Source organism: [Acidovorax] ebreus TPSY, from assembly GCF_000022305.1.
In the GTDB taxonomy this organism is placed as follows: Bacteria; Pseudomonadota; Gammaproteobacteria; order Burkholderiales; family Burkholderiaceae_C; genus Diaphorobacter; species Diaphorobacter nitroreducens.
The window spans coordinates 3536261-3592065 of the sequence record NC_011992.1 but is presented as its reverse complement, the minus strand read 5'-3'; the positions used below and the strand labels follow the sequence as shown (position 1 = coordinate 3592065).

Annotated in this window: 51 protein-coding genes and 3 pseudogenes (2 of these 54 running past the window's edge); 34 read left to right on the top strand and 20 right to left on the bottom strand. The window is 67.4% G+C overall.

Annotated elements, in window-relative coordinates; all coding sequences use genetic code 11:
* From DTPSY_RS18720 to DTPSY_RS16840, 3 genes are all read right to left on the bottom strand, one after another.
* On the bottom strand, positions 1-415 hold the 5' end (the start) of the coding sequence (locus tag DTPSY_RS18720; RefSeq protein ID WP_238526551.1) for a DUF5666 domain-containing protein. It extends 962 nt beyond the left edge of the window; 415 of the gene's 1377 nt are visible here — the first part of the coding sequence; its start codon is at positions 413-415; its stop codon lies beyond the left edge, outside the window.
* Between the two features lie 20 nt (positions 416-435).
* Positions 436-1293: a DUF6502 family protein gene (locus tag DTPSY_RS16845; RefSeq protein WP_015914580.1), complete on the bottom strand. Its 858-nt coding sequence runs from the start codon at positions 1291-1293 to the stop codon at positions 436-438.
* 301 nt (positions 1294-1594) lie between these two features.
* Positions 1595-2101, bottom strand: a complete 507-nt coding sequence (locus DTPSY_RS16840; RefSeq protein ID WP_011807092.1) for an Lrp/AsnC family transcriptional regulator — start codon at positions 2099-2101, stop codon at positions 1595-1597.
* A 176-nt stretch (positions 2102-2277) separates the two neighbouring features.
* Between DTPSY_RS16840 and DTPSY_RS16835 the strand changes: the two genes are divergently transcribed.
* Positions 2278-5961 (top strand): indolepyruvate ferredoxin oxidoreductase family protein, encoded by a 3684-nt coding sequence (locus DTPSY_RS16835; protein ID WP_015914579.1) that lies wholly within the window; start codon positions 2278-2280, stop codon positions 5959-5961.
* Between the two features lie 83 nt (positions 5962-6044).
* Here the strand turns inward: DTPSY_RS16835 and DTPSY_RS16830 are convergent, their stop codons facing one another.
* Entirely contained in the window at positions 6045-7175 is a 1131-nt protein-coding gene (locus tag DTPSY_RS16830) for a mechanosensitive ion channel family protein (protein ID WP_015914578.1), read from the bottom strand.
* Positions 7176-7566: 391 nt separating this feature from the next.
* On the opposite strand from DTPSY_RS16830, the gene yajC reads away from it, so the two are divergent.
* From yajC to DTPSY_RS16810, 4 genes are all read left to right on the top strand, one after another.
* Positions 7567-7899, top strand: coding sequence for a preprotein translocase subunit YajC (gene yajC, locus DTPSY_RS16825; protein WP_015914577.1), 333 nt, complete (start codon positions 7567-7569; stop codon positions 7897-7899).
* Positions 7900-7993: 94 nt separating this feature from the next.
* The gene (secD, locus tag DTPSY_RS16820) at positions 7994-9892 is read left to right on the top strand and encodes a protein translocase subunit SecD (RefSeq protein WP_015914576.1); all 1899 of its coding nucleotides are present in this window, start codon (positions 7994-7996) and stop codon (positions 9890-9892) included.
* A gap of 14 nt (positions 9893-9906) precedes the next feature.
* Entirely contained in the window at positions 9907-10860 is a 954-nt protein-coding gene (gene secF, locus DTPSY_RS16815) for a protein translocase subunit SecF (protein ID WP_015914575.1), read from the top strand.
* A gap of 83 nt (positions 10861-10943) precedes the next feature.
* The gene (locus DTPSY_RS16810) at positions 10944-13298 is read left to right on the top strand and encodes a DUF1631 family protein (RefSeq protein WP_015914574.1); all 2355 of its coding nucleotides are present in this window, start codon (positions 10944-10946) and stop codon (positions 13296-13298) included.
* A gap of 248 nt (positions 13299-13546) precedes the next feature.
* On the opposite strand, the gene recX is transcribed toward DTPSY_RS16810, so the two are convergent.
* A complete protein-coding gene (recX, locus tag DTPSY_RS16805; RefSeq protein ID WP_011807085.1) occupies positions 13547-14002 on the bottom strand; it encodes a recombination regulator RecX in 456 nt (151 codons plus the stop codon).
* A gap of 81 nt (positions 14003-14083) precedes the next feature.
* Entirely contained in the window at positions 14084-15205 is a 1122-nt protein-coding gene (recA, locus tag DTPSY_RS16800) for a recombinase RecA (RefSeq protein WP_011807084.1), read from the bottom strand.
* Positions 15206-15354: 149 nt separating this feature from the next.
* On the opposite strand from recA, the gene DTPSY_RS16795 reads away from it, so the two are divergent.
* The 3 genes from DTPSY_RS16795 (at position 15355) to DTPSY_RS16785 (ending at position 18098) form a co-directional block, all read left to right on the top strand.
* Positions 15355-15849 carry a MarR family winged helix-turn-helix transcriptional regulator gene (locus DTPSY_RS16795; RefSeq protein ID WP_015914573.1) on the top strand — a complete coding sequence of 165 codons (495 nt, stop codon included), beginning with the start codon at positions 15355-15357 and terminating at the stop codon, positions 15847-15849.
* A 49-nt stretch (positions 15850-15898) separates the two neighbouring features.
* The gene (locus DTPSY_RS16790) at positions 15899-16573 is read left to right on the top strand and encodes a response regulator (RefSeq protein WP_015914572.1); all 675 of its coding nucleotides are present in this window, start codon (positions 15899-15901) and stop codon (positions 16571-16573) included.
* Positions 16574-16652: 79 nt separating this feature from the next.
* A complete protein-coding gene (locus DTPSY_RS16785) occupies positions 16653-18098 on the top strand; it encodes a sensor histidine kinase (RefSeq protein ID WP_015914571.1) in 1446 nt (481 codons plus the stop codon).
* Positions 18099-18178: 80 nt separating this feature from the next.
* Here the strand turns inward: DTPSY_RS16785 and DTPSY_RS16780 are convergent, their stop codons facing one another.
* Positions 18179-19105: a LysR substrate-binding domain-containing protein gene (locus tag DTPSY_RS16780; RefSeq protein ID WP_015914570.1), complete on the bottom strand. Its 927-nt coding sequence runs from the start codon at positions 19103-19105 to the stop codon at positions 18179-18181.
* 110 nt (positions 19106-19215) lie between these two features.
* Between DTPSY_RS16780 and DTPSY_RS16775 the strand changes: the two genes are divergently transcribed.
* The 5 genes and pseudogenes from DTPSY_RS16775 (at position 19216) to DTPSY_RS16755 (ending at position 23662) form a co-directional block, all read left to right on the top strand.
* Positions 19216-20181 carry a Bug family tripartite tricarboxylate transporter substrate binding protein gene (locus DTPSY_RS16775; protein ID WP_011807079.1) on the top strand — a complete coding sequence of 322 codons (966 nt, stop codon included), beginning with the start codon at positions 19216-19218 and terminating at the stop codon, positions 20179-20181.
* Between the two features lie 18 nt (positions 20182-20199).
* Positions 20200-21138 carry an N-formylglutamate amidohydrolase gene (locus DTPSY_RS16770; protein ID WP_015914569.1) on the top strand — a complete coding sequence of 313 codons (939 nt, stop codon included), beginning with the start codon at positions 20200-20202 and terminating at the stop codon, positions 21136-21138.
* A 332-nt stretch (positions 21139-21470) separates the two neighbouring features.
* Positions 21471-22185: pseudogene (locus DTPSY_RS16765) on the top strand (tripartite tricarboxylate transporter substrate-binding protein); the annotation flags it as partial.
* Positions 22186-22269: 84 nt separating this feature from the next.
* Positions 22270-23280: an IS5 family transposase gene (locus DTPSY_RS16760; RefSeq protein WP_015914568.1), complete on the top strand. Its 1011-nt coding sequence runs from the start codon at positions 22270-22272 to the stop codon at positions 23278-23280.
* Positions 23281-23404: 124 nt separating this feature from the next.
* Positions 23405-23662 carry a tripartite tricarboxylate transporter substrate-binding protein gene (locus DTPSY_RS16755; protein WP_238526550.1) on the top strand — a complete coding sequence of 86 codons (258 nt, stop codon included), beginning with the start codon at positions 23405-23407 and terminating at the stop codon, positions 23660-23662.
* 128 nt (positions 23663-23790) lie between these two features.
* Here the strand turns inward: DTPSY_RS16755 and DTPSY_RS16750 are convergent, their stop codons facing one another.
* Genes DTPSY_RS16750 through DTPSY_RS16740 form a run of 3 tightly spaced genes read right to left on the bottom strand, consistent with a single transcriptional unit; the run spans position 23791 to position 26077 of the window.
* Entirely contained in the window at positions 23791-24522 is a 732-nt protein-coding gene (locus DTPSY_RS16750; protein WP_015914567.1) for an SPOR domain-containing protein, read from the bottom strand.
* Positions 24523-24581: 59 nt separating this feature from the next.
* Positions 24582-25439, bottom strand: coding sequence for a biotin--[acetyl-CoA-carboxylase] ligase (locus tag DTPSY_RS16745; protein WP_015914566.1), 858 nt, complete (start codon positions 25437-25439; stop codon positions 24582-24584).
* Positions 25436-26077: an SET domain-containing protein gene (locus DTPSY_RS16740; RefSeq protein WP_015914565.1), complete on the bottom strand. Its 642-nt coding sequence runs from the start codon at positions 26075-26077 to the stop codon at positions 25436-25438. The genes DTPSY_RS16745 and DTPSY_RS16740 overlap by 4 nt, the downstream gene beginning before the upstream one ends.
* A gap of 110 nt (positions 26078-26187) precedes the next feature.
* On the opposite strand from DTPSY_RS16740, the gene DTPSY_RS16735 reads away from it, so the two are divergent.
* The 3 genes and pseudogenes from DTPSY_RS16735 to DTPSY_RS18715 all read left to right on the top strand — a co-directional run.
* Positions 26188-29133 (top strand): DNA topoisomerase III, encoded by a 2946-nt coding sequence (locus DTPSY_RS16735; RefSeq protein WP_015914564.1) that lies wholly within the window; start codon positions 26188-26190, stop codon positions 29131-29133.
* A 4-nt stretch (positions 29134-29137) separates the two neighbouring features.
* Positions 29138-29488, top strand: a complete 351-nt coding sequence (locus DTPSY_RS16730; RefSeq protein WP_015914563.1) for a DUF4124 domain-containing protein — start codon at positions 29138-29140, stop codon at positions 29486-29488.
* Positions 29489-29760: 272 nt separating this feature from the next.
* Positions 29761-29921 (top strand): annotated as a pseudogene (locus DTPSY_RS18715) (nuclease-related domain-containing protein); the annotation flags it as partial.
* A gap of 138 nt (positions 29922-30059) precedes the next feature.
* On the opposite strand, the gene DTPSY_RS16725 reads toward DTPSY_RS18715, so the two are convergent.
* Positions 30060-31286 (bottom strand): IS256 family transposase, encoded by a 1227-nt coding sequence (locus tag DTPSY_RS16725; protein ID WP_011805843.1) that lies wholly within the window; start codon positions 31284-31286, stop codon positions 30060-30062.
* A 168-nt stretch (positions 31287-31454) separates the two neighbouring features.
* Here DTPSY_RS16725 and DTPSY_RS18460 point away from each other — a divergent pair, with 168 nt between their 5' ends.
* From DTPSY_RS18460 to DTPSY_RS16700, 9 genes and pseudogenes are all read left to right on the top strand, one after another.
* Complete coding sequence (locus tag DTPSY_RS18460; protein WP_148215389.1) at positions 31455-31784, top strand: hypothetical protein; 330 nt, start codon at positions 31455-31457, stop codon at positions 31782-31784.
* Positions 31785-32485: 701 nt separating this feature from the next.
* A complete protein-coding gene (locus DTPSY_RS18265; protein WP_350303890.1) occupies positions 32486-32761 on the top strand; it encodes a DUF1010 domain-containing protein in 276 nt (91 codons plus the stop codon).
* A gap of 29 nt (positions 32762-32790) precedes the next feature.
* Entirely contained in the window at positions 32791-33414 is a 624-nt protein-coding gene (locus DTPSY_RS18455) for a hypothetical protein (RefSeq protein ID WP_148215388.1), read from the top strand.
* Between the two features lie 36 nt (positions 33415-33450).
* The gene (locus DTPSY_RS18450; protein WP_148215387.1) at positions 33451-34647 is read left to right on the top strand and encodes a hypothetical protein; all 1197 of its coding nucleotides are present in this window, start codon (positions 33451-33453) and stop codon (positions 34645-34647) included.
* A 227-nt stretch (positions 34648-34874) separates the two neighbouring features.
* Positions 34875-35267: a VOC family protein gene (locus DTPSY_RS16720; RefSeq protein ID WP_015914558.1), complete on the top strand. Its 393-nt coding sequence runs from the start codon at positions 34875-34877 to the stop codon at positions 35265-35267.
* Positions 35268-35285: 18 nt separating this feature from the next.
* Positions 35286-36047 carry a 3-oxoacyl-ACP reductase gene (locus DTPSY_RS16715; RefSeq protein ID WP_015914557.1) on the top strand — a complete coding sequence of 254 codons (762 nt, stop codon included), beginning with the start codon at positions 35286-35288 and terminating at the stop codon, positions 36045-36047.
* A 15-nt stretch (positions 36048-36062) separates the two neighbouring features.
* Positions 36063-36188: pseudogene (locus tag DTPSY_RS18260) on the top strand (glutathione S-transferase); the annotation flags it as partial.
* Positions 36189-36248: 60 nt separating this feature from the next.
* Positions 36249-37396, top strand: a protein-coding gene (locus DTPSY_RS16705; protein ID WP_094766848.1) for an IS3 family transposase whose coding sequence is annotated in 2 segments (ribosomal slippage) — positions 36249-36510 and positions 36510-37396 — 1149 coding nt in all. Because the reading frame shifts where the segments join, the coding sequence is not laid out codon by codon here.
* A 4-nt stretch (positions 37397-37400) separates the two neighbouring features.
* A complete protein-coding gene (locus tag DTPSY_RS16700; protein ID WP_015914555.1) occupies positions 37401-38018 on the top strand; it encodes a glutathione binding-like protein in 618 nt (205 codons plus the stop codon).
* Positions 38019-38222: 204 nt separating this feature from the next.
* Here DTPSY_RS16700 and DTPSY_RS16695 read toward each other — a convergent pair whose 3' ends face one another.
* The 5 genes from DTPSY_RS16695 to DTPSY_RS16675 form a co-directional block, all read right to left on the bottom strand.
* Positions 38223-40310 (bottom strand): acetate--CoA ligase family protein, encoded by a 2088-nt coding sequence (locus tag DTPSY_RS16695; RefSeq protein ID WP_015914554.1) that lies wholly within the window; start codon positions 40308-40310, stop codon positions 38223-38225.
* A gap of 203 nt (positions 40311-40513) precedes the next feature.
* Complete coding sequence (locus tag DTPSY_RS16690) at positions 40514-41500, bottom strand: tripartite tricarboxylate transporter substrate binding protein (protein ID WP_015914553.1); 987 nt, start codon at positions 41498-41500, stop codon at positions 40514-40516.
* Positions 41501-41681: 181 nt separating this feature from the next.
* Complete coding sequence (locus DTPSY_RS16685) at positions 41682-42059, bottom strand: Zn-ribbon domain-containing OB-fold protein (RefSeq protein WP_015914552.1); 378 nt, start codon at positions 42057-42059, stop codon at positions 41682-41684.
* Between the two features lie 5 nt (positions 42060-42064).
* Complete coding sequence (locus tag DTPSY_RS16680; protein ID WP_015914551.1) at positions 42065-43216, bottom strand: thiolase family protein; 1152 nt, start codon at positions 43214-43216, stop codon at positions 42065-42067.
* The gene (locus DTPSY_RS16675; protein ID WP_015914550.1) at positions 43213-44082 is read right to left on the bottom strand and encodes an IclR family transcriptional regulator; all 870 of its coding nucleotides are present in this window, start codon (positions 44080-44082) and stop codon (positions 43213-43215) included. Before DTPSY_RS16675 ends, DTPSY_RS16680 begins: the two co-directional genes overlap by 4 nt.
* A gap of 219 nt (positions 44083-44301) precedes the next feature.
* Between DTPSY_RS16675 and DTPSY_RS16670 the strand changes: the two genes are divergently transcribed.
* The 7 genes from DTPSY_RS16670 to DTPSY_RS16640 all read left to right on the top strand — a co-directional run bounded on the left by DTPSY_RS16670 (position 44302) and on the right by DTPSY_RS16640 (position 49812).
* Positions 44302-45063: a tRNA-uridine aminocarboxypropyltransferase gene (locus DTPSY_RS16670; protein ID WP_041838910.1), complete on the top strand. Its 762-nt coding sequence runs from the start codon at positions 44302-44304 to the stop codon at positions 45061-45063.
* A gap of 64 nt (positions 45064-45127) precedes the next feature.
* Positions 45128-45688 (top strand): hypothetical protein, encoded by a 561-nt coding sequence (locus DTPSY_RS16665; protein ID WP_011807054.1) that lies wholly within the window; start codon positions 45128-45130, stop codon positions 45686-45688.
* Positions 45689-45859: 171 nt separating this feature from the next.
* The gene (locus DTPSY_RS16660) at positions 45860-46864 is read left to right on the top strand and encodes an SDR family oxidoreductase (protein ID WP_015914548.1); all 1005 of its coding nucleotides are present in this window, start codon (positions 45860-45862) and stop codon (positions 46862-46864) included.
* A 179-nt stretch (positions 46865-47043) separates the two neighbouring features.
* Positions 47044-47445 carry a hypothetical protein gene (locus DTPSY_RS16655; protein ID WP_015914547.1) on the top strand — a complete coding sequence of 134 codons (402 nt, stop codon included), beginning with the start codon at positions 47044-47046 and terminating at the stop codon, positions 47443-47445.
* 42 nt (positions 47446-47487) lie between these two features.
* Positions 47488-47916 (top strand): VOC family protein, encoded by a 429-nt coding sequence (locus tag DTPSY_RS16650; protein ID WP_011807051.1) that lies wholly within the window; start codon positions 47488-47490, stop codon positions 47914-47916.
* A gap of 267 nt (positions 47917-48183) precedes the next feature.
* Complete coding sequence (locus DTPSY_RS16645) at positions 48184-49227, top strand: pirin family protein (RefSeq protein ID WP_015914546.1); 1044 nt, start codon at positions 48184-48186, stop codon at positions 49225-49227.
* Between the two features lie 111 nt (positions 49228-49338).
* Positions 49339-49812 (top strand): FKBP-type peptidyl-prolyl cis-trans isomerase, encoded by a 474-nt coding sequence (locus tag DTPSY_RS16640; RefSeq protein WP_011807049.1) that lies wholly within the window; start codon positions 49339-49341, stop codon positions 49810-49812.
* Between the two features lie 57 nt (positions 49813-49869).
* On the opposite strand, the gene DTPSY_RS16635 is transcribed toward DTPSY_RS16640, so the two are convergent.
* A complete protein-coding gene (locus DTPSY_RS16635) occupies positions 49870-50787 on the bottom strand; it encodes a gamma-glutamyl-gamma-aminobutyrate hydrolase family protein (RefSeq protein WP_011807048.1) in 918 nt (305 codons plus the stop codon).
* Positions 50788-50959: 172 nt separating this feature from the next.
* Here DTPSY_RS16635 and DTPSY_RS16630 point away from each other — a divergent pair, with 172 nt between their 5' ends.
* Positions 50960-51304 (top strand): HPF/RaiA family ribosome-associated protein, encoded by a 345-nt coding sequence (locus tag DTPSY_RS16630; protein ID WP_015914545.1) that lies wholly within the window; start codon positions 50960-50962, stop codon positions 51302-51304.
* Between the two features lie 97 nt (positions 51305-51401).
* Here DTPSY_RS16630 and DTPSY_RS16625 read toward each other — a convergent pair whose 3' ends face one another.
* From DTPSY_RS16625 to tkt, 3 genes are all read right to left on the bottom strand, one after another.
* On the bottom strand, positions 51402-51962 hold the full coding sequence (locus DTPSY_RS16625) for a DUF924 family protein (protein ID WP_015914544.1): 561 nt from the start codon (positions 51960-51962) through the stop codon (positions 51402-51404).
* 144 nt (positions 51963-52106) lie between these two features.
* Positions 52107-53108, bottom strand: a complete 1002-nt coding sequence (gene gap / locus DTPSY_RS16620; RefSeq protein ID WP_015914543.1) for a type I glyceraldehyde-3-phosphate dehydrogenase — start codon at positions 53106-53108, stop codon at positions 52107-52109.
* A gap of 53 nt (positions 53109-53161) precedes the next feature.
* Positions 53162-55198, bottom strand: coding sequence for a transketolase (tkt, locus tag DTPSY_RS16615; protein WP_015914542.1), 2037 nt, complete (start codon positions 55196-55198; stop codon positions 53162-53164).
* Between the two features lie 163 nt (positions 55199-55361).
* On the opposite strand from tkt, the gene DTPSY_RS16610 reads away from it, so the two are divergent.
* Positions 55362-55805, top strand: partial view of a nucleotidyltransferase family protein gene (locus tag DTPSY_RS16610; protein WP_015914541.1) — the 5' portion only. The gene runs 372 nt beyond the window's last position; the window shows 444 of its 816 coding nt (coding positions 1-444); the start codon lies at positions 55362-55364; the stop codon falls past the right edge of the window.

Sequence of the window (55805 nt, the reverse complement as noted above, 5' to 3'; positions counted from 1 at the left end):
CGTCATCGACATATACCCGCGCACCCATTACCTCGATGCGCCCCAGCGCCGCGTCCACGGCATCCACCGCCCCCCGTAGCTCCGGTATCGACAGTACATGCGCGGCCGTACCCGTGCTGAATCCGGTATCGAGGGTGCCGTTCACTTGCACGGTCATGCCAGGTTTCAGGCTGTTCTGGCCGCTCTTCAGGCTTTGCTGACCATTGGCGTCTTCCTGCGAGACGCCTTCCACTTCCACCTGGGCGTGGCTGATATCGAAGCGCACGCCGTTCACAACCATGTACGACCCGCTGGGTGATTCGCCGAGGCTGTCGATGCTGCCAATGGCCACGGAAGACATGGCGATGCCGGTGCCGCCCGAGCCCACGCCATCGCCGCCTCCACAGGCTGCGAGCACCAGCCCCAGCGTGGTCATCAGCGCGTATATCCCAGTCCTCATGTTTTTTTCCTGCGCTTTGCAGAGCCTGCACGGGTGGTCGGCTTCACGTCCGGCGGCTCGTCCTCATGGTAGACATACACCCCTACGCGCATGCGTGCCGTTCCCATGCCTGCCGCAGAGGCATGGGCCTGGGTCATTTCCCGTACCAGGCGGTAATGCACGGAATCCCAATGTTCCCGTGCCAACTGGTGGATGCGTTCGCACTCCGACACGGTCAAGCCCGAGGCATAGACGGAGCGTTCCAGCATCCGGGGCTGCTGCCCCAAGGTATTGCTGACGGCGGCCAGCAGATGGTCCCGCACATTGTCCCCGGTGAAGGCCAGCATGTCCCGCAGGCTGGTGGCCGGGATGAAGCCGTCGCCCACCAGCTCCACCTCGCCTTCGCCGTCGCCCGTCAGCCCCCTGACCAGATTCAGGCGCTGAAGCTCCTCCAGCAGGGTTCTGTGGTGCACATCGCCGCGGGTGGCGAGACGCGCCACCAGTTCAAAAGAGGGGCCATGGCCGGTGTCCACAATAGGAAGGCGGCGCCGGCTGGGCTCCTCGGCGGCAAGCTGCAACCAGGCCGTGAAAGCCTTGGCGGCCGACGACCCTTCGGTGGCAGGCAAAGGGTCGCGTACTTGGCGCACTCTGGCGGTCACGTCCTTGCGATTGAGACCGGTGGTGACCGAGATCTGGCTCAGGTTGGGGTCGGGAATGCCTTGGCTGCGCCAGAGATGGCGCGCTTCCTCCAGCAGCAGGTCCCTCAGGATTTCTTCGAGTTGGGCGTGCTTCAGTCCCATCGCCAACGCCAGCCTGACCGCGGGGCGAAGGATTCGTACCAGCGCGGACTGCGTCCATTTCAGGCGGTCTTGCATGGGAAGGTGAAAGGGCGAGAGGCTCGTCGCTCAAGTGTGACTGCTTATGCAGCCAGCGGTGCCTAAAAAATGCGAGTGTGCCATCTGCCTGACACCAGGAGAAGGACCGCCAGGCGCGATGGCCGTTGGCGTCATGTTCCCTGAACGCGCTGGAGTCTGACCTCGCTGGAACGAAGCCGCCCCGATGCGCGGGCGGCTTCAGCGGGTTGCTGGGATCGTGGCGCCCGGGCACCATTTGCAATGAAAATGCGATCAAACCCTTATGGGGAAAGCGGCGACAGCTACTGAATTAGGAGTGGCGCTACGCTGCGGCGCCACGCACCACGGGCCGCACCGGGCCCAGGTGCGCCAACGGCAGCGCGCCGCCTGCCTTGACCTCGCCCAGCGAGAAGCTGGTGTGCATGTCCTTCACGTTGGGCAGGTTCAGCAGCACGGTGCGCGCGAACTGCGAGAAGCTGTCCAGGTCGCGCGCCACCACCTGCAGCTCGAAGGTACCGGTGCCGCTGATGTAGTGGCATGAGACCACTTCGGGGATTTGCGCAATGGCCTGCTCCATGGCCAGCGTCAGGTCGCCGGTGTTGCGCTCGGCGTCCAGGCGCACGAACGCCAGCACGCCCAGGCCGATCTTGTGGCGGTCGATTTCCGCGTGATAGCCGCGGATGTAGCCCGCTTCCTCCAGGGCGCGTACGCGCCGCCAGCACGGTGCAGCGGACAGGCCTACGCGTTGCGCCAGCTCGGCGTTGGTCAGGCGCGCCTCGGCCTGCAGCTCGCGCAGGATGGCGATGTCGTATTTGTCCAAGGTTTCCATTTTTGGATTGTTTTAAGAAAGAAGCTTTCGTGCATCAGGGTAAACGCGGCAAATAAAGCAAACACATATCGGTGTCTCGCGCATACACTGCGCAGATCGGGTGGCGCCCACACGGCACCGTCCCGCACGCCGCGCCCAACAGAGGCGGCGGATCACAGAACCCACGGAGACAAGACATGAATGCCCCGCTGCCCGAACACGTCCGCCGCGCGCTGGAGACGGTCACCCTTGAGGACAAATACACGCTGGGCCACGGCCGCGCCTTCATGAGTGGGGTGCAGGCCCTCGTGCGCCTGCCCATGCTGCAGCGCCAGCGCGATGCCGCCGTGGGCCTGAATACCGCGGGCTTCGTGAGCGGCTACCGTGGCTCGCCCCTGGGCGGCTACGACCAGGCCCTGTGGGGCGCCCGCAAGCACCTGGCCGAGCACCACGTGGTCTTTCAGCCCGGCGTGAACGAGGAGCTGGCCGCCACCGCCGTCTGGGGCACGCAGCAACTGGACATCTACCCCCAGTCCAAGAAGTACGACGGCGTGTTTGGCATCTGGTACGGCAAGGGCCCGGGCGTGGACCGCTGCTCCGACGTGTTCAAGCATGCCAACATGGCCGGCACGGCGCGGCATGGCGGCGTGATCGCCGTGGCGGGCGACGACCACATCAGCAAGAGCAGCACGGCGGCGCACCAGAGCGACCACATCTTCAAGGCCTGCGGCCTGCCGGTGTTCTTCCCCAGCAGTGTGCAGGACATTCTGGACATGGGGCTGCACGCCTTTGCCCTGAGCCGCTTTTCGGGCCTGTGGTCCGGACTCAAGACCATCCAGGAGGTGGTGGAGTCGTCCAGCAGCATCTCCGTGGACCCCGACCGCGTGAAGATCGTCATGCCCGAGGACTTCACCATGCCGCCCGGCGGCCTGCACATCCGCTGGCCCGATGCGCCGCTGGAGCAGGAGGCGCGCCTCATGGACTACAAGTGGTACGCGGCACTGGCGTACATCCGCGCCAACAAGCTCAACTACAACGTGATCCAGGGCTCGCAGGACCGCTTCGGCATCATCGCCAGCGGCAAGGCGTACAACGACACGCGCCAGGCACTGGTGGACCTGGGCCTGGACGACGACACCTGCCGTCAGCTGGGCATCCGCGTGCACAAGGTCAACGTGGTGTGGCCGCTCGAAGCCACCATCACGCGCGACTTCGCGCAGGGGCTGCAGGAGATCCTGGTGGTGGAGGAAAAACGCCAGGTCATCGAATACCAGATCAAGGAAGAGCTCTACAACTGGCGCGCCGACGTGCGTCCCAACGTGCTGGGCAAGTTCGACGAGATCGAGGGTGACAACTCCGGCGGCGAATGGAGCATGCCCAATCCCAGCCAGAACTGGCTGCTGCGGCCCAAGGCCGACCTGACGCCGGCCATCATCGCCAAGGCGATCGCCAAACGCCTGAAGAAGCTGGGCGTGCCCGAGGACATCGTGGCGCGCATGGACGCGCGCATCTCCGTGGTGGAGGCACGCGAGCGCGGCCTGCTGGAGGTGAAGACCGACACCGGCGAGCGCATGCCGTGGTTCTGCAGCGGCTGCCCGCACAACACCAGCACCCGCGTGCCCGAAGGCTCGCGCGCCGTGGCCGGCATTGGTTGCCACTACATGGCCAACTGGATGCCCGACCGCGCCACGAGCACCTTCACGCAGATGGGCGGCGAGGGCGTGACCTGGGTGGGCCAGGCGCCGTTCACCAAGGACAAGCACGTGTTCGCCAACCTGGGCGACGGCACCTACTTCCACAGCGGCCTGCTGGCGATTCGCCAGAGCATCGCCTCGGGCGCGAACATCACCTACAAGATCCTCTACAACGACGCCGTGGCCATGACCGGCGGCCAGCAGGTGGGCGAGCGCCCCGAAGGGCATTCGGTGGCGCAGATCGCCCACAGCCTGCGCGCCGAGGGCGTGGTCCGGCTGGTGGTGGTGACGGACGAGCCCGAGAAGTACCACGGCCGTACGCACCCGGCCAACGCCGGGCGCGCCGGCCACCCCGAGCTGCTCAACGACCTGCCGCCGGGCATTGAGGTCTTCCACCGCGACGAGCTGGACCGCATCCAGCGTGAGTTCCGCGAGATCGCAGGCTGCACGGCCATCATCTATGACCAGACCTGCGCGACCGAGAAGCGCCGCCGCAGGAAGCGCGGCCTGCTGGCCACACCCGCCAAGACCGTGGTCATCAACGAGCTGGTGTGCGAGGGCTGCGGCGATTGCTCGGTGCAGTCCAACTGCCTGTCGGTGGAGCCGGTGGAGACCGAGTTCGGTCGCAAGCGCCGCATCAACCAGAGCACCTGCAACAAGGACTATTCCTGCGTGAAGGGCTTCTGCCCGAGCTTCGTCACCGTCGAGGGCGGCCAGCTCAAGAAGCCCAAGAAGGAGAAGAAGGGCGACCTGTCCACGATGGCACCCATCCCCGAGCCGGTGCTGCCGGCGGCTGAAGCCGCGTGGGGCATCGTCGTGGCTGGCGTGGGCGGCACGGGCGTGATCACCATCGGGTCCCTGCTGGGCATGGCCGCGCACCTGGAGGGCAAGGGCGTCATCACGCAGGACGCGGCGGGCCTGGCGCAAAAGGGCGGCTCCACCTGGAGCCATGTGCAGATCGCCAACCGCCCCGAGGCCATCCACACCACCAAGGTGGACACGGCCAAGGCGGACCTGGTGATCGGCTGCGACCCCATCGTTGCCGCGAACAAGGCCACGCTGGCCGCCATGCAGCCGGGGCGCACCTTTGTCGCCCTCAACAGCCACGGCACACCGGCCGCGGCCTTTGTGCACAACCCCAATTGGCAGTTCCCGGCCGACGGCTGCGAGGCCGCCATCGCCCAGGCCGTGGGCGCCGAGTTGCTGGGTGTGTTCGACGCCGAGCAGGTGGCCAGCCAGTTGCTGGGTGACAGCATCTACACCAACCCGCTGATGCTGGGCTATGCGTGGCAAAAGGGCCGCGTGCCGCTGTCCCACGCCGCGCTCATGCGCGCCATGGAGCTCAATGGCGTGCAGGTGGAGAACAACAAGGCTGCCTTCGAATGGGGCCGCCGCTGCGCGCACAACCTGGCCGAGGTGCAGGCGCTGTTCCAGGCCGCGCAGGTGATCCAGTTCGTGAAGAAGCCCGGCTTGGCCGAGGTGCAGGCGCTGTTCCAGGCCGCGCAGGTGATCCAGTTCGTGAAGAAGCCCGGCTTGGCCGAGATGGTCGCCAAGCGTGTGGACTTCCTTACGGGCTACCAGAACGCCGCCTATGCGGCCGAGTACCAGGCCTTCGTGGACAAGGTGCGCACGGCGGAGGATTCACTGGGCCAGGGCACGCGCCTCACCGAAGCGGTGGCGCGCTACCTGTTCAAGCTGATGGCCTACAAGGACGAGTACGAAGTGGCGCGGCTGCACACCGACAAGGCGTTCACCGACAAGATCGCCGCGATGTACGAAGGCGACTACAAGCTGGTGCACCACCTGGCGCCCCCGCTGCTGGCCAAGCAAAACGACAAGGGTGAGTTGGTCAAGCAAAGCTACGGGCCCTGGATGCGCAAGGCCTTCGGCGTGCTGGCTCGCATGAAGGGGCTGCGCGGCACGGCGCTCGATGTCTTCGGCCGGACCGAGGAGCGCAAGACCGAGCGCGCGCTGATCCGCGAATACCGCGCCTGCATCGAGGAACTGCTGAAGGGCCTGACGGCCGAGCGCCTGGCGCTGGCGGTGGAGATCGCGCGTATCCCTGAGGACATCCGCGGCTACGGCCATGTGAAGGAGCGCCACCTGCAGGCCGCGCGCAAGAAGTGGTTCGCACTCATGGACCGCTGGCGCGCCCCACACGCGGGTGCGCCCCGCCAAGTGGCCTGAGACTGGGCGGGCCTGTCATGCCCGCCCATTCCTTCTGACCCCGCCCGTCGCCGCCTGCCCCTGCCCGAGGGCAACGCGGTCGTTCACGCGTTCTGCGGAGTGGGCATGCCGGCCACACTGGACGGGCCTTCTTGCCCGGCCGGCGGGTCGGCCAACTGCACGCGGCTGACCGGCACCGCCAGCCGCATGCCCAGCGCCTGCAGCCGGCCCAGCAACGCCAGGTTGATGCGCTGCTGCAGGTCCATGTAGAGGTTGTAGCCCGGGTCTTTGACGATGTAGACCACTTCGTAATCGAGCGAGCTGGCGCCAAATCCCTTGAAATGCGCGCGGTCGAAGCGCAGTTGCGGTTCGGCCTCGATGATGTCGCGCACCGCTTGTGCCAGGGCCTGCGCCTGCGCGGGCGAGGTGTCCTGCGCCACGCCAAAGCCAAACACGATGCGGCGCTCGCGCATGTGGCGATAGTTGTTGATGGTCTGCTTGAGTAGCTCGGTGTTGCTCATCACCACCTGTTCCCCGCTCAGGGCGCGGATGCGCGTGGTCTTTACGCCCACCTGCTGCACGGTGCCTGCGATGGGACCCACGACGATGAAGTCGCCCACCTCGAAGGGCTTGTCCACCGCGATCGCCATGGAGGCGAACAGATCGCCCAGCACACTTTGCACCGCCAGCGCCACCGCAATGCCGCCCACGCCCAGGCTGGCCACGAAGGCGGTGATGTTCACCCCCAGGTTCGAGAGGATGGCCAGCAGCACCGTGGCCCACACCAGCGTGCGCAGCCCCCAGGACATGAGCGTGGCCGAGGCGCTGATCTGCCCCGTGCCCGCGGCGCCATGGTGGCGCCGGTAGCGCTCGACCCCCAGACTGATGGCGCGCGTGCCCCACAGCCCCAGCTGCACCGCCACGGCCAGGAACCAGAGCTGGCTCACACGGTCATGCCAACGGCCGGGCAGGTCCAGCATGCCGGTGCCCACCAGCAGTGCCGCCAGCAGGATGAGCAGACGGCTGGTTCCGGCGAGCACCTGCGCCAGCAGGCTTGCCGCGCCGGCATCGCCGCCGCCGGATTTGCGGTCGGCATGCGCGACGGCCCAGCGCAGCAGCAGCGTGAGCGCCAGGTAGATGCCCATCGCCGTGGCCGCCGCCGCCAATACCTCGGCAGCGGACATGCCCCAGAACCACTCTGTCTCCAGCCAGGCGGATACCGATGCGAAATCCATGGAAAGCGTTTCCTTTCTTGACACGGGGGGTGGGAGGGAAGGGGCCGCGGCGCGGCGCCGGCCGCCGCGGGCGGCACACAGGCATGCTACGAAGCCCTGACAGGCGCCGGCGTAGGCCCAGGCCGACGATGGGCGCGTCGCATCCGATGCATTAACCGCCCCTGGTCCGGGGCTTTATGCTATATGTATGATAGCTTTTGGCGCTTACTGGACGGGCTTTGCATGGTGTTTTGATGCGGAATTCCTGAGGGTGCCCGCAGCCCGCCGGCCGCCGGTGCGCGCAGCCCTGGCCGGCAGCCCCCCGCATACAATGGCCGGCTCACCGCCCGCAGGCCCTGGCGCCTCCCGGCGGAGCCCCTTTGCACCTATTACTACCAGTGGAGTCCTTCCCGTGTTGATTTCTTCTGCTTTTGCACAGACCGCCCCCGCCGCAGCCGCCGAGGCCGGCCTGATGGGATCGCTCACCAGCATGCTGCCGCTGGTGCTGATGTTCGTGGTGCTGTACTTCATCATGATCCGTCCCCAGATGAAGCGCCAGAAGGAGCACCGCGCCATGATCGACGCGCTGGCCAAGGGCGACGAAGTGGCCACGGCCGGCGGCTTGCTGGGCAAGGTGGCGGGCCTGAGCGAAGGCTACCTGCAACTGGAGATTGCGCCTGGCGTGCAGGTGCAGGTGCAGCGCAGCGCCGTGGCCCAGGTGCTGCCCAAGGGCACGGTCAAGTAAACCGTCCCAGCTGTAGGCCCACGGGCCTTGTTATGAGGGCAGTGCTGCGCCGCATCCCGCGGCCGCTGCCCCGCATGGATTGAAGAGCGCGATCATGAACCGTTATCCGGTCTGGAAGTACGCGATCCTGGTGATCGTGTTGCTCATTGGGGCCCTGTATACCCTGCCCAACTTCTTTGGCGAGGCGCCCGCGGTGCAGGTGTCGTCGGCCAAGGCCACGCTGAAGGTCGACGCCGCGGTCCAGCAGCGCGTCGAGGACGCGCTGAAAGCCGCCAACGTGGCCTCGGACTCCATCGTGTTCGACGGCAACTCGGTGCGCGCGCGCTTTGACACGCCGGACAACCAGCTCAAGGCCAAGGACGCGATCGAGAAGGCCCTGATCCCCGACCCGAGCGATCCTTCCTACATCGTGGCGCTGAACCTCGTGTCGCGCTCGCCCGACTGGCTCACCGCGCTGCATGCACGGCCCATGTACCTCGGCCTGGACCTGCGCGGCGGCGTGCACTTCATGCTGCAGGTGGACATGCAGGCGGCGATCACGAAGAAGATCGAGTCGTACGCAGGCGACCTGCGCAGCGCGCTGCGCGAGAAGAACATCCGGCACGGCGGCATCGGCCGCGAAGGGCAGGCCGTGGACATCCGCGTGCGCGACGAGGCCACGCTCACGGCGGCACGCAACCTGATCGCCGACCAGTTCCCGGACCTGGCGGTCGTGAGCAGCGCCGACGGCGACGGTATGCGCCTGCGCGCCACCATCAAGCCCGAGGCCCTGCGCAAGGTGCAAGAGCAGGCCTTGAAGCAGAACATGGTCACGCTGCACAACCGTATCAACGAACTGGGCGTGGCCGAGCCCGTGATCCAGCAGCAGGGCCTGGACCGCATCGTGGTGCAACTGCCCGGCGTGCAGGACACGGCCAAGGCCAAGGACATCCTGGGCCGCACCGCCACGCTGGAAGTGCGCATGGTGGACGAGGGCACCGAGGCGCGCGCCGCCGAAATGGGCACGGGCCCCGTGCCGTTCGGTGCCGAGAAATACCTGGACCGCAACGGCCAGGCCGTGATCGTGAAGAAGCAGGTCGTGCTGACCGGCGAGAACCTCACCGACGCGCAGCCAGGATTCGACGGCCAGACCCAGGAGCCCACCGTGAACCTCACGCTGGACGCCAAGGGCTCGCGCATCTTCAAGGACATCACGCGCGAGAACGTGGGCAAGCGCATGGCCATCGTGCTGTTCGAAAAGGGCAAGGGCGAGGTGGTGACCGCGCCCGTGATCCGCAGCGAGATTGGCGGTGGTCGCGTGCAGATCTCCGGCCGCATGACCACGGCCGAGGCCAACGACACCGCACTGCTGCTGCGCGCCGGCTCGCTGGCCGCGCCCATGGAGATCATCGAGGAATACACCATCGGCCCGAGCCTGGGTGCCGACAACATCGACCGGGGTATCCAGTCGGTGGTCTGGGGCATGGTGGCCATCGCGGCCTTCATGTGCGTGTACTACATGCTGTTCGGTGTGTTCTCCACGATCGCGCTGGGCGTGAACGTGCTGCTGCTGATCGCCATCCTGTCGATGCTGCAGGCCACGCTGACCCTGCCCGGCATCGCCGCCATGGCCCTGGCGCTGGGCGTGGCCATCGACTCCAACGTGCTGATCAACGAGCGCATCCGCGAGGAGCTGCGCGCTGGCGTGGCCCCGCAGGCGGCGATCGCCACGGGCTACGAGCGCGCCTGGGCCACCATCCTGGACTCCAACGTCACCACGCTGATCGCGGGCCTGGCGCTGCTGGCCTTCGGCACGGGGCCGGTGCGCGGCTTTGCCGTGGTGCACTGCATCGGCATCCTGACCAGCATGTTCTCGGCGGTGTTCTTCTCGCGTGGCCTGGTCAACCTCTGGTATGGCCGCAAGAAGAAGCTCAAGAGCGTGTCCATCGGCCAGGTGTGGAAGCCCGAGGGCGATGAGCACCGCTCGGTGGCTGCCCGCGGCAACAGCAACTAAGAAAGGGGAAAACCATGGAGTTTTTCCGCATCAAAAAAGACATCCCGTTCATGAAGTACGCGTTGGTGCTCAACGCGGTGTCTTTCATCACTTTCGCGCTCGCGGTGTTCTTCCTGGTCACGCGGGGCCTGCACCTGTCGGTGGAGTTCACGGGTGGCACCGTCATGGAGGTGGCCTACACGCAGACAGCCGACATCGGCAAGGTGCGCGACACCGTCGCGGGCCTGGGCTATGCCGACGTGGTGGTGCAGAACTTCGGCACCTCGCGCGACGTGATGGTCCGCCTGCCCGTGCAAAAGGGCGTCACCTCGGCCCAGCAAAGCGAGCAGGTGCTGAGCGCGTTGAAGGCGCAGGACCCCGAGGTCACGCTGCGGCGCACCGAGTTCGTGGGCCCGCAGGTGGGCGAAGAACTGGTGCATGGCGGCCTGATGGCGCTGGGCATGGTGGTGCTGGGCATCGTCATCTACCTGGCCTTCCGCTTCGAGTGGAAGTTCGGCGTGGCAGCGGTGATCGCCAACCTGCACGACGTGGTCATCATTCTGGGCTTCTTTGCGTTCTTCCAGTGGGAGTTCTCGCTGTCGGTGCTGGCCGGCGTGCTGGCCGTGCTGGGCTATTCGGTGAACGAGTCGGTGGTGATCTTCGACCGTATCCGCGAGGCCTTCCGCAAGTTCCGCAAGCTCAATACGCATGAGGTGATCGACCACGCCATCACCTCCACCATGAGCCGCACCATCATCACCCACGCCTCCACCGAGGCCATGGTGCTGTCCATGTTCTTCTTCGGGGGCCCCAGCCTGCACTACTTCGCACTGGCGCTGACCATCGGCATCCTGTTCGGCATCTACTCGTCGGTGTTCGTTGCCGCGGCCATCGCTATGTGGCTGGGCGTCAAGCGCGAAGACCTGGTCAAGGCGCCGACCCGCAAGGAAGGCGACCCGGCCGACCCGAACTCCGGCGCCGTGGTCTGACGATGCGCGTGCGCAGCCGCCTTGTCCGCGTGCCGATGCAAAGGCCGGGGCGCGACAGCGGCTGGGGCTAATATCGGAGCCCTATGGATTTTTCGCCCACTTCCACTGCCCACCGACGGCTGGCCCACCTGGCCCGCCAGCGTTTCGTGGAGGGGCTGTGCGCCGGCTTGCCGGCGCTGGACAAAACAGTCCATGACTTCCTGACCGAGTTGATGGGGCAGACCGCCACGCAGCGTGACATGCAGTTGCGGCGCGATGCCTGGATGGGCCATCAGGCCCACCGCAAGACCTGGGTGGAACACCTGGGCCGGGCTTGGCGTGAAAGCCTGGCGCCCCCGCCCGTCACGGGGCGCGGCACCCTCAACGCGTCCAAGGCGTTCGATGGGCTTGAACTGCTGGGCGACGACGTGCTGGAGAACAAGATCATCGCCTCGCGCATGGCGCTGACCCTCACCGAGCATGTGGCCGCTCCCTTCGATGCTGCGCGGCAGCGCACACAGCATCTGGAAGGCCGTGAGCTGGCCGGCACCGATATCCTGCGCCCCGAAACCCTGTGCCTGCATCTGGTCGAGCAGTGGTTGGAGGTGGGCCTGCAGCGCGACCATTTGCAGATGGTGATCGACCCGCTGCAGCGCGAACTGGCGGCGCTGGCGCTGGCGCAGTACCAGGCCCTTGTGAAGCTGTACGACGAACAGGGCGTCGTGGCGCAGGACGATCTGCGCGCCCGCGTGCGCCGCGCGGCCGCCGGCCCCAACACCGGCAGCCCCGGCGAGCCGCCGCCCGCGTCCGGTCCCGTGGGGCTGGCCTCGCAGGCATTGCAGCAGTCGCGCGCCGCGCTGGGGCGGCCCACGGAATTTGCCCCCACGCGCCAGGCGGCGTCGGCCTTCATGCCCCCGCCCCCCGGCATGCGCGGGCAGCCGGTGATGGCCGGCATGGGCAGCCCGCTGGTGCGCGCGCGCCAGCGCGCCCAGGGCGTGATGATGCAGCTGCGGCGCTTGCTCACGCAGCCCACCACGGGCTACGACATGGTCAAGGCACCCCCCGCGTCCGCGGCGCTGGCCCATGCGCTGGCGGCGCACCGCGTCTCGGCCGACAGCTACTACAGCGACGTGGCCACGCTGGTCGAGGACTACAGCCCACAGGCCGTGGTCCGCGTGGCGAGCGCCGTGCGTGAGCGGTCCGTGGAGTTCAAGAAGAAGGCCAGTACCGCCAGCGAGAAGGCCATCATCGAGGTGGTGGCGCTGATGTTCCAGAGCATCCTGAGCGAAGACCGCATCCCGCCCTCGGTGCGCGTGTGGTTTGCACGCCTGCAGGTGCCGGTGCTGCGCGTGGCGCTGGCCGAGCCCGAGTTCTTCAGCAACCTCACGCACCCCGCGCGCCAGCTCATCGACCGCATGGGCGCCTGCGTGCTGGGCTTTGACGCCAGCTCCATCAATGGCAGCGCGCTGGAGGCCGAGATCCGCCGCATCGTGCAGGTGATCGAGCAGTACCCCGAGACCGGCCAGCGCGTGTTCCAGCTGGTGCACGACGAGTTCGAGAAATTCCTCGCCAAATTCCTCACCGAGAAGCAGGGCACCTCGCGCATCGTCAGCGTGGCCCAGCAGGTGGAGCAGCGCGAGACGCTGGCGATCCAGTACACCATCGAGCTGCGCGCGCTGCTCAAGGACATGCCGGTGCGCGACGAGATTCGCGAGTTCTTGTTCAAGACATGGGCCGAGGTGCTGGCGATGTCGGCCGTGCGCGACGGGGCCCAGCATGCCAGTACCGCCGCCTTCAAGCGCGCCGCGGCCGACCTGGTGTGGGCGGCGGGCGCCAAGCCCAACCGCGCCGACCGTGCGCTGGTCATCCAGAACCTGCCGGCGCTGCTGCAGAGCCTGCGCCAGGGGCTGGCGCTGATCGGCGTGGCGGGGCCCGAGCAGGACGCACAGATCAAGGGAATCACCGACACGCTGGCCGACGCTTTCCTCTCCAAGACGGCCTCGATCCCGCAGGCGCACATCGATGCCATGGCCAAACGCCTGGCGAACCTGGAGGACTACATCGGCGACGAGGCGCTGGGCGACATGCCGCTGAGTGCGGACAACATCGAGATGCTGCTGGGCATCGACGCCTCGTCCATCCACGTCATCGCCGACAATGGCGCGCCTGTGCAGGACGACATGGTGGCCTGGGCGCAGCAGCTGCCGCTGGGCACCTGGTTCACGCTGGACCACAACGGCGCGTCCACCCAGGTGCAATACGCCTGGCACAGCCAGCGCAAGCAACTGCACCTGTTTGCCACGCGCGATGGCGGCAGCTACCTCATCCAGCTGCGCCGGCTGGGGGCCTACCTGCAGGCGGGCCTGCTGGTGGCGCAGGAGGAGGAGAGCCTCACGCTGCGCGCCACGCGCGATGCGCTCACCAAGCTGGACGCCAACCCGGAGCGCCTGCTGGGTTGAGCGGTCGCGCAGCGGCCCAACGCGCACAACGGGGGCCGGCTGCGCACAGCCGCGCCGCGGGCCTCAAGCCTCAAGCCTCAAGCCTCTGGCATGTCCGTGGCGGCGCTGAAGCCATTGCGTGTATTGCGCGGCCTGGCATTGCACGACGGCGCGGCGTTGCGGGGTGCGACCGGTGGCGGACTGCGCGTCGACAGCTGCTATGGATGAAATAGCTTTTGACGCTGGACAGCAGCGCGCCAAGCCCCGTTCTATTCCCATTCATCACCACCCCGCACCACGCGGCGCACCACGTCGGCGGCGAAGCCACGCGTGGCCAGAAAGCGCATCTGGCGCGCACGCTCCTGCGGCGTGTCGGCGGGCTGGTCGCCAAAGCGCTGGCGCCACACGGCCCGGGCGCGCTGCAGTTCGGTGCCCGCCAGCTGGGCGGCGGTGCTGCGCACCAAATCCTCGTCCAGCCCCTTGCGCCGCAGCTCCTGCAGCACGCGCTGGGTGCCGAAGCGCTCCGCGCGGCGGTGCACCACGGACTCGGCCACGCGCTCTGCATTGATGAAGTCGCGCGCCTGCAGCTCGTCCAGCAGCGCCGGCAGATCGTCGCCCTCCTGCACGTGGCGCGCCAGCTTGGCCTGCAGTTCGCTGCGCGAATGCTCGCGCTGGGCAAGCAGGCGCAGCGCACGGCCCTTGAGGGAGAGGGCGGTGAATCCCATGAATGCTATTGAAAAAAGAGCTTCCAGCGCTTGATGGTCAAGCGCTGGAGGCAGATTTCGTTAAAAAACTCCGGTGCGTGGTTACGCTTCGATCTCGCCCGTCTTGTCGGCCTTCTTGCCGCGCGCAGGCTTGTCTTCGGGCAGATCGGCCGCCGGGCTGGCGTGGCCCGTGGGCAGCAGCGCGATGCCCAGACTTTCGCGCACCTTGTTCTCGATCTCCACGGCCAGGCCGGGGTTCTCGCGCAGGAACTCGCGGGCGTTGTCGCGGCCCTGGCCGATCTTTTCGCCGTTGTAGGCATACCAGGCGCCACTCTTTTCCAGGATGCGCGCGTTCACGCCCATGTCGATGATCTCGCCCTCGCGCGAGATGCCCTCGCCGAACAGGATGTCGAACTCGGCCGTCTTGAACGGGGGCGAGACCTTGTTCTTCACCACCTTCACCTTGGTCTCGTTGCCGATCGCCTCGTCGCCCTTCTTGATGGTGCCGGTACGGCGGATGTCCAGGCGTACCGAGGCGTAGAACTTCAGCGCGTTGCCGCCGGTGGTGGTCTCGGGGCTGCCGAACATCACGCCGATCTTCATGCGGATCTGGTTGATGAAGATGACCATGCAGTTGGTCTTCTTGATGGTGGCGGTGAGCTTGCGCAGTGCCTGGCTCATCAGGCGTGCCTGCAGGCCGGGCAGGGCGTCGCCCATCTCGCCCTCGATTTCGGCCTTGGGCGTGAGCGCGGCGACCGAGTCCACCACGATCAGGTCCACGGCGCCCGAGCGCACCAGGCTGTCCACGATCTCCAGCGCCTGCTCGCCCGTGTCCGGCTGGCTGATGAGCAGGTCGGTGAGCTGAACGCCGAGCTTGCTGGCGTACTGCACATCCAGCGCATGCTCGGCATCCACGAAAGCGCACTGGCCGCCTTGCTTCTGCATCTCGGCGATGACCTGCAGCGTGAGCGTGGTCTTGCCCGAGCTTTCCGGTCCGTAGATCTCGATCACGCGGCCGCGCGGCAGGCCGCCCACGCCCAGGGCGATGTCCAGGCCCAGCGAGCCGGTGGAGACCACCTGGATGTCCTCAATGGCCTCGCCCTCGCCCAGGCGCATGATGGTGCCCTTGCCGAACTGCTTTTCGATCTGCGCGAGGGCGGCTTGCAGGGCCTTGGCCTTTTCGCTGTTGACGGCGGTTGCGTTGCCTTTGACGGTGGCGTCCATGAAATGCTCCTTCGGGTCGGGGTCACGGTGAAATCGTGCGCCTGCCTGGAAACTGTTTCCAATGACAGGCTGGATGCTTGAACAGTAGTTTATGGGCGGTTGATGCGTTATCCAATCAATTTTTGGTCAGTTTGGCTGACAATATGCGGATGACCGCTCCCCCCAGCCTCGACGACCGCTGGCGCCAGACCCACCTGGGCCGCCTGCTGGGCCATGCCATGCGGCGCTTCGATGCGCGCGTGCTGCAGCTCATGGCGCGCGACGTGCAGGTGCCGCTGGCGCTGTCCAACCTTGCGGCGCGCGACCAGGTGAGCGCCGCGCACATCCACATCACGCGGCATCTGTCGCTGCAGGGGGACCGCCTCACCGACCTGGCCGAGCGCGCGGGCATGACCAAGCAGTCCATGGCCGCGCTGGTGGAGCAGTGCGCGGCCTGGGGCCTGGTCACGCGCGAGCCAGATCCGCGCGATGCGCGTGCGCGCCTGGTGCGCTTCACGCCCACGGGACTGGCGTGGCTGCAGGCGTTTCGTGCGGCGGTGGCGCAGGCCGAGGGCGAGTTCCGCGCCGAGGTGGGGCAGGACGTGGCCACGGTGGTCGCGCTGGGCCTGGAGGCCTATGCCGGCGGCGAGGGCACGGCGGCCTAAAATTCAGGCAGAGCGCAGGCCGGCGCACGACAACCAGGAGAGACACCCCATGCGCATCCTCATCGCCGAAGACGACCAGGTGCTTGCCGACGGGCTGCTGCGCACGCTGCGCGGCTCGGGCGCCGTGGTGGACCATGTGGCCAGCGGCACCGAGGTCGATACCGCGCTCCTGACCAACAACGAGTTCGACCTGCTGATCCTCGACCTGGGCCTGCCCAAGATGCACGGCCTGGAGGTGCTCAAGCGCCTGCGTGGGCGCGGCTCGGCGCTGCCGGTGCTGATCCTCACGGCGGCCGACAGCGTGGACGAGCGCGTGAAGGGCCTGGACCTGGGCGCCGACGACTACATGGCCAAACCGTTCGCGCTGTCGGAGCTGGAGGCGCGCGTGCGTGCGCTCACGCGCCGCGGCATGGGCGGCACCAGCAGCGCCATCCGCCACGGGCCCCTGGTGTACGACCAGGCGGGCCGCGTGGCCACCATCGACGGCAAGATGGTGGAGCTGTCCGCGCGCGAGCTGGGCCTGCTGGAGGTGCTGCTGCAGCGCGCCGGCCGCCTGGTGAGCAAGGAGCAGCTGGTGGAGCGCCTGTGCGAGTGGGGCGAGGAGGTGAGCAACAACGCCATCGAGGTCTACATCCACCGCCTGCGCAAGAAGATCGAGCGCGGGCCGATCCGCATCGCCACCGTGCGCGGCCTGGGCTACTGCCTGGAAAAGATCCCCAGCTGACGGGACCCGTGGATGCTCTGTTATTGATAGCTGCTTGCGCTTGATGCATAAGCGCTAGCGGCCAAAAACGCCCACCACCTTGAAAATCTTCCAGCGCGAGCAGCGCTCCCTCTTCGGCGAAATCCTGGACTGGATGCTCACGCCGCTGCTGCTGCTGTGGCCGGTGAGCCTGGCGCTGACCTGGCTGGTGGCCCAGGGCCTGGCCAACAAGCCCTTCGACCGCGCGCTGGAGTACAACGCCCATGCGTTGGCGCAGCTCGTCACGGTGCATGACGGCAAGGTGCTGTTCAACCTGCCCCAGCCCGCCAGCGAGATCCTGCGTGCCGACGAGTCCGACATCGTCTATTACCAGGTGCTCTCGCCCACGGGCGACTACCTCTCGGGCGAGCGCGACCTGCCGCGCCCGCCGCCCGAGGAGCAGGCGTTCTCCGGCGAGGTGCGGCTGCGCGACGCCGAGTTGCGCGGCATCGACATCCGCGTGGCCTACATCTGGGTGCGCGTGCCGCTGCCCGATGCGCCCGCCGCGCTGGTGCAGGTGGCCGAGACACGCGCCAAGCGCAGCGTGCTGGCCACCGAGATCATCAAGGGCGTGATGCTGCCGCAGTTCGTCATCCTGCCGCTGGCGGTGCTGTTGGTGTGGCTGGCGCTGGCGCGCGGCATCAAGCCGCTGCACCAGCTGGAGGAGCGCATCCGCGCGCGCAAGCCCGACGACCTCTCGCCGCTGGACCACAAGGCCGTGCCGATGGAAGTGGCGCCGCTGGTGGATTCGGTGAACGACCTGCTGCGGCGCCTGTCGGAATCCATGGCCACGCAAAAGCGCTTCCTGGCCGACGCCGCGCACCAGCTCAAGACTCCCCTGGCCGGGCTGCGCATGCAGGCCGACCTGGCGCAGCGCGAGGGCACCAGCACCGAGGAGCTCAAGCAGTCGCTCAAGCAGATCGGGCGCTCGTCCATCCGCGCCACGCACACCGTCAACCAGTTGCTGGCGCTGGCGCGGGCCGAGGGCGGCAGCGCCGTGGTGCAGCGCCAGCCGCTGGACCTGGCGCGGCTGGTGATCGAGGTGGTGCGCGACAGCGTGCCGCGCGCCATGGACAAACACATCGACCTGGGCTACGACGGCGTCGAGCCCGGCACCAATGGCGTGTGGATGGACGGCAACCCCACGCTGCTGAAGGAGCTGGTGCGCAACCTGGTGGACAACGCCATCAACTACACCCCGTCCAGCGCGCAGCAGCCCGGCGTGATCACCGCGCGCGTGCTGCCCGACCCGTTCAGCCATGTGCTGCTGCTGCAGGTGGAGGACTCGGGCCCCGGCGTGCCCGAGGCTGAGCGCGAACTGGTCTTCCAGCCCTTCTACCGCGCGCTGGGGACGGACGCCGACGGCTCCGGCCTGGGCCTGCCCATCGTGCGCGAGATCGCGCGCCAGCACGGCGCCGAGGTGGAACTGGAAGACGTGCGCCCCGGCGCGGCCATGCCCGGCGCGCGCTTCAGCGTGCGGTTCACGGCACGCGAATCGGGGCCATAGCGCCGCCGCTGTCCGATGCTATCGATAAAATAGCTGCTCGCGCTTGATGGAAAAGCGCTGGAGGGCATTTTGAGGTCGATTCAAGCAGCCGGTGCGGCCGTGCCCGCTGCGGGGTCCGCCAGCGCCAGCAGCCAGTCGCGAAAGCGCACCAGCGTGGCCAGCTGCGCACGCGACTCGGGGTAGCACAGCCAGTAGCCCAGGTCGCTCGTGTAGCCGCCGCCGGGCAGCGGCTCGGTGACGGTGCCGGCGGCAATCTCGTCCTGCACCAGGCAGCGCGGCACCAGGGCCAGGCCCATGCCCACCGACACCGCGCGGATGATGGTCTGGAACTGGTCGAACTGTGGGCCGGCCAGCGGGTCCAGGCCGTTCACGCCGTGCGCCTCGGCCCAGTGCTGCCAGGCACCGGGCACGCTCACGTGGCGCAGCAGCGTGTGGCGTGCCACGTCCTGCGGGCTGTGCAGGGGCGGCGCGCCGGCCAGCCCGGCGCGCGGGCCGATCAGGGCCACGTCGTTGCCCGTCAGGTAGTGCGCGCGTGCGCCCGGCCAGTGCCCGTCGCCGAACAGGATGGAGCAGTCCAGCTCGGGGTCGGCAAAGTCGTAGCCGTGCACGTAGGGCACGAAATGCAGCGTGATCTGCGGGTGCTGCGCACGCAGCTGCGGCAGGCGCGGAATCAGCCACTTGGCGGCCAGCGTGGGCAGCACCGACAGGTGCAGCGCGCCGCCCTCGTCGCCGCTGGTGATCAGCTCCAGCGTGGCCGCCTCCAAGCGGGCGAGCAGGGCGCTCACGGCCTTTTCGTAGCGCTCCCCGGCGGGTGTGAGCGACAGGCGCTTGCGGCTGCGCTCGAACAGCGGAACGCCCACCCAGCGCTCCAGCTCCTGCACCTGCTTGCTCACCGCGCTCTGGGTGAGGTGCAGTGCCTCGGCCGCGCGCGAGATGCCCCCGAAGCGGGCCACGGTACAGAACGCCCGCAGCAGGTGCAGCGGCGGGTGAAGGCGGCGCAGGATCATGGGGTTTGCCGATCAAAACATTCCACAATGGAATGATAACAGGCACAGCTATTGCTTTTCCGTCCGCACCCCTTCGTTTATCTTTCTTGCACTATCAAAGGAGTGAGTCCATGCAACGTCGCAAACTGATTGCCGCGCTGGCGGTTACCTCTGTAGTTTCTGGAATGACCTTCGCCCAGGACAACAGCCGTCCGCTGCGCATCGTCGTGCCCTTCCCGCCGGGCGGCGCCACCGACATTGCCGGCCGCTCGCTGCAGGAACCCCTGCAGCGCCTGCTGGGCCAGCCGGTGGTGATCGAGAACAAGGCCGGTGCGGGCGGCTCCATCGGCATGGCCGAGGTGGCACGCGCCACCGACGGGCTGACCTTCGGTGTGGCCACGCTGTCTACCCACGGCGTGAACCCGGCCGTGCTGGGCAAGCTGCCCTACGACCCCATCAAGGACTTCGTCGGCGTGACCGAGATCGTCAAGGCGCCCGGCATCATCGTGGTCAACCCCAAGGTGCTGCCCGTCAAGGACTTCGCCGACCTCGTGAAGCACCTGAAGGCCCATCCCGGCAAGGTGGAATACGCGACGCCGGGCAACGGCACCATCGGCCACATGTGGGGCGAGCTGTTCAAGAGCGCCACGGGCACCAGCATGGTGCACATCCCCTACCGCGGTGCGGGTCCGGCCACCAACGACGTGCTGGGCGGCCAGGTGCCGGTGTACTTCGACCAGGTGGCCTCGTCGCTGCCGCACGTGAAGGCCGGCAAGCTCAAGGCCTTGGCCGTGTCCTGGCACGAACGCCTGGCCGTGCTGCCCGACGTGCCCACCTATGCCGAGCTGGGCTACAAGCAGGCCAACGATGCGTCGTGGTTCGGCCTGGTGGCGCCCAAATCCACCCCCGCGGCCCAGGTGCAGCGCGTGCAGCAGGCCGTGGCCCAGGCCCTCAAGGAGCCGGCGGTGCGCGATCGCCTCGCGGCCCAGGGGCTGTATGCGTCGGGCACCACGCCCGCCGAGTTCTCCGCGCAGATCGCGCGTGAAATTGACAAGATGAAACAGGTGGCAGCCTATGCCAAGATCAAACTGGATTGATTTCCACGGAGTGTGCCTATGCAAGCAGTGCTGAAACTGATCCACAGCCAGTACCTGCAGGCCGAGCCCGGCGCAGCCGGCGCCCCTGCGGCGCCGCCCGCTGCGTCACCCGCACGCATGGTCTCCCGCATCGCGGGGCGCACGCCCCTGGTGCTGGATTCGCCGCACAGCGGCACCGTCTACCCCGCCGACTTCCGCGCTGCGCTGGACCTGCCCGTGCTGCGCCGTGCGGAGGACACCCACGTCGAAAAGCTCTACGCCTTCGCGCCCGGGCTGGGCGTGGGCTGGGTGGAGGCGCACTTCCCGCGCATCTACCTGGACGCCAACCGCGACACCACCGAACTGGACGCCACCCTGCTGGACGCGCCCTGGCCCGACCCGGTCACCACCGACCCCGTGGTGCTGCAGAAGGTGCGCCTGGGCAAGGGGCTGATCTGGAAGTTCACCGACGAGGGCGAGCCCATCTACGACCGTCCGCTGGGCGTGGAGGAGGTGCGTGCACGCATCGATCGCTGCTGGCGGCCCTACCACGCGGCGGTGGCGGCCGAGATCGACGCCGCCCACGCGCGCCATGGCTACAGCATCCACCTCAACTGCCACTCCATGCCCGCCGTGGCCGCCAGCCACGCCACGCTCTACCCGGGCCTGCACCATGCCGACTTCGTCGTGGGCGACCGCGACGGGGCCACCGCCAGCCCGGCGCTGTCGCAGCAGATCTGCGCGTTCCTGCGCGAGCGCGGCTACAGCGTGGACTACAACCATCCCTACAAGGGTGTGGAACTGGTGCGCCGCTACGGCAACCCCGCGCAGCACCGCCACAGCATCCAGGTGGAGATCAACCGCAAGCTCTACATGGATGAGCAGACGCTGGACATCCTGCCGGCAGGGTTCGACCGGCTGCGCGCCGACCTGCGCGCGCTGGTGGAGTCTCTGCTGGCGACCGACCCGCGCGGCTGACCGCTGGCGGCGGCATTCAGGCGGCGGCCTCGGCAGCGAAGGGCCGCGGTCGGCTGTACCGAGTTTCCCAACGCAAGACCCGTTCCCATGGACGGGCCTTTGTCATTCCGCGCGCTTGTGCAGGCCACTAGCGATAAAAAACATAGCTGCTAGCGCTTACCAGGCAAGGGTGAATGCGGGATTTCTTCCTTGCGGCCACCGGGCGCCGCCGCGGTGTGCGCCGGCAGTGCATTCCGCATTGGAATGAGATGTATCGCAATGCTCATTGGTCAGCGGCCCGCGGGGTTACCAGAATGGTTTGTTACCAAAGACCAACCTTGAGGGAGCATTGCATGCAGCGTAGAGACATCCTGACACTGGCGGCCGCTGGCACCATCCCCGGCGCTGGCGAGCGCCCAGGCCTCCAGCAGCACCCTGCGGCTGGTGGTCCCCTTCCCGCAGGGCGGCGCCACCGACATCACCGCGCGTGTGCTGGCCGCGCCGCTGTCGCGCATCCTCGGCATGCCCGTGAAGGTGGACAACCTGCCCGGCGCGGGCGGCGCCACCGGCATGCAGGCGGTGGCCAAGGCCGCGGCCGACGGGATGACGCTGGGCGTGGCCACGCTCTCCACGCATGGCGTGAACCCCGCCGTGTACAAGAAGCTGCCCTACGACGCGATCAAGGACTTTGCGGCGGTGACCGAGATCGTCAAGGCTCCGGGCGTGCTGGTGGTGCACCCCAGCGTGCCGGCGCAAAACTTCGAGCAGTTCATCAAGCTGCTCAAGAGCCAGCCGGGCAAGATCACCTATGCCACGCCCGGTGCGGGCACCATCGGCCACATGTGGGCCGAGTTGCTGCAAAGCACCACTGGCACGTCCATGAAGCACGTGCCCTTCCGCGGCGCGGCGCCCGCCGTGGCCGACCTGCTGGAGGGCAAGGTGCAGGTGTACTGCGACCAGGTGGCGTCGTCGCTGCCTCATATCCAGGCGGGCAAGCTGCGCGCGCTGGCCGTGTCGTGGAATCAGCGCCTGGCCGTGCTGCCCAAGGTGCCTACCTATGCTGAGCTGAGCCAAGACCGCTGCATAACTGGTAGCACTCCTGATGCGCGTCCTTGGCCGATGCGCTCCAATCGCCCCAGGAGGTGATGACCGATGGACAGCTTCTTTCTGATGGGCGCGCGCCCGCTGGTCGAGTTCAGCCCGAGCATGAAGCTGCACGAGTTGCTTGACTGGAGCGCCATTGCTGGGCAGTTGACGGGCCTGTACCAGCGCGAGATCAGCGGCGCCGGTGGTCCCCAGCCTTATTCGTCGCTGGGCATGTTCAAGCTCATGCTGCTGGGTCAGTGGCACGGTCTGTCCGATACCCAACTGGAGCAGGCCCTGCGCGTGCGCCTGGACTTCATGGTCTTCACTGGTTTCGAACCCTCGGCCGGTGAGTTGCCCGATGCCAGCACCATTTGCCGCTTCCGCAACCGCCTGGTCAAGGCCGAACTCGAGCAGAAACTGCTGGCGCTCATCAACAGCCAGTTGGAGCAACGAGGCCTGAAGGTGCAAGGCGCGCGCGGGGCCATCATTGATGCCACCATCATCCCCAGCGCTGCACGCCCGAGGCAGCACGTCGAAGGTGAAGGCGAGCAAGCCAGACTCGTTGACAGCGCCGACAGTGAAGCGCGCTGGGTCAAGAAAGGCAAACACGCCTTCTTCGGCTACCGGGGCCACACGGCAGTCGACAGCGAAGACGGCTACGTCGAGCATGTGCAGGTGCACCCAGCCAACGAAGCCGAGATCAACAAGTTGCCTGAGATCGTCGAGGCACTCTCGCCTGGGATAGAGGCCGTGCTGGCCGACAAGGGTTATGCGAGCAAGGCCAACCGGCAGTGGCTCGCCGAGCGTGGCATCGGTGATCTGATCCAGCACAAGGGCAGCGCGGGCAAGCCGGTGCATGCGCTACTCAAGCAATTCAACAAGCAGATCGGCTCCATCCGCTTCAAGGTTGAGCAGGCCTTCGGCACGATGAAGCGCAGGTTCCACTTGGGCAGGGCGCGCTACTTCGGCACAGCGAAGGTACAGGCGCAGATGTGCTGGGCGGCATTGGGGATGAATCTGCTGAAGGCCCATCGCAAGCTCAAAGCGATGGAGCTTGCTGGGGCAGGTGCGCCCTGAAAGGCGAAACGGGGCGCTGAAACGCCCCCAAGCACAGAAATCCGGGGCAACAAACGCTCGAAAACATCCAAGATGGCGCCGTAGACCAGCATCACGCCTCCATCCGAGCGGTTATGCAATGGTCTTGAGCCTGTTCACCAACAACGATCCGTCGTGGTTCGGTCTGGTGGCACCCGCCGGCACGCCCGCCGTCGTGGTCCGCGCGCGCCGCAATGCCGTCGCACAGGCGCTGGAGGAGCCCGCCGTGCGCAAGGCGCTGGCCGACCACGGGCTGTTCCCCTCGGGTTCGCTGCCCGCGGAATTCGGGGCCCAGATCCAGAAGGAAGTGGACAAGATGCGGCGCGTGAGCCGCTTTGCGCAGATCAGCTTGGACGCGGGCTGACGGCTGACGGCTGACGGCGGGCCGGCAGCGGCGCTGCCGGTGCGAAGGCCGCCATCCATCAAGGCTGCCGCGCGCCATGCCGCGCAGGCCACCGCGGCCGGCAAACCGCGCTGGCGGCGTGCCAGGGATCAGGCGCAGGGGCGCAGCGTCTTGCCCGCCAGCGCCGGCTGCAGCGTGGTGTCCAGGCGGGTGCGCAGCGCGTCGTTCACGGCCGGCAGGCGCAGCATGAAGCCGGGCGCGTCGGCGCGCTCCTGCACCACGCGCGCGGTGCGCACGCCCTGGTTGGCCAGCAGGGCCATGCCGCGCTGCGCGGCCTCCTCGGTGGAAAAGCGTCCCAGCGACAGCCCCGGCTCCAGTGCCGCGCCGGGCCGGTCGTAGGGGATCTTGAGCGCGCGCAGCTCGGCGCGCTTCTTGGCCACCGCCTCTTCGTCGGGAAAGCGCCCCATGTACACCATCCAGCGGCCCGTGATCGGCGTGGGCTCCAGGGTCCAGCTGCCCTCGGGCAAGACGGCCGCCGCCTGGCGCAGCGCGTCGGCCTGGCGCGCGTCGAACACGCCCGCCTGCAGGCAGGCCGGGGGCTCCGCGGGCGCGGCGGCGGTTGCGGGGGACGCCGCCGCCCCGCTGGCGGCGGGTGTGGAGGCCGGCGCGGAAGACGCCGGGCCCGCCGGTGCCGCGGACGACGCGGCCCCCTTGCTGCCCTGGGGCAGCAGGCGCAGGTTCTGCGGGGCGATCTGCTGCTCCATGCGCTGCGGCTCGGACTCATCCACCGGGGCCAGGCCCCAGCCGCGCAGCAGCCCCTGCGACCAGGCGTAGTAGCCGGCGTTGGCCAGCAGCAGAAGCACGACGGCAAGGCGCAGCATGGCTCAGTCCTTCAGGGTGCGGGGGGCGCGCAAAAAGCGCGGGGAACGCGGCGTGGCGGTCATTGCGGGCGCACGCTGATCTCGGCGCTGGTGACGGGCTGCATGCCGCGCGCGGTGTGCACCAGCAGCGTGCCGTCCTCGGTCACGCCGTGGGCCGTGCCCTGCGTGCCGTCGCTCAGCGTGACGGCGCGCCCGGCCAGCAGATCGCGCTGTGCAAAGCGCGCCTGGAACGGGGCAAAGCCATGCTCGGCAAAACCCAGCAGCGCATGCACCAGCGGCGGCGCGATGCGCTGCAGCGCGCTGGCCGCGGTGAGCGTGGTGTCCACCTCGCGCAGGCACGCGGGGGGCGTGCGCAGCCCGTCGGCCAGCACGGGCAACACGTTCAGCCCGATGCCCACCACCACGTAGCGGCTCTGGCCCGCCACCAGCGGCGGCACGGCCGCGCCGGGCGCGGTCACGGTGGCCGTCTCCACCAGAATGCCGCCGAGCTTGCGCCCATCCTGGAGCCACAGGTCGTTGGGCCACTTGAGCAGGACGCGCGGGTGCCCGCTGCCTTCGGGGGGCAGGGCGGGCTGCAGCGCCTGCGCCACGCTCACGCCCACGGCCAGCGACAGGCCCGACCAGTCGTGCGGCGCCAGCGGCAGGCCCAGCGAAAACGTGAGCGCGGGCACCACGCCGGTGTCGCGGTAGGTGGCGGCGCTGTGCCAGTCGCGCCCCAGGCGGCCGCGGCCGGCGGTCTGCTCCTCCGTCACCAGCAGCGTGGGCTCCAGCCGGCCGTCGCGCGCGCGGCGCATGAGCTCGCTGTTGGTGGAGTCGATGCTGGGCAAGACCTCTACGGTGAAGCCGGGCAGCAGCGGCGCAATCGCCTCCCACAGGGCCTCAGCCGGCCAGCGCACGGGGGTGGCGGCGGGGCTCACCGCTGGGCGCTCCTGCGGCCCTGGCGGGGTTTCGCGGATTTGGCGGGCTTGGCGGCTTTGCCGCTGCCTTTGGCTTCCTGGGCCTTGCGGGTCTTTGGGGCCTTCCTGGCTTTTTCGGTCGGCGGTTGGGGCGCCAGGCCCGGCGGCGCCCAGCCGCGCTTGGGCGCCAGCAGGGTGCCGCGGCAATTCTTGCTGCCGCACCAGCAGGGGTATTCGGCCTTCAGCTTGGGCGTGTAGCGCTCTTCGATGATCAGGCCGTAGTCGTAGTTCAGTTCCTCGCCCGCGCGGATGTTGCGCAGCGCGGTGATGAAGATGCGGCCGCCCTGCTCGTCGGCAAAGCAGTTGGGGTCGCAGCTGTGGTTGATCCAGCGCGAGGAATTGCCGCCGAACTTTGCGTCGATCACGCGGTCTTCATCCACGTGGAAGTAGAAGGTGTGGTTGGGCTGCGCGGGGTCGTGCGGGTGGCGGTCCTGGGCTTCCTGCCAGCTGATGACCTCGCCCGTGTACTCGACGAGGACCTCGCCCTCGGCAATGTCCTGCACGGCGAACACGCCCTTGCCATGCACGCCCGAGCGCCGGGTCTGGATGCGCCGACCGGCGGCGGGCGTGGGGGCGGCGGTGGAAGCGGTGCGGGGCATGGGGAAACTCTGTTACTTTGAATGTGTGCACACATGCGTGCGCGTGCGCGCGTGTGAGGCGGATTGTAGAAGCGCCAGCAGGGCGCGGTATGGCGTAAGAGACCCACAAAATGACCAAAACACTGGTAATTGCAGAAAAGCCCTCGGTGGCGCAGGACATCGTGCGCGCCCTCACGCCGGTTGCCGGCAAGTTCGAGAAGCACGAGGACCATTTCGAGAATGAGCGCTACGTGGTCACCAGCGCCGTGGGCCACCTGGTGGAGATCCAGGCGCCCGAGGAATTCGACGTCAAGCGCGGCAAGTGGAGCTTTGCCCACCTGCCGGTGATCCCGCCGTATTTCGACCTGAAGCCCGTGGACAAGACCAAGAGCCGCCTGAACGCGGTGGTCAAGCAGGCCAAGCGCAAGGACGTGACCGAACTGGTCAACGCCTGTGACGCGGGCCGCGAGGGGGAGTTGATCTTCCGCCTGATCGAGCAGTACGCCGGCGGCGCCAAGGGGACGTTGGCCAAACCCGTCCGTCGCCTGTGGCTGCAGAGCATGACGCCCCAGGCCATCCGCGACGGCTTCGAGAACCTGCGCAGCGACCAGCAGATGCAGGGCCTGGCCAGCGCCGCGCGCAGCCGCTCCGAGGCCGACTGGCTGGTGGGCATCAACGGCACGCGCGCCATGACGGCCTTCAACTCGCGCGACGGTGGGTTCTTTTTGACCACCGTGGGCCGCGTGCAGACGCCCACGCTGTCGCTGGTGGTGGAGCGCGAGGAAAAAATCCGCAAGTTCGTCAGCCGCGACTACTGGGAAATCCACGCGGGCTTTCATGCCGAAGCCGGCGAATACCTGGGCAAGTGGTTCGACCCCAAGTGGAAGAAGAGCGACGACCCCGAGGCCCGCGCCGACCGCGTCTGGTCGCACCACCAGGCCAAGGACATCGCCGACGCCGTGCGCGGCAAGGCCGCCACCGTCACCGAGGAAAGCAAGCCCACCACCCAGGCATCGCCGCTGCTGTTCGACCTGACCAGCCTGCAGCGTGAGGCCAATGGCAAGTTCGGCTTCTCCGCCAAGACCACGCTGGCCCTGGCGCAAAGCCTGTACGAACGCCACAAGGCGCTGACCTACCCGCGTACCGACTCGCGCGCGCTGCCCGAGGACTACCTGCCCGTGGCCAGGCAGACCTTCGGCATGCTGGCCGGCAGCGGCATGCGCCACCTGGCGCCGTTCGCGCAGCAGGCGCTGGACGACGGCTACGTGCGCCCGTCCAAGCGTATCTTCGACAACAGCAAGGTGAGCGACCACTTTGCCATCATCCCCACCACGCAGGCCCCCAGCGGCCTGTCCGAGGCCGAGCAAAAGCTCTACGACCTGGTGGTGCGCCGCTTCATGGCGGTGTTCTTCCCCAGTGCCGAATACCAGGTCACCACGCGCATCAGCCAGGTGGTGGGCCACTCGTTCAAGACCGAGGGCAAGGTGCTGATCAAGCCCGGCTGGCTGGCCATCTACGGCAAGGAAGCCGCCAACGAGGTCGAAGACGGCAAGGCCGGCGACAAGGGCCAGCCGCTGGTGCCCGTCAAGCCCGGCGAGATGACCCACACCGAGTTCGCCGAGGCCAAGGGCCTGAAGACCAAGCCGCCCGCGCGCTACTCCGAAGCCACGCTGCTGGGCGCCATGGAAAGCGCCGGCAAGCAGATCGACGACGACGAGCTGCGCGAAGCCATGCAGGAGAAAGGCCTGGGCACGCCGGCCACGCGCGCGGCCATCATCGAAGGCCTGCTGACCGAAAAATACATGCTGCGCGAAGGCCGCGAGCTGATCCCCACGGCCAAGGCCTTCCAGCTCATGACGCTGCTGCGCGGCCTGGATGTGCAGGAGCTGTGCCGCGCCGACCTGACGGGCGAGTGGGAATTCAAGCTCGCGCAAATGGAAAAGGGCCAGCTGAGCCGCGAAGCCTTCATGCAGCAGATCCAGGCCATGACCGAGAAGCTGGTCAAGAAGGCCAAGGAATACGACCGCGACACCATTCCCGGCGACTACGCCACCCTGTCCACGCCGTGCCCCAACTGCGGCGGCGTGGTGAAGGAGAACTACCGCCGCTACGCCTGCACGGGCGCGAACGGCGCGGGCGAGGGCTGCGGCTTCTCGTTCACCAAGTCGCCCGCGGGCCGCACGTTTGAAACCGCCGAGGCCGAGCAGCTATTGCGCGACCGCCGCATCGGCCCGCTGGAGGGCTTCCGCTCCAAGGCCGGCTGGCCCTTCGTGGCAGAGGTCACCATCGCCCGCGACGAAGAGGCGGGCAACTACAAACTCGAATTCGACTTTGGCGACGACAAGAACGCCGAGGAGTCGGGCGAGATCGTGGACTTTGCCGGCCAGGAAAGCTTAGGTGCCTGCCCCAGCTGCGGCGCCCCCGTGTATGAACACGGCAGCAACTACGTGTGCAGCAAATCCGTGCCCACCGCCCAGCAGCCCACGCCGTCGTGCACCTTCAAGAGCGGCAAGGTCATCCTGCAGCAGCCCGTGGAGCGCGCGCAGATGCAAAAGCTGCTGGCCACCGGCAAGACCGACCTGCTGGACAAGTTCGTCAGCATGCGCACGCGCCGCGCGTTCAAGGCCTTCCTGGCCTGGGACAAGGAGGCGGGCAAGGTCAACTTCGAGTTCGAGCAGCGCGAATCCAAATACCCGCCGCGCAAGACGGCTGCTGCAAAAACAGGAGCTGCCAGCGCACGTGGGACGGGCGCTGGAGCCGTAAAAGCCTCTAAACCCGCCACCAAGGCCGCCGCCAAGAAGGCCGCCGCCAAAACCACGGCCGCCAAGACCCCGCGCAAGGCCAGCACCGCCGCCGGCAAGGCGCCCAGCGCCCAACTGGCCGCCGTGATTGGCACTGAGCCCGTGGCGCGCCCCGAGGCCGTCAAGAAGATGTGGGACTACATCAAGGCCCACAACCTGCAGGACCCGCAGGACAAGCGCACCATCGTCGCCGACGACAAGCTGCGCGCCGTCTTCGGCAAGGACCGCATCGGCATGTTCGAGCTGGCCGGCATCCTGGGCCAGCACCTGGCCTGACGCCATGCTGAGCCGCGGCGAGCGCATCTTCTGGGGCGGCCTGGCCGCCGCCGTCATTGCCGGCGCCGCCGCCGCGTGGTGGACGGCCGACCAGTGGACGCCCCACGCCGCCCCCTGGGCCGCGCAGATGTGGCGCAAGATCACCCGCCCCGGCCCCGACACCCTGCCGCGCGACAAGGCCGGCCGGGTCGCGCCCGCCGCACAGGGCGCGGCTGGTGCCGCGTCGGCGCCACTGGCGCAGCCGCGCAAATGCCAGCAACCCGACGGCCGCGTGATCTACACCGACCAACCGTGCCCACGGGGCAGCCGCGAGCAGACGGTGGACGGGGCGGTCACGTCCCTGCCGGCGCGCTGAGCGGGCTTTGCCGCGCCGCCGGGGTGTGGTGCTCCCCTGCGTTGGGTGCGGCGCCGCGTCTGTCGGGCATTTGACGCCCTGAATTCAAGTTGCTCCTGATTAAATAGCTATTAGCGCTTACTGCATAAGCGCTAGGGGCTGTTTTCGTCTTAAGCCGCGCACCGTGCCCCCATGCAGCCGGATGCCGCAGGCTTGGGGTTTTCGTCAGTTTGGAATCAGCTTCGCCGCCTATAAGGTTTCAATCCGAAACAAATGGGATGGGCGGGGGAGGAATGGCGACGTTGATACCCGCACTTGGCTCATGCGCCGGGCGCATGCAGTCGGGTGAACGCAGGCTGGCCGAGCGGCTGGAACAGAAAATCGAAGGCGATACCTGCTGTGGCGGGACGTGCCCATTGGCCCCAAGCAGACCTTCACCGAATGCGTGGTAGTGCCTCGCGCTTAATTCCACGTTTCAGCATCACGGAATAAAAGGGAGGAGTGCAGTGCGTGTGCATCGACTAAATTTTAGGCGGTCTAAATTTCCACAACGCTCGGGCGTGTCCGAATTTTTGTGTAAACGGGTCGGACTTCAATTGACGGAGATGCGGTCTCCGAACTGAATGGTAAAGCGGGTCAGCGCGGCCTTCCAATCCCGGATGGGCATGGTCCACTTCTGGCTGATGTTGCGCAGCGCCAGGTAGAACAGCTTGGTCAGCGCCTCGTCGCTGGGGAACGAGCCCCGGTTCTTGGTCAGCTTCCTCAGGCTCATGTTCACCGACTCGATGGCATTGGTGGTGTAGATGACCTTGCGGATTTCCGGCGGGTAGTCAAAGAACGGGGTCAAGCGGCTCCAGTTCCTGCGCCAGGACTGGCCGATGGGCAGGTACTCGGCATCCCATCGGGCCTCGAACTCTGCGAGCATCAGTTCGGCCTCCTCGGCGGTGGCGGCCGTGTAGATACGGCGCAGGTCGGCCGCCACTTCCTTGCGGCGCTTCCATGAGACGTAGTTCAGGCTGTGACGCACCATGTGAACGATGCACAGTTGCACCACCGCCTTGGGGAAGACTGCCTCGATGGCGTCAGGGAAGCCCTTGAGCCCATCGACGCAGGCGATGAAGATGTCCTGCACGCCCCGGTTGCGCAACTCGGTGACCACCTGCAGCCAGAACTTGGCGCCCTCGGTCTGGGCCAGCCACAGGCCCAGCACCTCCTTGTCGCCCGTCATGGTGATGCCGATGGCCAGGTACACCGCCTTGACCCGCACCGCGCCCTCGCGCACCTTCACATGGATGCAGTCCAGATAGACGATGGGATAAATCGGCTCCAGCGGTCGGGCCTGCCAGGCCTTGACCTCGTCGGCCACGGCATCTGTCACCGAGGAAATCAGGCTGGGTGAGACCTCGGTGCCGTACATCTCTTCGAGGTGGGCCTGTATCTCGCGCACCGTCATGCCACGGGCGTACAGCGAGATGATTTTGTCGTCGAAGCCGGCCCAGCGGGTCTGGTGCTTGGGGATGAGCTGAGGCTCGAAGCTGCCATGGCGGTCGCGTGGCACTTCGATGGGCAATTCGCCGAACTCGCCCTTGAGGGTCTTCTTGCTCTTGCCGTTGCGGGTGTTGCCAGCGGGGTTGGCCACCGCCTCGTTGCGTTCATGGCCCAGGTGCTCAGTCAGCTCAGCGTCCAGGGCTCGCTCGACCAGCAGCTTGGTAAGTTGCTTGAGCAGACCGTTCTCGCCGATGAGGTCTTCGGGCTTCTTGTAGTTGGCCAGCAGGCCAGACAGCAGTTCTTCGGGTACGTCGTGTTTCTTGGTGTTCATTGTGCTTACGGACAGGCCGGCTTACGCCGGCGGTGGATTGTCCGTTTACACAAAATTCTGCACACCCTCCAACGCTCAGAAATATGCGGTGCTGTATGCGCCGCACATGTGTTTGCACGCCTTTGACTGCGTTCGTACGATTGTCTAATCTTAGTTAGGCCTCTTCAAATGAGCAATCGCGGTTGGGCCATTAGTTTATTGGGTGTAGGTATTTTTGCTTCGGCGGCGAGCCTGTACTTTGCATACCAAGCGGGATGTGCCGGCGACCTAAAAGGCGGAACATTAGGCGATCCGCAGCAAGCGCTTCACTACGAAGGTCTGTCTACAGGATCGATGCTCCTAACGCTATTCTGTTTTGCTGCGTTACCTATCCTTGCACCGTTCAAAGGCACAGCCAAGCGGGCTCTAGCATCCACTGCCATTTTTCTAATTGCCCTGGTTGTGCTTATCCTCGGTGGCATACAAGCAGAAATCACAGGAGTTCAGCAATGCTTCTAAGGTCAGTGTTCGGCCAGAGCTTCGCATCTGCTAGCAGCCTAACCAGTTGGTCAAGCCGACGCCCACAAGCTCCGCTTGCGGGTGCCCTCCGCACTTCGTGGTCCGGCGCGGCTTACCGCGAGCGTTAGGAGGCCTGGTGCCGCTCAACCACACATCCCAGTATTCGGAGCTCACCGAGGCTCAATACGCCGGACTAGGAAAGGCAGTTGTCGAGTGGGCAAACGTCGAATTCCTACTTGGCGTCTTGCTGAGTCGTTTACTAGCCACGCCTGAGTTCCTCTCTCGCACATACACAGACTCCATCTCCGCTGTCCGGTTGCAAGAAGCTATTAAAGAGGCCGTGGAAATTCACCGTATACGGTATCGACATCGCCTCGTATCGGAGCAAATTTTGCTTGAGATCCTCCAACTTAATTCGCAGGTGACCGTAATCCGAGGCATGCGTAACAAGATTGCTCACTTTTGCTGGGTACGAAGTCATGACGAGGAACTCTTCGGCACTGGTTTTCGCGGAGGCGTTCCCTCGCCGAAGACGGAGCGACGCGACCACGCGGTTCTTACGTCACGAGAGCTAGCCCAGATAAATGCCGAGGCTCACTCGCTTGTGGAGAAACTAATGGGGCTCGTAGCCAATTTGCCGGAGGTCAGCGAAGAAAGCCTCCTAACCCTTCCATCGAGCGGACTGCCTTCGGCAGCCGCTCATGGCACACGTTAGTCCCATCACCCGCTACATGCGCGCAGCCACTTGTTCCTGCGCTTGGCACAGTGCCAGAGGTACTCAAGCCTTTTTGGCCTCCAGCGCTTGCACAGCGAGCGCTGCCAGCTATCATTTTTGTAGCGTTGCGCCGCTTTCGTGGGCCAGATCTTTTTCGTGGGCTGCGCCCTTGTCCAAGTTAGGGCGCTCCCTTTTGGCCTTCGGGTCTAACCCGGCGTTCAAGCCGACCCGCCTACGGCGGGCGGCTTACCTTGGCCGTTAGCGGTCTCGCATATGACAGACATTTGGAGCATGCTTCCAGCCATTGCGTCAGCAGCCAAAGACGTTCTACTCACTATCACTGCGCTCGTCGCAGCGTATGTGGGCCTGAAGGGGCTTAGCACTTGGCGGAGGCAACTCAAGGGAAATACTGAATACGCACTTGCTAAGAACGTACTCACATGTCTATATGAGTTGCGTGGCGCCATTGGAGTAGCACGCAATCCATTCGCATCCTACTCCGCAGAGCCAGACCTCCCCGCAGAGAAACTCGAAAGCATGGATGCGCGGCAAAAGGAGTGGTATGCCTACGCCCAGATGTATGAGAAGCGTTGGGCACCAGTTGTGGCCGCGAAGTCGAAGCTTGACGTATTTCTCTTTGAAGTAGAAGCAGTATGGGGCCGCGGGAAACTTGCTGAGTTCACGCCTCTGAATGAAGCCGTTGCGGAGCTAAATTGGGCGATACAAGATCACCTCGAGGATCGAGATCCAAGACGAGGTCGCCAAGCCCTCGACTCAGAAGAGAGAAAGAAACAAAGAGCCGTCCTTTTTAGGCGGGGCATGAAAACCAAAGATGAGTACAACGAAAATTTCGAACAAGCAATTTCAAAGATTGAGGCTGTGCTCAAGCCTCATGTACTCGAACATCACCGCTAACCCTTCCATCGAGAGGACGTCACAAGGGCTGCGCCCTTGCGCCGCCTCTCATGTCAAACGTTAGGCAGCACAAGTGTCACCAAGGAAAATATGCATTTAGGTCGATTTCACGCCGTCGTTGATCATCTGGAGCGCCATTTCAGTGAAGAAGATCTGATAAATAAACTTAATGCAGCAGCAGCACTGGATCAATACAATCAAAATCGATCTGAGTCGCACATTGCTGAGTTCAAGAATAACTTATCAGCATTCTTCACAAGCTCAGAAAACGTAGCGGAAGAATTGCTGCAGCCATATGCTCATCAGGTAATTGATGAGTTAGGTTTGACAACTCTCTTTCCACCTACGCCAAGACAAGAAATTAATAAGATTGTTTCTGCCAACAGCTTTGATAGCGCCGCGTTGGCTGAGGCTTTGCGCAAGCAGGCAAAGAAATACCAAACCAAGATTGAGTATTTAATTCAGTTGGACAAATCGCTAAGAGGCTTGTCTGCAGAGTACACCGTCGTCGAGGATAACAAGGCCGAGGTCGGGCTTCTACTGCCAAGGGAGATTGTTGGAGAAACACTGCCAGAGCTGACAAAGGAGTTCGATAAAATATCGTTTCTCGCCAGGGCCATCAATGAGCTTACAGGCGAACAGAGCTATGACCCGCGTGTAGCAACGATATCATCCAGCTGGTGGCAAATATTCCTCGAAGTACCGATTGATCAAGTTGCATTATGGGCGGTAGCAATCGAGCGCATAGTTTTGCTATTTAAGAGCAACTTGGAGATTAAAAGCCTTCAGAGGCAGCTTAGCGAAAAAAGCATGCCTGAAAACATCCTCAAACTCATTTCAGAAGAAGTTGAAAAGAAAGTTTCTTCCGAACTTCGGCAAATTGCCACAGATATTACTGGTCAATTCAGCAAAATCGAGGATCAAGGCAGAAAAAATGAGGTCGAAACACAACTAAGGCAAGGCTTGCATTTCCTGGCTAAGCGTCTAAATCAAGGTGCCCAAGTAGAAATAAATGTGGGCGTCCCTGATGAACCCAAAGACCCGGAGGTCAAGGAAGGCGAGCAGCCTGATCAAGGAGTTATTGAAGCGAATGCCGCAGCGAGAGTCAGGATTTCCGAGCTAAGAAAGATCAGGGAAATCGGTTTAAAGGCCTCGGAATCATCTTTGCAGGTGGGCTCAAATGCCCCACTTCTGCTTGAAGACTCATCAAACACACCACCGGATAGTGCCTAACTGGGCGGTCAAGCGGACCCGCAAAAAGCGGGCCGCTTACCTTTATCGTTAGGCATACGACTCGTCCCACGATCATCGGCTGCAAGTAGGGACTGCTCGTTGATACCTCCTTGTAGCTTTCCTGCAGCCCAGCGCTTCGCCCGCTACTATCTGTGCCCGCGGCGCATGTGCCGCGCGCCTGTCCTCCAGGTGCCCACCAAGCATTTCACCAAGGAGACCCACCCCCCATGTTCAGCCACGTCATGCTGGGAGCCAGCAACCCCGACCAATCCAAGCAGTTCTACGACGCCTTTCTGGGCGCCCTGGGTTGCAAGCCTGGCTTCACTGACCCCAAGGGCCGCACCTTCTGGCGCCACGCGGGCAACACCTTTGCCATCTCCGCGCCCATCAACGGCGAGCCGGCCTGCTTTGGTAACGGCGCCACGACGGGCTTTGCGGCCGAGTCGACCGAGCAGGTGGATGCGGCGCATGCAGCAGGCGTGGCCAGCGGCGGCGTGACGTGTGAAGACCCGCCGGGCTGGCGCGAGCATGCGCCGGGCGGGCGGCTGTACCTGGCCTATCTGCGCGACCCGGCCGGCAACAAGCTGTGCGTGCTGCACCGCCCGCCCAAGGCCGCCTGACCCCCGGAGCGTTCACGTATGCAACTGTCTGAACAATGGGTGCTGGTCACGGGCGGCGCCCGGGGCCTGGGCCAGGCCATCACGCGCGCCGTGGCGCGCGAGGGCGCGGGCGTGGTCATCAACTACCACCGCAGCGATGCCGCCGCCCAGGCGCTGGCCGACGAGCTGGGTCCGCGCGCCATCGCGCTGCAGGCCGACGTGACTGACGCTGCCGCCGTGCAGCGCCTGTTTGCCACTGCGCGCGAGCGCACGGGCGCCCCCATCAGCGCCGTGGTGAACAACGCGCTGGCGCAGTTCTCGTTCGACGGCGACGCGCGCCCCAAGCTGGGCGAGATCACCTGGGAGCGCTTCAGCCAGCAGATCGAGGGCGCGGTCAAGGGCGCGCTCAACACCATGCAGGCCGCGCTGCCCGCCATGCGCGCGCAGGGTTTCGGGCGCGTCGTGAACGTGGGCACCAACCTGTTCCAGAACCCGGTGGTGCCGTACCACGACTACACGGCGGCCAAGGCCGCGCTGTTGTCGCTCACGCGCACGGCGGCGCACGACCTGGGGCCGGATGGCGTCACGGTGAACATGGTGTCGGGCGGGCTGCTGCGTACCACCGACGCCAGCAGCGCCACGCCCGAGGCGGTGTTCGACCTGATCGCCAGCATGACCCCGCTGCGCCGCGTGACCACGCCGGCCGAGTTTGCCGACGCGGTGCTGTTCTTCCTCTCGCCCTGGGGCCGCGCCGTGACGGGGCAGAACCTGGTGGTGGACTGCGGCCTCGTCAAGGATTGAAAAAAGGAGCTGCCCATGGCATGGACCCACCCCATCACGGCCAAATGGCCCGCCGCGCACCCCGACCGGCTGCAGCTGTATTCGCTGCCCACGCCCAATGGCGTGAAGGTGTCGATCCTGCTGGAAGAGACGGGGCTGCCTGGGCTGCTGCCGGTTTTTCGGACACCTTGTTAAGGTGGAAGATGGAACCGGAGGTGGTTTATGGGAACGAGACGGCAATTCAGCCGAGAGTTCAAGGTCGAGGCGGTCAAGCTGGTCAAGGAGCGCGGGGTCTCGGTGGCGCAGGCCGCACGCGACTTGGAGTTGCACCAGACGGTGCTGAGGTCATGGATCAGGGAACTGGCGGCAGACCCGCAACAAGCCTTTCCTGGCAAGGGCGTGATGAAGCACGAGCAAGCCGAGGTCGAGCGGCTGCGGCGTGAAGTGGCCAAGCTCAAGATGGAGCGCGACATCTTGAAAAAAGCCGCGGCCTACTTCGCCAAGGACTCACTGTGAGGTTCGAGTTCATGGCGAAACACCGAGGAATCTGGCCGGTGGTGGTGATGTGCGACGCGCTCGGTGTCTCGCGAAGTGGCTTCTATGACTGGCTGGATCGACCGCCAAGCCAGCGCAGCCTGACCAACGAGGCGCTGGCCAAGCAGGTCAAGCAAAGCTTCGTGAACAGCGACAGGACCTATGGCGCACGCCGGGTCTGGCGCGACGTGCTCGCCAGCGGCTTGAACTGTGGCCTGCACCTGGTCGAGAAGCTCATGCAGCAGCAGGCGCTGCGTGCCAGACCGAGACGGCGTGGTCTGCCCAAGGACGAAGGCCAGCGCAGCGAGATCGCCGACAACCTGCTGGAGCGTCAATTCAAGGCAGACGCTCCGAACCAGAAGTGGGTGGCCGACTTCACCTACATCTGGACCGCCGAGGGGTGGTTGTACGTGGCGGTGGTGTTGGACCTGTACTCGCGCAGGGCGGTGGGTTGGTCCATGCAGGCCAGCATGACCTCGCAGTTGGTGGCCGATGCCTTGATGATGGCGGTCTGGCGGCGCGGCAAACCCGCAGCGCGAATGCACCACTCGGACCAGGGCAGCCAATACACCAGCGGGCACTTCCAGCAGTTGCTCAAGGAACAAGGGATCACGTGCAGCATGAGCCGTGCTGGCGAGGTCTGGGACAACTCGGCGATGGAAAGCTTCTTCAGCTCAATGAAGACCGAACGCATCGCGCGCAAGGTCTACAGAACCCGAGAGGAGGCGCGGGCTGATGTGTTCGACTACATCGAGCGGTTCTACAACCCGACTCGGCGGCACTCGACGATCGGCTACGTCAGCCCAGTACAGTTCGAACAAGCTCAAGGAGCTTAGGTCGGTGTCCAGAATTCCGGCAGCAGCCCAGCCGTACGAGCCGCACCTGGTGAGCTTCGAGACCAACGACCAGCTCTCGCCCGAGTTCCTCGCGCTCAACCCCAACAACAAGATCCCCGCCATCCTCGACCCCAACGGCCCCGGCGGCCAACCGCTGGCGCTGTTCGAGTCCGGCGCCATCCTGGTCTACCTGGCCGAGAAGACCGGGCGCTTTCTGCCGCAGGACGCCGCCGCGCGCTACGAGACGCTGCAGTGGCTGATGTGGCAGATGGGCGGGGTGGGGCCGATGTTTGGGCAGCTCGGGTTCTTCCACAAGTTCGCGGGCAAGGACTACGAGGACAAGCGCCCGCGCGACCGCTACGTGGCCGAATCCAAGCGCCTGCTGGGCGTGCTGGAGCAGCGCCTGACGGGCCGCGACTGGATCATGGGCAGCGACTACACCATCGCCGACATCGCCGTGTTCCCCTGGGTGCGCAACCTGGTGGGCTTCTACGGCGCGGGCGATTTGGTGGGCTTTGACGCCTTCCCGCAGGTGCAGCGCGTGCTGGCGGCCTTCGTGGCACGCCCCGCCGTGCAGCGGGGGCTGGAGATTCCGGCGCGGGGCATCCCGGCACGGGGCTAACCCGGCGCGGGGCATCCCGGCGCGGGGCTGACCCGCCCGAGGCTCACCCCACCCAGGGCGCTCGCGTGACGCGGTGAGCCCTCACGCATCCGGCCCGGCGCAGCACAAGCGCACGCACCAGAGGTGGGCGTGCGCCGCACCCCGGCCAGCGCGCCGGTTCATGGTCAAAAACGGCTCTAGCGCTTATGTAGCAAGCGCGAGCAGCTATGCTTTTGATACTTCCACCAGCGCATCCACCACCACGGCGCCCTGGCCTGCGGCGCCCACCATCACCGGGTTCAGGTCCAGCGATGCAATGGCGCCGCCGGCACCCGCGATCACCTGGCCTACGGCCACGGCGATGCGCGACAGGGCGGCCACGTCCAGCGGCGGCTCGCCGCGCACGCCATCCAGCAGCGGGGCGATGCGCAGCGTGCGCAGCGCGGCCTGCACGTCGGCCTCGGAGAACGGGGGCAGCAGCACGGCGCAGTCCTTGAGCGCTTCCACGTACTTGCCGCCGTCGCCCACCACCACCACGGGGCCAAAGATCGGGTCCATGCGCGCGCCCACCATGAACTCGTGCTGGCCCTTGCGCGTGGCCGCCACGATCACCCCGTCGCGCTGCACGCCCATGGCGTCCATCTTGGCCCAGAAGCGCTCGAACAGCTCGGCCGCTTGCTCGCGCGTCTGCACGTTGAGGGCCACCAGCCCGTGCTCGGACTTGTGCGGCACCTCGGCCGAGCAGGCCTTCACGACCGCGGGCGCGCCGATGGCGTCAAACGCTGCGCGCGCCTCGTCGGCGGTGCGGCACAGGTGCATGGGCACCGTGGGCACGCCGTGGCGCGCCAGCAGGCCCAGGCTGTCCACCTCGTTCAGAAAGCCCTGCGCGCCGGCAGGCACCTGCACGTGGGGCAATGCGGGCCACGTGGCGCGCGGCTGGCGCATCCGTTCCGTGTGGCCGGCCACCTGGGCCAGCACCGCGATGGCCTCGCCCTCGTTGGGGAAGGTGGCGATGCCGTGCGCGCGAAAGGGCGCGGCCACGCTCTCCTGCCACGCGGCCACGGCCACGGGTTTGCCCGTCGCGGCCTCGAAGGTCGCGGCGTCGCGGGCGAACCGGTCCACGTCGTAGCCCGCGCCGGCCACGGGAATGTTCAGGAAGAACAGGTCCGCCGCCGGGTCCTGCGCCACGGCGGGCAGCACGTCGCCGAACAGGCCGCTGTTGGACAGCAGCGCGGCGGTGACGTCGATGGGGTTGCTGGCGGTGGCAAAGCCCGGCAGCTTGGAGGCCACTTCGGCTTGCGTGGCGGGGCTCAGCTCCGCCAGGGACAGGCCCATGTCTTCGGCGGCGTCGGCGCCCATCACGCAGCTGGCGCCGGAGTTGCTGATCACCACCAGACGCCGCCCCTCGGGGCGCCAGCCCTTCAGGTAGGCGTGCGCGGCGCGTGCCTGCTCATGCGGGTCGCGCACGCGCCAGATGCCGTGGTGTTTGAAGAAGGCGTCCACCGTGCGGTCCTCGTTGGCCAGCGCGCCCGTGTGGGACGACGCGGCCTTCTGCCCGCTGGCCGACCGCCCGGCCTTCACCGCGACGATGGGCAGGTCGCGCTCGCGTGCATAGGCGGCGGTGGCGGCCAGCATCTCGGGGTGGGCGATGTTCTCCAGGTACAGCAGCAGCAGTTGCACGTCGGGGTCGTGCGCCACGGCCCAGGCCATCTCGGACGCGGTCACGTCGGCCTCGTTGCCCGTGGCATGCACATGGCGCACGCCCAGGCCGCGCCCGCGCAGCAGGCCGTAGGCCATGGCGCTCATGCCGCCGCTCTGGCTCACGATGCCCACGGGGCCGTCCATGGGCGGCACCTCGATGAACATGGTGGAAAAGCCCGCGATGGCGCCCGTGCCGAAGTTGGCCAGGCCCTGCGTGTTGGGGCCGTACAGGCGCATGCCGGCGGCGCGCGCGGTGGCCACCATGTGGTCCTGCAGCTCGCGCCCGGCGGGGCCCGTCTCGCCAAAGCCCGAGGCGATCACCACGGCGGACTTCACGCCGCGCGCGGCGCATTCCTCCACCGCGGCGACGGTCTTGTCGCCGCCCACGGCGATCAGCGCCAGGTCGGGCACCTCGGGCAGCGCGGCCAGGCCGGCGTAGCTCTTGTGGCCCTGCACTTCCTCGCGCGCCGGGTTGATGGGATAGATGGTGCCCCGGTAGCCGTGGCGCTGCATGTAGTGGATGGGCCGGCCGCCGATCTTGTGGATGTTCTCGGAGGCGCCAACGATGGCGACCGAGCGGGGGTTGAGTGCGGAGGTAAGAAGGTCAGACATGATGGGTCGCGAGACGTTGGGCGTTCAGTCGCCCCGCTGCTGGCAGGGGCGTGGAATGCAATGGCAGGTACATAAGCGCGGCGCAGGCAGCCAGCACACGCCAGCTCGGCGGCAACCCGCCCGGGGCCTGAAGCCGGCCGCGCCGCCACCGCAGCGCCCAGCGGGGCGAGCGTGTGGCGCGCGGCGCGGCCATTCAGCGGGCCTCAGTCAATCTTTGCGCCGGAGGCCTTGACCACCTTGCCCCACTTGTCCACCTCGGCCTGCAGGAAGCCGGCGTAGGCGGTGGGCGTGTTCCAAGCGGCGGCAAAGCCCTGGGCCTCAAAGCGCTGTTTCACCTCGGGGTTGTCCAGCGCCTTCTTCAGCTCGGCGTTCAGGCGGTCCACCACTTCCTTGGGCGTGCCCGCGGGCGCCAGCACGCCGTTCCAGGCGATGGCCTCGTAGCCGGGCAGGCCGGACTCGGCCACCGTGGGGATGTCCGGCGCGCTGGGCGAGCGCTGGCTGCTGGTGACGGCCAGGGCTTTCAACTTGCCGGCCTTCACGTGCGGCATGGACGAGAGCATGGTGTCGAACATCAGGTCCGCTTGGCCGCCCATCACGTCGGTGAGTGCGGGCGCGCTGCCCTTGTACGGCACATGGGCCATCTTCACGCCGGCCGACGCGCTGAACAGCTCGGCCGACAGGTGCGTGGACTGCCCGTTGCCGGACGACGCGTAGTTGAGCCCGCCCTGCTTGGACTTGGCCAGCGCGATCAGCTCCTTCACGTTGTTGGCGGGCGTGGCGGGGTGGGTCACGATGACCAGCGGCCCGCTGGTGAGCTGCGAGACGGGCGCGAAGTCCTTGGTGATGGAGTAGTTGAGCTTGCTGAACAGCGAGGGGTTGATGGCGTGCGCCGTGGTGGCCACCACCAGCGTGTAGCCGTCCGCGGGGCTGCGGGCCACGGCTTCGGCGCCGATGTTGGCACCCGCGCCGGGGCGGTTGTCGATCACGAAGGGCTGGCCCATCTGCTCCTGGAGCTTTTGCGCCACCACGCGCGCCACGATGTCGGTGGGGCCGCCGGGTGGGTAGGGCACGACCAGCTTCACGGGCTTGTTCGGGTAGTCGCTGGCCCAGGCAAAGGGCGTGGCGGCGGCGCACAGCGCGGCGCAGGCCAGGCCCGTGAAGCGGCGGCGGTGTAAAGAGGTGAATGGCATGGTTTGTCTCCTTGTGATCTTTCAGTCGATGGATGAAAAGCGCGGCCGATGCAACTGGCGCAACCGAAACCAGGGCAGCCGAGCAAGGGCCTGGGCCGGCCGCGCCGCCCCGCAGCGAGGGCTGCGTCCCCCTGCCCGCGTTGCGCAGCAATGCGAGAGCGGGGGGAGGACGCGAAGCGTCTCAGGGGGGTGTTGCTTCATCTGGCACGAAGCGCAGCAGCGGCCGGCCCAGGTGCTCGAAGAATTCGGCGCGCACGCGCTCGCCGATCTGCACGCCCGCGGCCGCGTGGCCCATGAGGCGCGGGCCCTCGTCGAGCTGCACGATCACCAGCGTGTAGGGCGCCAGCGCGCGGAAGTCCTCCGAGGGCGCGCGCGCCACCACCGTGGTGGCGCGCGCGGTGGCGGTGCCGGCGGCGGCGCGCCAGTCCAGCCCCTCGTGGCCGCAGCGTTGGCACGCGTAGCGCGCCAGGGTCTGGGCATGGCCGCAGGCGGCGCAGCTTTGAAAGCGCACCACGCCCGCGCGCAGGCCGTCGTTGAAAGGGGTTGCCAGCGAGGTCATGGCGGTCAGCCCTCCGTTGAAAGAATGAGGCTCACGTGGGACGACATCACGCCCCCGTCGGCATGGATGAAGGCGCGTTGCGGCGCACGGATCTGCCGCTCGCCCGCCTGGCCCGTCATCTGCCGCCAGGCCTCCACGGTGTGGGCCATGCCGCCGGCCACGCCGCAGTGGCCGAACGACAGCAGGCCGCCGTGCGTGTTCAGCGGCAGCGCGCCCGTGGGCGCGAAGTCGCCCGCGCGGGCCCGTGCGGCCGCGCCGGCGCGCGGCGCGAAGCCGATCTCTTCGAGCAGCATCACCAGCGTGATCGTGAACGAGTCGTAGATGCCCAGGTAGTCGATGTCCGCAGGGCTCAGGCCGGCCTCGGCAAAGGCTTGGGCGGCGGCATCGGATGCGCCGCACCGCATCACGTCGGCCATGGCGGTGAGGTGCTGGTGGCGGTGTGCCTGGCCCGCGCCCGCCAGGCGCACCGGGGCGTGCGGGCCGGGCTCGGCCGAGACGACGAACGCCATGGCGCCGTCGGAAATGGGGCAGCAGTCCAGCAGCGACAGCGGCGCGGCGATGGGCTTGGCGGCCAGCACCTCGGCATGGGTGATGGGCGTGCGCAGGTGCGCGTCGGGGTGGCGCGCGGCGTTGGCGCGCATGAGCACGGCGAACTCGGCCAGGTCGGCGCTGGTGACGCCCGTGCGGTGCATGTATTCCGAGGCCATCAGCGCGTAGTACGCGGGCACGCTGGCGCCGTTGGGCACCTCGTAGTCGGCGTCGCCCACCTGGGCCAGGGTCTGGATGGAGCTGTCGCGCGACTGGCCCGTGAGGCGGTTCTCCCCCGCCACCACCAGCACGTTGCGGCAGCGGCCCGAGCGCACCAGCTCACGCGCGGCCATCAGCATGGCCGCGCCCGTGGCCCCGCCCAGCTGCATGCTGTGTGCGTAGTGCGGCGCCAGTGCGAAGCGCTCGCAGAACAGCGTGGACAGCATCAGGTGCGGCAGCGTGGTGGCATAGCCGCACAGCACGCCGTCGATGTCGGCGCGCGCCAGGCCGGCGCTGGCCAGTGCCTGGTGCGCGGCGCCGGCCATCAGGTCGAGCGCGCCGCGCCCTTCGTGGCGGCCAAAGGGTGTGCTGCCCGCGCCGCGCAGGTAGGCGGGGGAGGGTGGGGTCATCGCGGGGTCTCCGGGAGGGTTCTTGAGGGGGAGGCTGCGCCGGCCAGGCGGCGGCTGGTGCGCACGGCCTCGGACCAGCGCACCTGGCACACGGTGGATTCGCGCATCAGCGCGTGGGCCATGGCGGCTTCCCGCGCGAGGATGCGCTCGTTCAGCGCGGCAATGCTCAGGGCCGCCACGGGGCGGCCCTCGGGGTCGAGCACGGGCACGGCGATGCCGCCCATGCGCTCGACCACCACGTCCAGCAGCACCACGTGGCCGCGTTCGCGCGCGTCGGCGATGCGCTCGCGCAGCAGCGCGGGCGTGATGCGCGGGTAGCGGCTCATCTGGTTGGCGAGGATTTCCAGCGCCGCCTCGCGCTCGGCCTCGGGCATCCAGGCCAGCAGCGCCAGGCTGCCGGCCCCGGCGCCCAGCGGGCGGCGGCTGCCCACGCGCAGGTAGTTGGCGCGGATGGGGTAGGTGCCTTCCTCCACGTCGATGCACAGCGACTCCACGCCGCTGGGGATGGACAGCACCACGCTGTCCTCGAACTGGCCCACCAGCCGCAGCAGGCTGGGGCGCGCCAGCGGCCGCGGGTCAAAGCGCCGCAGCGCGGCCGCGCCCAGCACCATGAGTTCGGGCCCCAGCGAGAACTGCTTGCTCTGCGCATCGCGCGCGACGAAGCCGTCGCGCACCATCACCTCCAGCAGGCGCAGCGTGGTGGCCTTGTCCAGTTCGGCCGCGGCGGCAATGTCGGTCAGGCGCGCGTTGCCGCCCTCGGACATCACCCGCAGCACGCGCATGGCGCGCTCCACGGTGGACGTGCTGCCACCGGGCAGGTGGTTCACCACGGCCTTGGGGCGTGCGCTGGAGGGGGTGGGGGGCATGGCGTGTGTTTCTTTGGATGAAACGTGATTTGTCATGAAATTTAGATGTGGGTGCGGTGGTTGGTCAAAGACCGTGTTTTAAATTTCAATGGCTAAAACAGTTGCGCCGCGATGCGAGGGCTTACCCTGATGAAAGCGGCGGCCGCGCCGCGCGCATGCCCCACAATCGCCGGCTTGCCGACCCTTGTGCGCGCCCGTTGCGGCGCACGCCGCCCTTCCATGCCCCATGCCGTTTCCCTGCTGCGCGCCGCGCGCCTGGCCCGCAGCGCCAAGCCGTTCCTGGCGCGCGGCGGCTCGCGCCGCGAGCGTTGCGAGGGCTGCCGCCTGCCGCTGAGCCACTGCCAGTGCGCGCTGCGCCCGCAGCCCGCGGTGCGCGCGGGTATGTGCCTGCTGATGGCGGACACCGAGCCGCTCAAGCCCAGCAACACGGGCTGGCTGATCGCCGACCTGGTGCCCGACACCCACGCGTTTGGCTGGGCGCGCACCGAGGTCGATCCCGCCTTGCTGGCGCTGCTGGCCGACCCGCAGTGGCAGCCCTACGTGGTGTTCCCGGGTGAGTTCGCCCAGGCCGCGCGCGTGGTGCAGGCCGTGGCGCCACAGGCCGACGCGGCTGCGCCCGCCGCTGCGCCGCAGGGCCCGCGCCCGCTGTTCGTGCTGCTGGACGCCACCTGGACCGAGGCGCGCAAGATGTTCCGCAAAAGCCCCTATCTGGACCGCTTCCCGGTGCTGAGCCTGCACAGCGACGAGGCCTCGCGCTACCGGCTGCGCCGCTCCAAGCGCAGCGACCATTTCTGCACCGCCGAGGTGGCGGCGCTGTGCCTGGCGCAGGCGGGCGACACGCACGCTGCCGCGTTGCTGCTGGCCTGGCTGGACGTGTTCAGCGAGCGCTACCTGCTGGCCAAGCACCAGCGCCCCGTGGACCTGGACAGCGCTGCGCACCAGCAACTGCGCGCGCTGGCCGGCCTGCAACACACTGGTTGACGCAGTTGGTTGCACTGCGGGCCGCGGCGCTGCGCACAATGCCAGGTCATTTACAGACGCCGCCATGCACCGCCGACTCGCCCTCTCGCACGCACTGACCGCCGCCCTGGCCCTGGCCGCCGGCTGCGCCAGTGCGCAGCCCAGCTACACCATCAGCACCCAGCAGCTGCAGCAGGCACTGGCCGAGCGTTTCCCGCGCAGCTACCCGCTGGGCGGGCTGCTGGACCTGCAGTTGCAGACGCCGCAACTCACGCTGCTGCCCGAGCGCAACCGCCTCAACGCCGTGCTGGACGTGGCGGCCAGCGGCGCGCTGCTGCAGGCGCGGCGATACACGGGAGCGTTCGATGTGGACTTCGGCCTGCGCTACGAACCCACCGACCGCACCATCCGCGCGCACGACCTGCATGTGAACGCGCTGCGCCTGGACGGTGTGCAGCCCTCTGCAGCCGGCATGCTGCAGCGCTACGGCCAGCAGTTGGCCGACCAGTCGCTGCGCGAGGTGGTGCTGCACCAGCTGCGCGACAAAGACCTGGCGCTGGCCGACGGCATGGGCCTGCAGCCCGAGAGCATCACCGTCACCCCGCGCGGGCTGCTGGTGCGCTTCGGCACCAAGCCGCTGTCGTGAATGCTGCGCTACCCATAGCGCTTCACGCTGGATACGCAAGCGCTGCGGGCTGTTTGGATGCAAATGCGCAGCGCGAGGGCGGCTGTCCTACGCCGTTGCGCCGCCAGCGCGGTTACAAATAGGGTTTTGCCCTTCGTTGCGCCGCGCAGCGTCTGCGCGGCCCGCCGCACCATGACCACAGCTTTGCCCGCCAGCCCGTCCAGCGTCTTTGCGTCCTCGCCCAATCCGGTGGTGGTGATCACCGGCGCCTCCAGCGGTATCGGCCACGCCACGGCGCTGGCGTTTGCGCGCCGCGGCGCGCGCCTGGTGCTGGCCGCGCGCAACCCTGACACGCTGGCCCCTGTGGCGCTGGCCTGCCGCGCCGAGGGCGGGCAGGCGCTGGGCATTCCCACCGACGTGACCGACGCCGACGCGGTGCAGGCCCTGGCCGACAAGGCGGTGCGCCACTTCGGGCGCATCGATGTGTGGATCAACGGCGTGGGCGTGGGAGCCGTGGGGCGCTTTGACGATGTGCCGCTGGCCGCGCACCGCCGCGTGATCGAGTCCAACCTGCTGGGCCACGTGCACGGCGCGCACGCGGCGCTCACGCGCTTTCGCGCGCAGGGCCACGGCCTGCTGGTGAACCTGATCTCGCTGGGCGGCTGGGTGCCCGCGCCCTACGCGGCCGCCTACACGGCCAGCAAGTTCGGCCTGCGCGGCCTGTCCGAAAGCCTGCGCGCCGAGGTGGTCGACCTGCCCCAGGTGCATGTGTGCGACGTGGCGCCCACGTTCGTCGATTCGCCGGGCCTGTCGCATGGCGCCAACTACACGGGCCGGCGCATCCGCCCGCCGCTGCCCATGGTGGACCCGCGCGCGGTGGCCCAGGCCATCGTGGACCTGGCCGATGCGGCCCAGCCGCGCGCCGTCACCTGGCTGGGCCTGGGCGCGATGCCCGGGCGTGTGGCGCATGCGCTGGCGCCGCAGGGCACGGCGCGTGCCATGCGCTGGTTCAGCGACCTGGGGCTGCGCCGGGCAGCGCCCGCGCCGCTCACCCAAGGCAATCTGTTTGCCCCCTCGCACCAGACTTCCATCGACGGCGGCCACCGTCAGCGCATGGCGGGATCGGCCACGGTGGTGGCGGTGCTCGGGGTGGTCGGCCTGGCGGTGGGCTGGTGGTGGGGGCGCGGACGGCGCTGATGCTCCTATTTGCATAGCTGTCAGCGCTTGATGGGTGGGCGCTGTAGGCCTTTTTTATGCAAAGCAGCAGCGCCCGGCGTTTTCCTACAGCCCGCGCGCGGCCGGCTGCCTACGATGGCGCTGCCGGGGCCGCACCATGTGTGGCGCGGCATCCCACCTGCCACCGCCAGGACGCCGCCATGACCTCTCGCCCCTCCCGCACCGACGCCACCGATGTCGCGCCGCCGCCGGCCGAAAGCCACCCCGCCCACACCTTCACGCTGTACGCGTCGGGCGGGCGCGTGTACGCCAGCAATGTGCGCGACAAGCTCATCGACCTGGGAGCCCTCGCACCGCAGGCGCAGGGTTGGGCCTACCAGCTGGATGGCGACGGGCGCGTGGAGGCCGAAGGCTTTGACGATGCGCGGCAAGCGCTGGCCCACATCGCCGCCAGCATCACCTTCCTGTACCTGGACGGGCAGTTCACCGCGCTGCAGGATCTGGGCGACCGCGCCCGCCCCGACGTGCGCGGGGCGCCGCAGATCCAGGTGGCGCTGGACCCGCGCGGACAGGCCCGGCCCGCCATCGGCGCGGCGGCGTAGGCGGTGCCTTTCAACCCCACGGCCCTTTGTGCGGAGAACGCGATGCAAGTCCAACCCTATCTGATGTTCGATGGCCGCTGCGAAGAGGCGCTGGCGTTCTACGCCCAGGCGCTGGGCGCGCAGACGCAGTTGCTGATGCGCTTTCGGGACAGCCCCGAGCCGCCCGCGGGCGAATGCTCCGCGTCGGCCGCCGTGCCCGGCGACAAGGTCATGCATGCGGAGCTGCGCGTGGGGGAGACGACCCTCATGGCCTCGGACGGCATGGCGGGCGGCCACCCGGTGTTCAACGGCATCTCGCTCACGCTCTCGGTGGCCAGCGAGGTGGAGGCGCGCAGCAGGTTCGACGCGCTGGCCGACGGCGGCACGGTGGTGGCGCCGATGGCCAAGACCTTCTTTTCGCCCGCGTTCGGCATGGTCAACGACCGTTTTGGCGTGTCGTGGATGGTGCTGGCGGACTCCGCGCCGGGCTGAAGGCGCGGGGCAGGTGCCGCGGGCCGGCCGGCCGTCGCCGAGGGAGCTGCGGGCCCGCGTACAGGGCGCCAGGTTGCTCATGAAAAGGTAGCTGCCAGCGCTCACCCCGACTGCCTTACGACGGTTTTTGCTCGAAGATTGGGCTGCCATCGTTCCACGCATGGGCCGCAGTGTCGCGCCGGCGCCCGCTGGGCAAATGGCCTTCCGTCCCCACATGATGCACAGTGCCTGCGCCGTGTCGCCGCGCCGGCCTTGGAAAGGAACCCCATGAACACCCGCGCCAGTCCCGTCCTGCAATCCCAGCCCCTGGGGCCGCTGTGGCCCACGCTCGATCCGTTCCTGTTCTGCGCCCACCATGACGACGCGTACCCCGCCGGCAACGGCGCCATGGGCGTGCAGGCGGTGGCGCTGGAGGGGCGCCAGATGGGCAGCGATTTCAGCCGCAAGGACGGCTTTTCGATGTACCACGGCGAGCACGTGCCCGGCTTTCCCGGCCACCCGCACCGGGGCTTCGAGACCGTCACGCTGGTGCGCAAGGGCCTGATCGACCATGCCGACTCGCTGGGCGCGGCCGCGCGCTTCGGTGGCGGCGACGTGCAGTGGGTCACCGCCGGCGCGGGCATCATGCATTCGGAGATGTTCCCGCTGCTGAACACCGACGCGCCCAACCCGCTGGAGCTGTTCCAGATCTGGCTGAACCTGCCCGCGCGCCACAAGATGGTGCAGCCGCACTTCACCATGCTGTGGAACGAACGCATCCCGCGCCTGGAGCATGCCGACGCGGCCGGCCTGCGCACCACGGTCACGGTGGTCGCCGGCGCGCTGGACGGCGCCGGTGCGCCGCTGCCGCCGCCCCCCGAGTCCTGGGCCGCGCAGGCGGACGCCGACGTCGCCATCTGGACGCTGCGCATGGAGCCCGGCGCGCATTGGACGCTGCCGGCGGCCCGCGGACAGGGCACGCGCCGCATGCTGTACTGGTTCGTGGGCGAAGGGCTCTCGATCGCCGGCGAGCCGCAGGGCGGCCATGCCGCGCTGGAGGTGGTGGCCGATCGGGCGCTGGAGCTGGTCAACACCGGCGGCGACACCGTGGAATGCCTGCTGCTGCAGGGCCGTCCCATCGGCGAGCCGGTGGTGCAGTACGGCCCGTTCGTGATGAACACCCAGCAGGAAATCATGCAGGCCATGCAGGACTTTCGCCGCACGCAGTTCGGCGGCTGGCCCTGGGACGCGAGCGACCCGGTGCACGGCAGCGCCCCCCGGCGCTTTGCGCGCCACCCGGGCAGCGCGCAGGACGAGGTGCCGCAGGCCTGAACGCCTGCGCAGCGGCCGGCCCGGCCGCCCGCGCGGCCTTGGCGTGTGCGGGACAATGGCGGCCTTGCGGTGGCGCCTGCCCGCGCCGCCGCCCTCCACGGAAACCAAGCCATGAACATCACCCAAGACACCGCCGTCACGCTCAGCTACCGCGTCACCGATCCCGCCACGGGCAAGCCGCTCGATGCCGGCAATGTGGCCTACCTGCACGGCGGCTACGAGAACATCTTCCCCAAGGTCGAGGCCGCGCTGGAAGGCCAGGCCCCGGGCCATGCCGTCACGCTGGACCTGGCGGTGGAGGACGCGTTCGGCGCGCGCGACGAGAGCCTGGTGCGCACCATCCCCAAGAGCGAGTTCCCCCCCGGCGTGAAGGTGGGCGGCCAGTTGCAGGGGCCCGGCGCCGACGGCCAGCCGCAGATGTTCCACGTGGTCAAGATCAAGGGCCCCGTGGTGCACCTGGACGGCAACCACCCGCTGGCCGGCAAGGCGCTGCGTTTTGCCTGCAAGGTGACCGAGGTGCGCGCAGCCACGGCCGAGGAGATCGCCCACCGCCATGTGCATGGCGGGCATGGGCACCACCATTGACGCTGCGTTATTGATAGCTGTCAGCGCTTGCCCATCAAGCGCTAGCGGCCATTTTGGCTAACGCCTGCGCAGCAATGCGCGGCGCAGCAGGCGCTCCGCGCGGTCGCGGATCTGCAGCGGGCTGTGGCCGGGCCGGGGCAGCACGCGCGCCCGGCTGCAGGCGGCCAGGAAGTCGTGCAGCAGCGGCGAGTCGTCCAGCGTGACGGCCGCGCTGGCGCGGAATTCCGGGTGCCACTGCGTCGCCGCGATGTAGCCGCGCCCGTGGCTCGGGTTGCGGCGTATCGCCTCGGGCACGCCGTCGGGGTAGCTCCAGGCCTCGATGTCGAAGCCGGGCGCCAGGTTCTTGATGCCCTGGTGGTGGATGCTGTTCACGGTGACGCGCGGCTGCTCCGGGTACAGCCGCGCCAGCCGCGTGCCGGGCACGATGTCCACCTCGTGGAAGTGTTGGTCGTAGGTGCTCGGGTTGCGGTGCTGCAGCGCGCCGGGGTGCTGGGTCTCGATGTCCTGGTACAGCGTGCCGCCAAAAGCCACGTTGATGAGCTGCAGCCCGCGGCACACGCCGAAGATGGGCTTGCCGGCCTGCTCGAAGGCCTCCACGACCGCCAGGTCGTACAGGTCGCGCACGCGGTCGCCCAGCCATGCGTCCTTGAGCGGCACCTCGCCGTAGCTGCCGGGCCAGACGTCCGCCCCGCCGTGCATCACCACGCCGTCGAGCCACTCGGCATAGTGCTTGAGCGTGACGTCGCCGCGCGCGGTCTCGCCCGTCGGGCAGGGCACCATCACCACCAGCGCGCCGGCCGACATGATCCAGTGCGCGATGGACTGCTCCACGTACTGCAGGGTCTTGTTGGTGAACAGCGGCCGGCCCGGGTCCGCATGCGAAAAGCACGCGGACAGGCCGATCTTCAGGCGCGGCTGGGAGGGCGTCACCGACGGCATGCGGTCGGGCTGTAGCCAGGGCGGCAGGACAGTCATCCGCTCAGTTGTAACACCGCGCTTGCCCGCACGCTGTAGGAACGAGCCGCAGAGCGCGGCTGTGCGTTTTGCTTGATGCGAATCAAGCATGCAGGCGCCTACTGGGGCATGATGAAGACGAGGGGCGCTACCGTCCGCCCCATCGACCCATCCACTTCACGAAGGAGAAAACATGCAGATCCAGGTGCATACCGACGACCACATCCAGGGCGGCGAATCGCTGGCCCGCTGGGTGCAGGAAGAAGCCACCGCCAAGCTGGCGCGCTTTCGCGAGCACGTGACGCGCGTGGAGGTGTTCCTGTCCGACGTGGACGGCGGCAAGTCCGGCGCGGCCGACAAGCGCTGCGTGATCGAGGTGCGCCCCGCTGGCCGCCAGCCTGTGGCTGCGCGTGCCGAGGCGGCCAAGGTGGCCGATGCTTTCACGGCGGCCGTGGAGAAGCTGGTGCGCGCGCTGGGCGACGACATCGAGCGCGCCAAGGACCGCAACGGCCGCGACACCATCCGCACGGCGGAGTGAGTGGGCGCTATTGATGCAATAGCTGCCAGCGCCCGACAGCAGGGCGCTGCACCATGAAAAAGGCCGCAGGAGCGTTGGCTCCTGCGGCCTTTTGCCTTCAGAAGCTGCTGCCCGGCTGCTGCAGGAAGGCGAGCTCCTCGGCCGTGCTGGCGCGGCCCAGCGCGGCGTTGCGGTGCGGATAGCGGCCAAAGCGCGCAATGATGTCCCGGTGCGCATGCGCGAAGTGCAGGCTGCCCGGGTTGCCCAGCGCGGTGAACAGGCGCACCGATTCTTCCTGCACGCGCGGCGACTCGCTGTGCATGTAGGGCATGTACAGGAAGGCGCGCTGCGCGGGCTCCAGCTGCGCGTCCAGACCCTGTGCCAAGGCCTCCTGCGCCAGCACCAGGGCCATGCCGTCCTGCGCGAAGGCGGCGGGGGTGTCGCGGTGCAGGTTGCGCGAGAACTGGTCGAGCACCAGGATTTCCGCCAGGCGGCCCTGGGCATCACCGCGCCAGTGCCACAACTCCCCCTGCGCGGCCTGCGCATGCAGCGCGGCGAAGCGGGTGCGGATGGCGGCGTCGAACGCGGCGTCCTTGGCGAACCATTGCTGCGGCGTGGCCTCGTCGAACCAAAAGCGCAGCACATCGGCGGCGGTGGGGAGGGCGGGAGAGGTGGTCATGCCGCAAGTATGGGGTGCCGGCCGTGGATGTGCTTTGCTATTGAATAAATAGCTGCCTGCGCTTGATGGGTAAGCGCTGGAGGCGTATTTGACATAAAAAACGCGCCCGAAGGCGCGTTCTCTGTGAGCGGCGGAGGCTGCGGCTTACTTGCCGGCCATCACGCGCACCATCTCCAGGCACTTGTTGGAGTAGCCCCACTCGTTGTCGTACCAGGCCACGACCTTCACGAAGGTCTTGTCCAGGGCGATGCCGGCGTCGGCGTCGAACACCGAGGTGCAGGTCTCGCCCACGAAGTCGGTGGCCACCACCTTGTCCTCGGTGTAGCCCAGCACGCCCTTGAGTGCACCCTGCGACTGGGCCTTCATCTCGGCCTTGATCTCGTCGTAGCTGGCTTCCTTCTCCAGCTCCACCGTCAGGTCCACCACCGACACGTCGGAAGTGGGCACGCGGAAGGACATGCCGGTCAGCTTCTTGTTCAGCTCGGGGATCACCACGCCCACGGCCTTGGCGGCGCCGGTGCTGCTGGGGATGATGTTTTCCAGAATGCCGCGGCCGCCGCGCCAGTCCTTGTTGCTCGGGCCGTCCACGGTCTTTTGCGTGGCGGTGGCGGCGTGCACGGTGGTCATCAGGCCGCGCTTGATGCCCCACTTGTCATGCAGCACCTTGGCCACGGGGGCCAGGCAGTTGGTGGTGCAGGACGCGTTGGAGATGATGGCCTGGCCGGCGTAGGTGGCGTGGTTCACGCCGAACACGAACATGGGCGTGTCGTCCTTGGACGGGGCCGACATCAGCACCTTCTTGGCGCCGGCAGCGATGTGCTTCTCGGCGCTGGCCTTGTCCAGGAACAGGCCGGTGGACTCGATCACGATGTCGGCGCCGACTTCGTTCCACTTCAGGTTGGCGGGGTCGCGCTCCTGCGTCAGGCGGATCTTCTTGCCGTTGACGATCAGCGTGTTGCCCTCGACCGAAACCTCGCCCTTGAAGCGGCCATGCACGCTGTCATAGCGCAGCATGTACGCGAGGTACTCGGGCTCCAGCAGGTCGTTGATGCCAACGACTTCGATGTCGGAGAAGTTCTGCACGGCCGAGCGCAGTACGTTGCGGCCGATGCGGCCGAAGCCGTTGATGCCAATCTTGATCGTCATGGTGTGAGCCTCTAGGGATGGAAGGATTGCAAAAAAACGAGAACCGGGAGGGATCAGCGCGCGCGCTGCAGCGCGGCCAGCACCGTGTCAGCGACGTTCTCGGCCGTGAAGCCGAAGTGCTTGAACAGCACGCCGGCCGGGGCCGACTCGCCATAGGTGTCGATGCCGACCACCGCGGCGCAGCCGTACTTCCACCAGAAGTCGGACACGCCCATCTCGACGGCGATGCGCGGGATGCCGGCGGGCAGCACCAGTTGCTTGTACTTGGTGTCCTCGCGGTCGAAGGTGGTGGTGCTGGGCATGGAGACCACGCGCACGGCGATCTTCTTGGCGGCCAGCAGTTGCTGCGCGGCCAGGGCCAGCTGCACCTCGGAGCCGGTGGCGATGATCACGGCCTGGGCCTTCTTCTTCAGACCCACGGCGGCGGGCTCGGAGAGAATGTAGGCGCCGCGCGAGATGTCGCCCAGGTCGCTCTTGGGCGCGTAGGGCAGGTTCTGGCGGGACAGCAGCAGCGCGGTGGGCTTGTCGCGGTTGGACAGGGCCACGCTCCAGGCCACGGCGGTCTCGGCCGTGTCGGCGGGGCGCCACACGTCCAGGCCGGGGATCAGGCGCAGGCTGGCGGCGTGCTCGATCGACTGGTGCGTGGGGCCGTCCTCGCCCAGGCCGATGGAGTCGTGGGTGAACACGTGGATCACGCGCTGCTTCATCAGCGCGGCCATGCGGATGGCGTTGCGGCTGTAGTCGCTGAATGTGAGGAAGGTGCCGCCGTAGGGGATGAAACCGCCGTGCAGCGCCAGGCCGTTCATGATGGCCGCCATGCCGAACTCGCGCACGCCGTAGTTGATGTGGCGGCCCACCTGGCCGGCCTCGGTCTTGGCCACGGCGCCGTTGGGCTCGATGCGCAGCGCGGGCGTGCTCTTGGTGTTGGTGAGGTTGGAGCCGGTCAGGTCGGCGCTGCCGCCCAGCAGTTCGGGCAGTGCGGCGGTGAAGGCTTCCAGTGCGATCTGGCTGGCCTTGCGGCTGGCCACGGTCTCGGCCTTGGTGTGCGCGGCCACCACGGTGTCCACCGCCACCTGGGCGAAGTGCTTGGGCAGGTCGCCAGCCATGCGGCGGGACAGCTCGAATGCCAGCTCGGGGTAGGCGGCCTCGTAGGCGGCAAAGCGCAGCGTCCACTCGGCTTCGGCGGCCTGGCCGGCCGCCTTGGCATCCCAGTCGGCGTACACCGACTCGGGGATCGCGAAGGGCTCGTGCGTCCAGCCCAGGGCAGCGCGCGTGAGGTTGATTTCCTCGGCGCCCAGGGGCTCGCCATGGGCCTTGGCCGTGTTGGCGCGGTTGGGGCTGCCCTTGCCGATGACGGTCTTGCAGACGATCAGCGTGGGCTTGTCGGCGCTGGCCTTGGCTTGGCCGATGGCGGCGGCCACAGCTTCCACGTCATGCCCGTCCACGGCGTCGATCACGTTCCAGCCGCAGGCCATGAAGCGCTGCGGGGTGTTGTCGATGAACCAGGGCGCCACCTGGCCGTCGATGCTGATGCCGTTGTCGTCGTACAGCGCGATGAGCTTGTTGAGCTTCCACGCGCCGGCGAGAGCCACGGCCTCATGGCTGATGCCTTCCATCAGGCAGCCGTCGCCCAGGAACACGTAGGTGTGGTGGTCCACCACGGCGTGGCCTTCGCGGTTGAACTCGGCGGCCAGCAGCTTCTCGGCCAGCGCAAAGCCCACGGCGTTGGTCACGCCCTGGCCCAGCGGGCCGGTGGTGGTCTCCACGCCGGGGGTGATGCCGTGCTCGGGGTGGCCGGGGGTCTTGCTGTGCAGCTGGCGGAAGTTCTTCAGCTCCTGCAGGGGCAGGTCGTAGCCCGTGAGGTGCAGCAGCGAGTACAGCAGCATCGACGCGTGGCCGTTGGACAGCACGAAACGGTCGCGGTCCATCCACTGGGGGTTGGTGGGGTTGTGCTTCAGGTGCCGGCCCCACAACGCCACGGCCATGTCGGCCATGCCCATGGGGGCGCCGGGGTGGCCGGAGTTGGCTTGTTGAACGGCATCCATTGCGAGTGCGCGGATCGCATTCGCCATTTGTTGAGAGTTGGCCATGAGGGGTGGCTCCGCAGAGGGGGCGGTGTTCTTGTGAAGAAACCCGGGATTTTACCGGGGGCCCCGCAGCCTGGGCGGCGCGGAGGCTGATGGGCTGGTTGGCGGGGCGGCTGGCTGGCCTGTTGCACGGTTGCGCGGGGCGCATGCACTACAGTGCGCAGCCATGCCCACGGTGCCTTCCTGCTTCGCAGATTCCTCCATCACGACGGCCCCCGGCCCGGCGCACGGCTGGGCGCAAGTGCCGGCCCTGCTGCTCGCCGCCGGCCGCGGCGAGCGCATGCGCCCGCTGACCGACGCCTGCCCCAAGCCATTGCTCGAAGTGCGCGGTCGGCCGCTGCTGGAGTGGCACCTGCGTGCGTTGGTCGAAGCGGGTGTCGAGCGCGCCGTGATCAACACCGCGTGGCTGGGCGAGCAGATTGGCCACCGGTTTTCAGATGTTTTTGCCGTCGAAGGCAAGCGGGACAAGCGCGAGCAGCTATCAATTTCATACTCCCATGAAGGCCGGGATTTCGGTCGCGCGCTGGAGACGGCCGGCGGTATCGCACGCGCGCTGCCGCAGCTGGGGCCGGTGTTCTGGCTGGCGGCGGGCGATGTGTTCGCGCCCGAC

Coding starts and splice junctions, on each gene's coding strand:
- DTPSY_RS16845 (WP_015914580.1), bottom strand. CDS start 1,293: ATGCAAGACCGCCTGAAATGGACGCAGTCCGCGCTGGTACGAATCCTT.
- DTPSY_RS16840 (WP_011807092.1), bottom strand. CDS start 2,101: ATGGAAACCTTGGACAAATACGACATCGCCATCCTGCGCGAGCTGCAG.
- DTPSY_RS16835 (WP_015914579.1), top strand. CDS start 2,278: ATGAATGCCCCGCTGCCCGAACACGTCCGCCGCGCGCTGGAGACGGTC.
- DTPSY_RS16830 (WP_015914578.1), bottom strand. CDS start 7,175: ATGGATTTCGCATCGGTATCCGCCTGGCTGGAGACAGAGTGGTTCTGG.
- secD (WP_015914576.1), top strand. CDS start 7,994: ATGAACCGTTATCCGGTCTGGAAGTACGCGATCCTGGTGATCGTGTTG.
- secF (WP_015914575.1), top strand. CDS start 9,907: ATGGAGTTTTTCCGCATCAAAAAAGACATCCCGTTCATGAAGTACGCG.
- DTPSY_RS16810 (WP_015914574.1), top strand. CDS start 10,944: ATGGATTTTTCGCCCACTTCCACTGCCCACCGACGGCTGGCCCACCTG.
- recX (WP_011807085.1), bottom strand. CDS start 14,002: ATGGGATTCACCGCCCTCTCCCTCAAGGGCCGTGCGCTGCGCCTGCTT.
- recA (WP_011807084.1), bottom strand. CDS start 15,205: ATGGACGCCACCGTCAAAGGCAACGCAACCGCCGTCAACAGCGAAAAG.
- DTPSY_RS16795 (WP_015914573.1), top strand. CDS start 15,355: ATGACCGCTCCCCCCAGCCTCGACGACCGCTGGCGCCAGACCCACCTG.
- DTPSY_RS16790 (WP_015914572.1), top strand. CDS start 15,899: ATGCGCATCCTCATCGCCGAAGACGACCAGGTGCTTGCCGACGGGCTG.
- DTPSY_RS16780 (WP_015914570.1), bottom strand. CDS start 19,105: ATGATCCTGCGCCGCCTTCACCCGCCGCTGCACCTGCTGCGGGCGTTC.
- DTPSY_RS16775 (WP_011807079.1), top strand. CDS start 19,216: ATGCAACGTCGCAAACTGATTGCCGCGCTGGCGGTTACCTCTGTAGTT.
- DTPSY_RS16770 (WP_015914569.1), top strand. CDS start 20,200: ATGCAAGCAGTGCTGAAACTGATCCACAGCCAGTACCTGCAGGCCGAG.
- DTPSY_RS16760 (WP_015914568.1), top strand. CDS start 22,270: ATGGACAGCTTCTTTCTGATGGGCGCGCGCCCGCTGGTCGAGTTCAGC.
- DTPSY_RS16750 (WP_015914567.1), bottom strand. CDS start 24,522: ATGCTGCGCCTTGCCGTCGTGCTTCTGCTGCTGGCCAACGCCGGCTAC.
- DTPSY_RS16740 (WP_015914565.1), bottom strand. CDS start 26,077: ATGCCCCGCACCGCTTCCACCGCCGCCCCCACGCCCGCCGCCGGTCGG.
- DTPSY_RS16735 (WP_015914564.1), top strand. CDS start 26,188: ATGACCAAAACACTGGTAATTGCAGAAAAGCCCTCGGTGGCGCAGGAC.
- DTPSY_RS16730 (WP_015914563.1), top strand. CDS start 29,138: ATGCTGAGCCGCGGCGAGCGCATCTTCTGGGGCGGCCTGGCCGCCGCC.
- DTPSY_RS16725 (WP_011805843.1), bottom strand. CDS start 31,286: ATGAACACCAAGAAACACGACGTACCCGAAGAACTGCTGTCTGGCCTG.
- DTPSY_RS18460 (WP_148215389.1), top strand. CDS start 31,455: ATGAGCAATCGCGGTTGGGCCATTAGTTTATTGGGTGTAGGTATTTTT.
- DTPSY_RS18265 (WP_350303890.1), top strand. CDS start 32,486: ATGGCACACGTTAGTCCCATCACCCGCTACATGCGCGCAGCCACTTGT.
- DTPSY_RS18455 (WP_148215388.1), top strand. CDS start 32,791: ATGCTTCCAGCCATTGCGTCAGCAGCCAAAGACGTTCTACTCACTATC.
- DTPSY_RS16720 (WP_015914558.1), top strand. CDS start 34,875: ATGTTCAGCCACGTCATGCTGGGAGCCAGCAACCCCGACCAATCCAAG.
- DTPSY_RS16715 (WP_015914557.1), top strand. CDS start 35,286: ATGCAACTGTCTGAACAATGGGTGCTGGTCACGGGCGGCGCCCGGGGC.
- DTPSY_RS16695 (WP_015914554.1), bottom strand. CDS start 40,310: ATGTCTGACCTTCTTACCTCCGCACTCAACCCCCGCTCGGTCGCCATC.
- DTPSY_RS16690 (WP_015914553.1), bottom strand. CDS start 41,500: ATGCCATTCACCTCTTTACACCGCCGCCGCTTCACGGGCCTGGCCTGC.
- DTPSY_RS16685 (WP_015914552.1), bottom strand. CDS start 42,059: ATGACCTCGCTGGCAACCCCTTTCAACGACGGCCTGCGCGCGGGCGTG.
- DTPSY_RS16680 (WP_015914551.1), bottom strand. CDS start 43,216: ATGACCCCACCCTCCCCCGCCTACCTGCGCGGCGCGGGCAGCACACCC.
- DTPSY_RS16675 (WP_015914550.1), bottom strand. CDS start 44,082: ATGCCCCCCACCCCCTCCAGCGCACGCCCCAAGGCCGTGGTGAACCAC.
- DTPSY_RS16670 (WP_041838910.1), top strand. CDS start 44,302: ATGCCCCATGCCGTTTCCCTGCTGCGCGCCGCGCGCCTGGCCCGCAGC.
- DTPSY_RS16665 (WP_011807054.1), top strand. CDS start 45,128: ATGCACCGCCGACTCGCCCTCTCGCACGCACTGACCGCCGCCCTGGCC.
- DTPSY_RS16660 (WP_015914548.1), top strand. CDS start 45,860: ATGACCACAGCTTTGCCCGCCAGCCCGTCCAGCGTCTTTGCGTCCTCG.
- DTPSY_RS16655 (WP_015914547.1), top strand. CDS start 47,044: ATGACCTCTCGCCCCTCCCGCACCGACGCCACCGATGTCGCGCCGCCG.
- DTPSY_RS16650 (WP_011807051.1), top strand. CDS start 47,488: ATGCAAGTCCAACCCTATCTGATGTTCGATGGCCGCTGCGAAGAGGCG.
- DTPSY_RS16645 (WP_015914546.1), top strand. CDS start 48,184: ATGAACACCCGCGCCAGTCCCGTCCTGCAATCCCAGCCCCTGGGGCCG.
- DTPSY_RS16640 (WP_011807049.1), top strand. CDS start 49,339: ATGAACATCACCCAAGACACCGCCGTCACGCTCAGCTACCGCGTCACC.
- DTPSY_RS16635 (WP_011807048.1), bottom strand. CDS start 50,787: ATGACTGTCCTGCCGCCCTGGCTACAGCCCGACCGCATGCCGTCGGTG.
- DTPSY_RS16630 (WP_015914545.1), top strand. CDS start 50,960: ATGCAGATCCAGGTGCATACCGACGACCACATCCAGGGCGGCGAATCG.
- DTPSY_RS16625 (WP_015914544.1), bottom strand. CDS start 51,962: ATGACCACCTCTCCCGCCCTCCCCACCGCCGCCGATGTGCTGCGCTTT.
- gap (WP_015914543.1), bottom strand. CDS start 53,108: ATGACGATCAAGATTGGCATCAACGGCTTCGGCCGCATCGGCCGCAAC.
- tkt (WP_015914542.1), bottom strand. CDS start 55,198: ATGGCCAACTCTCAACAAATGGCGAATGCGATCCGCGCACTCGCAATG.